The sequence below is a fragment of the Pseudomonas sp. A-B-19 genome (genome assembly GCF_019947515.1).
GTDB lineage: Bacteria > Pseudomonadota > Gammaproteobacteria > Pseudomonadales > Pseudomonadaceae > Aquipseudomonas.
This window is the reverse complement of sequence record NZ_JAGYGN010000012.1, coordinates 57,672-115,342: the sequence shown is the minus strand read 5'-3', so window position 1 is coordinate 115,342 and position 57,671 is coordinate 57,672. Positions and strand designations below refer to the sequence as shown.

Below are 57,671 nucleotides of genomic sequence, written 5' to 3'. Positions count from 1 at the left end.
GTATTCCTGGTGATGTTCCTGTTCCTGCAGAACATCCGCTACACGTTGATCCCGTCGATTGTGGTGCCGGTGTGTCTGCTGGGCACGCTGCTGATGATGTACCTGCTGGGCTTCTCGGTGAACATGATGACCATGTTCGGCATGGTGCTCGCGATCGGCATTCTTGTGGACGACGCTATCGTAGTGGTGGAGAACGTTGAACGGATCATGGCCGAGGAGGGGCTGTCACCGGTCGACGCCACGGTCAAAGCGATGGGGCAAGTATCGGGAGCGATCATCGGCATCACCCTGGTGCTGTCGGCGGTGTTCATGCCACTGGCGTTCATGTCCGGCTCGGTGGGTGTGATCTACCAGCAGTTCTCGGTGTCGCTGGCGGTGTCGATTCTGTTCTCGGGCTTCCTGGCGCTGACGTTCACTCCGGCGCTGTGTGCCACGTTGCTTAAACCGATTCCTCATGGACACCACGAGAAACGCGGTTTCTTCGGTGCCTTCAACCGTGGCTTTGCCCGGCTCACCGAGCGTTACTCGATCCTGAACAACGGGCTGGTGTCGCGTGCCGGCCGGATGATGTTGGTGTACGTGGGCATCATCGCGATGCTCGGTTACTTCTATCTGCGCTTGCCGGAGTCGTTTGTGCCCGTGGAGGACCAGGGCTACATGATCGTCGACGTCCAGTTGCCGCCGGGCGCAACCCGTACCCGTACCGAAGCCACCGGTGAACAACTGGAGCGGTTCCTCGCTTCCCGTGAAGCGGTTGCCTCGACGTTCCTGGTGTCGGGCTTCAGTTTTTCCGGGATGGGCGATAACGCGGCACTGGCATTCCCGGTGTTCAAGGACTGGTCGCTGCGTGGTGAAGATCAATCGGCCATGGCGGAAGTCATGGCGCTGAACGAGCAATTTGCCGTGACCAACGACGGCGCAGTGATGGCGGTGCCTCCGCCACCGATTGATGGCCTGGGCAACTCCGGTGGTTTTGCACTGCGCCTGCAGGATCGCGCCGGCCTGGGCCGCGAAGCATTGATCGCAGCCCGCGACCAGTTGCTCGGGCAGGCCAACGGCAACCCGAAAATCCTCTACGCAATGATGGAAGGCCTGGCCGAGTCGCCGCAATTGCGGGTGGTGATCGACCGCGACAAGGCCCGTACCCTGGGCGTGAGTTTCGAGTCGATCAGCGGTGCATTGTCAGCCGCGTTCGGTTCGGAGGTGATCAACGACTTCACCAACGCCGGCCGTCAGCAGCGTGTGGTGGTGCAGGCCGAGCAGGGCGACCGGATGACCCCGGAAAGTGTGCTCAAACTGTACGTGCACAACAGCGCGGGCAATCTGGTGCCGCTCAGCGCCTTCGTCACCACCCATTGGGAAGAAGGTCCGGTGCAACTGGTGCGTTACAACGGTTATCCGTCGATCCGGATCGTCGGTGACGCCGGGCCGGGATACAGCACCGGTGAAGCCATGGCGGAAATGGAGCGAATCGCCGCGCAATTGCCGGCGGGTTTCAGCTACGAGTGGACCGGCCTGTCGTATCAGGAAAAGGTCTCCAGCGGTCAGGCAACACAACTGTTCGCGCTCGCGATCCTCGTGGTGTTCCTGTTGCTGGTCGCACTTTATGAAAGCTGGGCTATTCCCCTGACCGTGATGCTGATCGTGCCGATCGGTGCCATCGGTGCGGTACTCGCGGTGATGGTCGCCGGCATGCCCAATGACGTGTACTTCAAGGTTGGCCTGATCACCATCATCGGTCTGGCAGCGAAGAACGCAATCCTCATCGTCGAGTTCGCCAAAGAACTCTGGGAGAAGGGTTACAGCCTGCGCGACGCTGCCATCGAGGCCGCACGCCTGCGCTTTCGGCCGATTGTCATGACCTCCATGGCTTTCATCCTCGGTGTCGTGCCACTGGCGTTGGCAACCGGGGCTGGGGCTGCGAGTCAGCGTGCAATCGGTACCGGTGTGATCGGCGGCATGCTCAGCGCGACTTTGCTGGGTGTGTTGTTCGTACCGATCTGTTTTGTCTGGGTGCTGTCGATGCTGCGTAGTAAACCGGCACCCACTGAACAACCCGCTTTGACTCAGGAGTGACTCATGCGTATTTCAGCTTTTTCTACGCTGGTGATCGCCATGCTGTTGGGCGGTTGCTCGTTGGCGCCCACTTATGAGCGGCCCGTTGCGCCGGTTGCGGATAACTGGGCGGGTGAGTCGACGAAGCAGGGCAGTCCGATCAACCAACTGGTGTGGCAGACGTTTATCGTCGATCCCGACATGCGCCGCCTGGTGGTGATCGCTCTGGATAACAACCGCTCACTGCGTCAGACGCTTCTGGATATCGAGCAGGCCCGGGCGCAATACCGCATCCAGCGCGCCGACCGAGTACCGGGGTTGAATGCCAACGCAGCGGGCAATCGTCAGCGCTTGCCGGCGGATCTGGCTAACAACGGCCGGCCGGGAGTTACCAGTGACTATCAGGTCGGCCTGTCGCTGCCTGAATACGAGCTGGATCTGTTCGGCCGGGTGAAGAGCCTCAGTGACTCCGCGTTGCAAGAGTACCTGGCCACCGAAGAAGGCGCCCGTGCAGCGCAGATCGCACTGATCGCCGAAGTTAGCCAGACTTATCTGGTTCACGATGGCGCTCAGCGTCGCTTGGATCTGACCCAACAGACCTTGACCAGCCGTGAGTACTCGTTCGCGCTGATCAGCCAGCACCGTTCGAACGGCACGGCGACTGCACTGGACTACCAGGAAGCGTTGGGGTTGGTGGAGCAATCACGCGCAGAACAGGAAAGCAATCTGCGTCAGAAACAGCAGGCCTTCAACGCGCTGGTGTTGTTGCTCGGCACCAAGGACGCGGCGAAGTCGATTCCCGACCGACTGCAGACGGAGCCGATGCTGGTTCAGGACATCACACCTGATACCACGTCGACGCTGATCGAGCGCCGACCGGACATTCTCGCCGCCGAGCATCGACTTCAGGCGCGCAATGCCGATATCGGCGCTGCACGTGCGGCGTTCTTTCCGCGCATCAGTCTGACGGGCAGTTTCGGCACTTCCAGCGCGCAAATGTCCGGTTTGTTCGACGGTGGCTCTCGATCTTGGAGTTTTGTGCCGAACTTGTCGCTGCCATTGTTTGATGCCGGCCGCAACAGTGCAGGGCTGAGTCTGGCCGAAGCCCGCAAGGACTCGGCGGTGGCAGCGTATGAGGGCACGATTCAGACGGCATTTCGCGAGGTCGCCGATGCACTGGCCGCCACCGACACTTTGCGCCGGGAAGAGGCGGCCCGACGCGCGCTGGTCAACACCAGCCGCGAGACGCTGAAACTGGCCAAGGCCCGTTATGAAGGTGGCATTGACAGTCACCTGCGTTACCTCGATGCCCAGCGCACCAGCTTCGTCAACGAGACGGCCTTTATCGAGGTCAGCACTCAGCGGCAGATTGCCTTGGTCGATTTGTTCCGCTCGCTGGGCGGGGGATGGTCATCGCAAGCAATGGCCAGATAAGACGCTGGCAAGTGCTCCTTGGGTTGGCGCACCCAACCTGTTTTTTAGCCCCGTGAACCGTCAGGTCGCGGGGCTCTTTATTTGGAGGAACGAGGAGTGGGGATTATTGGGGGCGTACTACGCCGGCAGCGCCATGCAAGAACATCTGCTCCAGCACATTGGCTGAGTTGGCACTGGCCGCGCGCCCACGGCGCTCCGCATCGACCATGCCGAAGATCATGGTCAGGAACAGTTCCGTGAAGACTGCTGCGGTGATATCGATGCGGAAGGCACCCAATTGTTGGCCGCGCAGAAAGAACGCATCAAGGGCATCGGCATAAGATTGCCAACGGTCCCCCTCACCATTTACCGGGAAGGTGTCCGGGCGATATTGAAAGAGCAGGAAAACCAGCATTTCACGATGCGCCAAATGCTCATTGATCAGACTACGCAGCGCCTGCACCGGCTCGCTGTGCAACAGGTCGGTCGTGGTGGTGATCTGGTTCAGCACCGTCTCACCGTGGCTTTCCATCATCTGCACCAGGTTGTCACGGGTGCCGCAAAAGCGATGCAACGTAGCCTTGCTCACGCCAGCAGCTTCAGCCAGTTCCTTGAGCGTCGCCCGCGGGCGATCAACGATGGCCAGGGCCAGCGCCTTGATGAGTCTTTCGTCTTGGGGAGTCAGGGACATCAGTCGGTCTCGGATCGAATTTCAATGCCGGGAATTGTGCAGGAAAAGCTCATTGCTGCAACGAAAACCACAGAACATGAGTAAATTACTTCATCTGAGACATTATTTACTCAGTTGTTGGCTTTCAAATTTGCCCGGGTTCCGAAGCATTTGAATGTCATGAATTGCAAAATACATGGCGTGATCTGCCAAGCTTTTGCATCGGCCGTTATCCAGAATCGAAACCCTCAATAACAAAAGACACTGCATTTGGCTCCTGCCAAATGACGGAGGTTTTCGATGCGCCCGTTTCTCTTTTCCTGCCTGGCCGTGACCCTCGTCTTTCTCGCCGTCTACTCCATCCATTGCTTCTACTCGTTGGGTGACAACGGTGTTTTCAGCCCGGTGATTTCGAATCTGGTGGCGCCGTCCCATCCGAGTTATCCCGTTGTCAGCATCGGTGAAGTCTTCCGGCGTTTTTGATAATTCGCCGATTGACGACCTGCCTGACACCCATTCAATACCTTGGAAATTCCAGTAAGGGACATCCAATGTGCGACTTGATCCACTACCGTGTCGAAGACGGCTTGGCTTTGATCGGCCTGAACCGTGCACCTGTTAACGCACTCGACCGGTCGCTGCGTGTGGCCCTCATCGAGGCCTGCGAGCGCGCTGCCGCCGACATCACCGTGGGGGCCGTCGTTCTTTATGGCGCGCAGGGGCTGTTCAGTGCCGGTGCCGATATCGAGGAGTTCGGCACCGAGGCCTGTTTCGCCGAACCCAACTTGCCTGGCACCTTGACTCGCCTGAGCGCGATCCATAAACCACTGGTTGCCGCGATTGGCACGTTGGCATTGGGTGGAGGACTGGAGTTGGCTCTGGCCTGTGGCTATCGGATTGGTGCGCCGGGCGCCCGACTGGGGTTGTCGGAAATCAATCTGGGCCTGTTGCCCGGCGCTGGCGGAACCCAGCGCCTGCCCAGGCTGATCGGAGCCGAATCGGCATTGAACCTGATCCTTTCTGGCGAACAGATCGATGCCGAGCGCGCTCGCATGTTAGGCATCCTTGACCGCATCGCCGCCAGCGCCGAACAGTTGCTGGATGAAGCGTGTGCTTATGCCAATGAACTGATCGACTCCTGTGCCCCGGCGCGGCCAGTAGAAGCCTGGCCAAAACCCGCCGAGGATCTACCGGATGATTTCCTTGCGCGTTACCGCGTGGAACACGAACCCCGCTGGAAAAGCCGACTGGCGCCACGTCTGGTGCTTTGTGCGTTGGAGGCTGCCTGTCTGTTGCCGATGAAAGAAGGGTTGGTGCGGGAATTGACGCTTTTCAAGCAGGCTGAAGCATCACGTCAGTCAAGAGCGCTACGCCATGTGTTCTTGGCAGAGCGGGAAGCACAGCGAACTCCGTCGATCGTGCCTGCCGACGCACTGCGCAAGATCGACAAGGTCGCGGTGATCGGTGCCGGCACCCTCGGTGGGGGCATCGCTATGAGTTTCGCCGATGTCGGCATTCCCGTGGCATTAATGGATCTCGATGGTCGCACTCTGGATCGCGGCTTAAGGCGGGTTCGTGAAAACTATCAACGGAGTGTCAAGCGCAGAAAACTGACCGCAATACAAATGCAGCAGCGGATGGAACTGTTGTTCGGCACTCTCGACTACGCAGACTTGTTCGACGCGGACCTGATAATCGAGGCAGTGTGCGAAAAGATGGAAACCAAGCAACAGGTGTTTCTCGCTTTGGAGAAAGTCTGCAAGCCGGGCGCCATTCTCGCGACCAACACCTCGTCGCTGGATATCGCCGCGCTCGCGGCGACTATCTCCCGTTCGCAAGATGTAATCGGCCTGCATTTCTTTAGCCCGGCCAACGTTATGCGCTTGGTGGAAATTGTACGTTGTCAGGCCACGGCACCGGACGTGGTGGCAAGCGTCGTGGACATCGCCAGGCGCATCGGCAAGCTCCCGGTGATTTCGGGAAACGGCGCAGGTTCCATCGGCAATCGCATGCTCGAACCTTATGCCCGCGAAGCCCATCGACTGGTACTGGAGGGTGCGACACCGGTACAGGTCGATGCTGTGCTGACTAGCCTGGACTTGAACATGGGTGTTTTCAGCATGCTCGACTTGGCCGGTATCGACGTGAGCTTCCTGATGCGCGACGCCAATCGTGAGGCCATAGCCCATGACCAAAGTTACTGCTGCTTAAGCGAAGAACTGTATGCCTTGGGGCGATACGGCCAGAAAACCGGACGTGGCTTTTACCTGTACGAAGGACGCAATCGTACGGTAGACGGAGAAATCGGCACGCTGGCTGAGCAGCTTGCCCGTGAGCTCAACGTTCCCCGGCGCAGCATTGAAGACCTGGAGATCCATGATCGTTGCCTGTTCATGATGATCAACGAAGGTATCCAATTGCTGGACGAAGGCATCGCCCAGCGCGCCAGCGACATCGATTTGGTGTGGATCAACGGCTACGGCTTTCCAGCCCATCTCGGCGGCCCGATGCATTACGCAGAACAGTTGGGCCTGGACACAGTGCTCTCTCGCATCCACCACTATCGCCACGCGCTTGGCGAATACGGCGAGATGTGGTTCCGGCCGGCAGCGCTGCTGGAACGTCTGGTCGCCGCTGGCAAAACCCGTATCGAAAAATTCTGAAAAATCCTCTTTCTCCGGAGGAGGGCGAGTCATGAGGGCGACCACGCATCAACCTCATCCTGGACCGATCCCGGAGGAAGGGGCCTGTTTCCTGTAAAACGCGCTAGCGCAAGACGTACCGTCATTCTTTTCGAGGTGTATTGATGACTCACGATTTCGCCCAGAACTTTTCCCTTGCCGACCGAACCGTGTTGATCACCGGTGCCTCCAGCGGCATCGGTGCGCACCTGGCTCGAGTCGCCGCTCGTGCCGGCGCCCGGGTGGTTCTGACTGCGCGGCGCCTCGACAGGCTTGAACAAGTGGCCATGGACATTGAGTGGGAGGGCGGCCAGGCGCTGTCGGTCGCACTCGACGTCACCGACCGGGCCAGCGTAGAGGCGGCCTTCGACACCGCCGAGGCGCACTTCGGGGTAGTCGACGTAGTGCTCAACAATGCCGGCATCGGCAATGGCCAACGCCCGCTGGACATCGGTGAGGAAGATTGGCGTGCAATGCTGGCGACCAACCTCGACGGTGTCTGGCGTGTTGCTCAGGTCGCAGCGCAGCGGCTGGTTAAAGCAGGACGTAGCGGCAGCATCGTCAATATTGCCTCGATACTTGGTTTACGAGTTGGCACCGGCTATAGCCATTACTGCGCCGCCAAAGCAGGCGTAGTGCAACTGACCAAGTCGCTGGCGCTGGAGCTCGCGCGCTACAGGATTCGCGTCAACGCCATAGCCCCGGGCTACTTCAAGACGGAAATGAATGAAGCTTTTTTCGATAGTGACAAGGGCATCAACTACATACGTGAGCTGATTCCCATGCGCCGATTAGGCGAACTCCACGAGCTGGAAGGGCCGTTTCTACTCCTCGCCAGCGATGCCGGTGCGTTCATGAGCGGTAGCGTTCTGGCAGTGGATGGAGGTCAATTGGTCAGTAGCTTGTAAGCAAGTTCGATGACAAGGCTTGTGCTCAGACAGAGTCGCCAGCTGCAACCATGATCTGGTTGAGCACTGACTTGCCATACTTCACCGGTACCTCCAACAGCTATATCCGCCACAGCTCAACAAATCACTCAGGCCCCGGCGATCACCCACCGGGGTACAGGTTGATGATCGTCAGGTAGATACGGATCGAAATGTTCAGCGGCTGGCCACTAATAGCGCTACAGCTTCGCAGGCCGTTTCAGTTTCTGCCTCCAGCCGCGCCAAGTTTCCATGAGCGGACCAGGCGATGATCAGACCATCTACAAGGTGAACCAACAGTCGACTTGTGGCTTTCAAGAAGGTCTTGTCGAATTGCGTACCGATGGCTTTTTCCATGGCCTGTTCCGTTGCTTCTATCGCTACCGCGTAGATCCTGCTCGCCATCTCGGGGTTGTTGCGCATGGCCCAGAAGAAAAGCTCGGTTTGTGCCTTGGCTATGTCGGGGTTGGTGGAGAACCACGTGACTAATTGACGAAGCATTTCTGCTGTCGTTTCGGCTGCGGTAGTCCCCGCAGGCACGTTCGTCAGGGCCTGGTGTGGCAAGTTGAAAAGAGACTCATAAACCGCATAGAGGAGGTCGTCTTTTGTATGAAACACGTAGTGCAGCGACGCGAGAGGGCAGCCTGCGGCAGCGGCAATACGTCGAGTCGTTGCATTGGCAACCCCATGTTCAGCAATCACTTTGACAGTGGCTTCCACGAAGTCCTGTCTACGCAATTCAGCGCCCACTCTGGCCATAGTCAAGCAATCTCCTTTGTTACTGCAGTAGCGCGTGCCTGGGGTTCGGCGTCAACGCCGGCGGATGCTACCGCATGACTGGTCTGCGAGTCATGAGCCGATGTGGATCGGCGCACGGGTTTTTGTTGCCAATGGCACACGTGAATAGCTCACTCCAATACGGTGATAATTCGTAACAGTCGTTTCGTAAATTCCCAGATTGGTGCGGCCTGCTGACACAAGCTGGTGCTTCGGTGAGTAAGCAGTGCTGCCTGGCCGATGGAACAAATTTCTAACGTATTGATAATTAAGCTAATTCATTTTATTCCCATGGTTTGGCATGTGGTTTGCTTTGTGGTCGATTGACTTGGTCAAGTGATCAAGTCAATTGATTATAGAGTGTGGCACAGCCCGAGTCTTCCCCCCCAGGAAGGTCGCGCCGCCGGTTCCAGCCCCCTTGAGGATCTTCCAATGAATGAAGTTATTGAGCGGCCATGCGCCGGCATCTCCACCAGAAGTGGAGTCAGGCATCTGATCGTGGCATTGGCAGCAATGGCTGCTATCGGCACTGTTCAAGCTGCACAGAAGGATCCTGCGCTGCTCGGTACGAATCTAACGCCGCTGGGAGGGGAAGTCGCGGCAAGTGCTGATGGGGTCATCCCGGCCTGGACGCCACCCGGTCCGCAGGGCGGTGGCTGGACTTATGGCCAGGTGCGTGGTCAATCCTGGAAATTCAAGAACGACAAGCCGCTTTTCAGTATCGACTCCAACAATGTCTCGCAATATGCGAACAAGCTTTCACCCGGTCAGGTTGAACTGTTCAAGAAAATCCCGGGCTATCGCATGGACGTGTATCCGACCCGTCGTAGCTGTGGCGTGCCCGACTTTGTCGCTGATAACACCAGGAAGAACGTCGGGTTCGCCACATTGGACGCCGATGGTCTGGCCCTGAAAGAAGCTCATGTACCCGGTATTCCATTCCCTATGCCGAGCACCGGTGCCGAGGTGATGTGGAACATGAAAATGCGCTACCGCGGCGTTGGTTTCGATATGTCCAAGACCGTTTCCGGGATATCGCCGCGCAAGGGGGGGAACGACTGGCTGCGCACTTCGACGGACTGGTTCATGTATACGCCATGGGGAGAAAAGGGCAGTGCGTTGTTCTCTTCCTTCGATCGCCTGGAAGTCGCCACTTATTTCTCCTATCTGGATCCTGCTGCCCTTGCCGGACAGGCCGGTGTGGTGACTACCAAGGCTGGCGAACAGGCGACCACGTTCTATTACTTCCCCGGCCAGCGTCGTGTGCGTCGCATGCCCGCCTACTCCTACGACTCTCCGCAAATTGGTCTCGATAATCAGTACACCATCGATGAGTCGAACGTGTTCTTCGGGCCGATGGACCGCTTCGACTGGAAGCTGGTCGGCAAGCAGGAGTTGTTGGTGCCCTACAACGCCTTCGGGGCCTATGACGCCTCTGCCAACATTGAGAATGTGGCCAAGCGTGATTACATCGCGCCCGAATCACGTCGCTATGAATTGCATCGTGTCTGGGTCGTCGAGGCCACGGTTCGCCAGGGCATGCGCCACCAGGCTCCGAAGCGACTCTTCTACATCGATGAAGATAGCTGGAACGCTCTGATGGCCGTCGACTACGACAAGCAAGGGCAAATCTGGAAAGTTCGCGAAGGCTATACGATCCCGGTCTACGAGACAGGCACCTGCGATATGGAGGCACAGGCGCAGTACAACCTGGTTGACGGTCGCTACCTGTACGACATGACGTCTGTCGGAGTGGGCAAGAACGATCACCGCTGGCTCACCGAGAGTACCGGCAACCCCCGCCTGAAGCGTGACTTCTACACCTCCGACAACTTGCGTGCCATCAGCGAACGCTAAAAAGCGATCGATCGAGAGCCATCATGAAAAAAATAATCACAAAAGCATCAGGCCTTGTCATCGCGTGTGCAACCCCTTTGGCAATGGCGTTCACGTTTGAAACCGAGAACATCCGTGGTTCATTCGATTCCACCATCGCCGTGGGCATGGGCCTGCGCACCGATTCGCAATCCTGCAATCTGGTCAACACCGGCGCTACCGGACACAACCCGCCCAGTGGTTGCCTGGCACAAACTTCAGGTATTGGTGATCAGGGCAACTTGAACTACGACAAGGGTGACCTGTTCACCAACTACATCAAAGGCTCCCATGAGTTGCTGCTGAAGCTACCGGAGGACTTCACCTTCATGGCACGTGGAAGCTGGATTCGTGACTTCGCCGCCACCGATACCACCGGCGCCCTGTCTTTCAACACACCTGCGGGCGTTGGCAGCGATGGTCTTACCAATGATGCGCGTGACGACCTGGAATTCAAGGCTCGCCTGCTCGACCTGTGGGTGAGCAAGAGCTTCGATGTCGGCGATCAGCGCGTACGGGCTCGCTTGGGCAACCAGGTGATCAACTGGGGTGAAAGCCTGTTCGTGGTGGGTGGCATCAACAACACCAACGCTTACGATTACCAGGCCCTCGCGCGTCCTGGTGTCCAGCTCAAGGAAGCCGTGCTGCCAGCCCCGATGCTCAGCCTCGCTTCGGGTCTGGGTTCAGGTCTGAACATTGAGGCCTACTATCAGTTCGGCTGGAACAAGAGCGAGCTGCCGCCCGTTGGCAGTTACTGGTCGACCACTCACGGGCTCGGTGAGGGCATGGAGTCCTACGGGTTCGACGATAAGGATGCTCGGAATAGCGGACAGTGGGGCATCTCGCTGCGTTGGCAACCGGATGACACCGATCTCAATCTCGGCCTTTACGTGATGCGCTATCACGAAAAGCTGCCGTCGCTGACGGTGCAGGTGCTCGATCCGGAGACCTTCGCCCTTTCGCAAAAGTGGGTATATCCGGAAGACCGTATGCTCTATGGCATCAGCGCCAACATGCCGATTGGCGACTGGGCTGTCGGCACGGAATTGTCCTACCGTCCCAAGGATGCGGTGCCACTCAACCCTGTCCTCGATCTCTGTGCAAACAATGGTGGCAAATGCTGGGACGACCAGAAAAAATTCCAGTGGCACCTGACCGGCCTATACAGCCTGACACCCTCCAACTCCCCCGGACTGCTTGACTTCACCGGCGCCAGTACGGGCACCCTCCTGTCTGAATTGGTGGTCGTGAAGTATCCCGATCTGCATGACAGCGTCGACGGTGAGGTGATCTCCGCGGGTTTGAACACCTGGCAGTTAGATCCATCGACCCCGCCGACGGCCAAGGGCAACAAAACCTCATCCGGTGTCAATGTGGATTTCAGCCTCACCTATGACGGGACGTTGCTTCCAGGTTGGCAGGTTACGCCTGGGATCTTCTATTCGCGCTCCCTGGGCGGACGGACACCCAATCTGTCTGCAACCTTCACCGAGGGTGCCAGCAGCATGAACCTGTATTTGAACCTGGTGCGTAACCCTGCAAGTTGGCAGGTCTCTTTCAACTACGCGAAATTCATGGGAGGCGATACCCCCTACGATCAATTGTTGGGTGATCGCGACTATGTCGGTTTCGTGATTTCGCGCACTCTGTGAGGCACGTCGTGAATACTTCTGTAAAAGTGCCCGTCAAACGGGGGCGTGGCGTGCTGCCTCGCATCGAAAACTGGCTTTTCGGGCATCGCCGGCCAGTACTGGCGAGTCTGGTCATCTTCACTCTGATCATGGCCTGGTTTGCTATTCAGTTGCGTATGGATGCCGGCTTTGAAAAGCAGCTGCCCATCGGCCATGAATATGTAGAAACGTTCGAGGCGTACCGCAATGACCTGTTGGGGGCGAATCGCCTGACCATCGTGGTCAGGGCTCGCGCAGGCAAGATCTGGAGCGAGACAGCTCTCAAGCGTCTGTATGACGTCACTCAGGCAGTCACCTTTCTGCCCAATGTTTCGCGTAGCAGCGTGCGTTCGTTATGGACGCCGAACGCTTTCGTCAACGAGATAACCGAGGAGGGCTTCCGTGCAGATCCACTTGTACCGGGTACGGTAACCCCCGAACGCCTCGATGATGAAACCATTGCCAGGATCGCCGATTCGACGGCTCAGGGGGGCTTTATCGGCACGCTGGTCTCGCGGGATCAGAGCAGCGCGATGATCACCGTCGAACTCAACGAGTTTGACGCCACTGGCGCGCGCTTGGACTATGTGGCCTACAACCAGGTCCTGGAAAAGCAAATTCGTCAGCAGTTCGAGGACGGTGATTTCGAAATTCAGATCATCGGCTTTGCGAAGCAGATCGGCGATATTGCCGATGGCGCGTCTGCAGTATTGGAGTTTTGCCTGCTGGCATTGCTGCTGACGGCCGCTGCGGTGTACTGGTACTGCCACTCCGTACGTTTCACTTTGCTGGCACTGGGGTGTTCATTGGCGTCGCTGGTCTGGCAGTTTGGCAGTCTAAGGCTGCTTGGCTATGGTCTCGACCCGCTTGCCGTGTTGGTGCCCTTTCTGGTGTTCGCCATCGGCGTGTCCCATGGCGTGCAGCAGATAAATTTCATCGTGCGGGAAATCGCCCATGGCAAGTGCGTCGAGGAGGCGGCGCGTTCCAGTTTCAGCGGTTTGCTGATCCCCGGCACGCTGGCTCTGGTGACGGCCTTTGTTTCCTTTGTAACGCTGGTGCTGATCCCGATCCCGATGGTACGCGAGTTGGCTATCACCGCGTCGCTCGGTGTGTCCTACAAGATCATCACCAATCTGGTGATGTTGCCGTTGGTGGCGTCGATGCTGCGGGTCGACGGTAATTACGCCGCGACCGAGGAGACCTCGCGTCAACGCCGTGCCCGTTGGTTGCATGGACTGGTCAGGCTCACCGAATGGCGTAATGCCAAATGGGTGCTTTGTGTTGCATTGCTCGTCTTTCTCGCGGCGGTCTGGCAAAGCCATGACCGAGTCGTTGGTTCCCTGCAGGCAGGTGCACCGGAATTGCGTGAGGACTCTCGCTTCAACCGTGATGCAGTAGCCATCGCCAGCAACTACGACATCGGCCTGGATTGGCTAAGCGTCGTCTTCGAGGTCAATCCAGGCACGTCTGGTGACGGCGCTTCAGTCGCCTGCGAAGAGGTCGCCTTGGGTCAATACCAGGATCGCTTTGTGTGGGCAATGGAAGGCGTACCCGGAGTGGTGTCGGTTGCCGCATTTTCCACCAGCATGCGCCAGTTCAACGAGGGTTATAACGAGGGCAATCCGAAAATGAATGCGGTGCCCATCGATCCTGCGAACTACTCCTCGTTGGCTACCGAAGTGGCTCGAATTCCGGGAATCATGCGTTCTGATTGCAGCATGGCCGCCGTACACCTGTATCTGGCAGACCACAAGGCAACGACTATCAACAAGGTGATCGAAGCAGCCAAGGCCTTTCGTCGCGAATTCCCGATGCCAGGGGTGACGGTGCGACTGGCCTCGGGTAATGCAGGGGTGATCGCAGCCATCAACGAGGAAGTTGAAAAAAGTGAGACACCAATGATGCTGTATGTCTATGCCGCAATCGCGCTGCTGGTATTTGTCGTTTATCGAGATCTGCGCGCTGTGCTGGTGTGCTGCCTTCCTCTGACCATTGGCACCTTTATCGGCTATTGGTTCATGAAGGAACTACAGATCGGTCTGACCATCGCGACGCTGCCGGTGATGGTATTGGCGGTTGGCATCGGTGTTGACTACGCCTTCTACATCTACAACCGCATGCAACTGCATCAGTCCCTGGGCCTACCGATCGCCAAGGCTGTCGAGCACGCTTTGCTCGAAGTCGGTGTGGCAACCATCTTTACTGCGATTACTCTGGCAGTCGGCGTCGCCACCTGGGCGTTCTCCGACCTCAAGTTCCAGGCCGATATGGGCAAGCTGCTCGCCTTCATGTTCATGGTCAACATGGTCATGGCCATGACCGTGTTACCGGCTTTCGCAGTCTGGCTCGAGCGGGTATTCCCACGTAAGCGCGCTGTGCGCATGGTCGGCGCACTGGCGCACTGAGGAGAAAAGCGACATGCGATACATGATTTCATTCATGGGGACTTTACTCGCTGCAGTGCTGCCACTGGTCACACTTCAGGCGTCTGCATTGGAAGCTGTGCCGGCAGTCCCTTCGAGCAACGCCACGCAGGCCACCTTTCTGGATGCTGCATGGGCAAAGGATCGTGTGGTCGCCGTTGGCGATCATGGCATGGTGTTGCTTTCCGATGATCAAGGGAAAAGCTTCCATCAGGCAAGCTCGGTACCGCTGTCCACGCCACTGACCGGTGTTTCATTCGTCGATTCCAGGCAAGGTTGGGCGGTTGGTCACTGGGGGGCGATTCTGGCCAGCAGCGACGGCGGTGACTCCTGGCAGATTCAACGACTGTCCAGCAATGAGGATCGGCCACTGTTCGCTGTGCATTTTTTCAACGCCGAACAAGGTGTCGCCGTCGGCCTTTGGTCACTGGTGTTGACGACCGATGACGGCGGGAAAACCTGGGATGAACAGAAGCTTAAAGCCCCGCCAGGATCTAACCGTGCCGATCTCAACTTGATGGGGCTTTTCGTCGACGCTCGCGGCAGCGTGTATGCCGCCGCCGAACGAGGCCAGGTGTTGCGTTCCGATGACTTTGGGAAAAGCTGGAGCTATCTGGATACCGGCTATGAGGGCACGCTTTGGTCGGGAGCCGTGTTGGCCGATGGCACCCTGCTGGTCGGTGGCCAACGCGGCACACTTCTGCACGGCACCGCGGACGGACAGGTTTGGCAACGCGTGCCCCTGGAGAGCAAGAGTTCGATCACGGCCATCGCCGTGTCAGGAAAGCAGGTAGTCGTGGTCGGTCTGGATGGGCTGATGGTACGCAGCAGCGATGGAGGAGGGAGTTTCCAGGAGCAGAAGACACCCGATGGCGTTTCGCTGACGGCTGCATTACTCAGCGGCAATGACTATCCCGTTCTGTTTTCTCGACGTGGTGTGGTGCCGGTACAAATCAAGTAAAGGCATCTCTCGAGACGTTGCTAGAACGGCGAGTTGTTGACTCTGTTCTTTGACCCCATAGCTGATTTTGATTCCTCCCTTTGAGGGACCTCGTCGGATCGACGTCCGGTCCCTTTTTTTTTGAAATCAGCCAATCATGAATTCGACTGTTTTTAAGGCGGACCCATGTTTTCCGGAAGAAAGCTCAAGCGTCTGGCTGAAGAGGTCAGCTCGCGAATATCGTCGCTGTTGAGTGGTCAGCCAGCCCCCCATTTCAAAGGGGGTTTGATCAACAAATATCCATGGTTGGCTGACAGCTTCGATGGGCTGGAGCGGCGGCTCAACCATCAGCAGCATAACAGTGCTGGTCAGAGATCAGATGACTCTGAAAGTGCCCTGGTCAGTGATCTGAAAAATTCTCTGCAAGCCGCTCGGGATGAAATGCACGAGCTTCAATGTGAGATCAAGGAGAGCAACCTGAAGCTGTCCGATCTGAATGAGCAGTTGGTTTCATGCAGGGAAAAGGAACAGGTCTGGGAGGTGACCAAGAATGCGCTCACAGAGGTTTGCTGGGAGCTGTTTATTGTTGACGGAAATCCGGATCACCCTGAAAACCAGCTTTGCTGGTCGAAGCAGTTCCGCGAACTCGTGGGCTATTCGGAACAGGATTTCAAGGATGACTGGGAGGGGTATTTTTCAATCGTCCATCCGGATGATCTGAAGCAGGTCATGAAGGTAGTGACGCAATACCTTGATGCCGCAGACCCTTCCGCAGGCTATACGGTCGAGTACCGAATGAGGCACAAATTCAAAGGCGATATCTGGTACCGCGAAAGGGGCCAGGGCGTGATGGATCGCAGTGGCAAGCTCCGCCGCATCATCGGGGCCGTACGTGATATCTCGGACGAAAAGCTCGCCCAAACGATACGCGCTCGGGAGTTGGCTGGCATACAGGCGACTTACGAACAGATTTCGCAGGTCGTGAACGTGATCAAGAGCATCACTGACCAGATCAACATGCTCGCCCTCAATGCAGCAATCGAAGCGGCACGAGCCGGTGATGCGGGGCGCGGATTTTCCGTAGTGGCGGATGAAGTGAAGAAGCTCGCAGGCAGAACTCGAGAAGCTACTCAGACGATTCAGGAAATGCTCTCTTCAAAGGCGCATTAGCCATCTGAGAGGGCGTCCTTTAGGGGCACCCTGTATAGCGGACTGATGTGCGCGCAAGTGTCCATTGCTCCCACAACCTGCATGTCAGGAACCCGCTGGATCGGCAGGGCACCTCGTATTTTTGGCCTGTTGTCAGGTGGTGCCTGCGCTGGGTCTTCCATCTCCCGGTTGAACGACTGGCGAACCATAAAGGGTCGCTTTCAGGGAAAGTCTTGTGCACGATTATTATTAACATAACAGTCGTTGCGTAAAATAAAACTCCTTGTTAAAGTCGACAAAACAACAAAAGACCCCCAGGAGGTCGAACATGAAAGATTCCAAGGCTGGTTCCTGTCCGAACGACGGCTTGGCCGTCGCCAGAGGCCTTCTGGGCGAAACGCCAAAGGCCCCATCCACACTCGAACTCAACTGCTTGGGCGGCCGCCAGCCAATGACTTGCGGGCCGGTTCCGGCGAGGGTGCTCTGATGATTACGCTCAAATCCACCATGACGTTGCCGGCTGCCGGGTTGTCCGGTTTCGAGCCCCCCCTGAGCGAAGAGGAAGCAGCGATCCAGGCTTCGGTACACCGTTTCTCAAAGGAGGTGCTGCGGCCGCTGGGTCGTGAACTGGACCGGATGAAAGCCGAGGAGGTCATCGCTCCTGGCTCGCCTTATTACTCACTCTTCAGTGAGTTCGCCAAGCTGGGACTGGATCCCGCGCTGCTGGCGGAGCTGCCGCCGGAAATGGCGGTGCGGATCGAATCCATGATCGGTGAAGAGCTTGGCTGGGGTGATGCAGGTCTGGCGGTTTCTCTCGGCTGTGCCGGTTTCCCGCTACAGATGGCGGCCGCTGCCGGCAACGCTGAACTGGTGGAGCTTTGTCAGGGCCGAATCGGTTGCTGGATGGCCACCCAGCCTGATCGAGGGAGCGACAATCAACTCTTCGATATAGCGCGCGATTGGCCTGCGGGGCAGCAAGCTAACATCGGCAACCTGACCGCAAAGGTCGTCGGCGACGAGATCATCATCAATGGACAGAGCTCGGCCTGGGTGTCCAATGGCGCAGTAGCGCAGGTCGCCTTTGGCCTGATGTGCGCCGACTACGGCGACGGCTTTTTCGATAGCAACGGACTGCCCCATGGCATCGCCGTGGTCATCCCGCTGGACCTCAAGGGGGTTTCCAAGGGCAAGCCGCTGGACAAGATCGGGCAGCGTTCCTTGCCTCAGGGAGAGATCTATTTTGACAGTGTGCGGGTACCTCGGCGCTTTGCCATCGCCGAGCGGGATGCCTACTACGGCGCCGTCAGCTCGTCCTGGTCCTATGCCGGTACTCACATGAGCCAAGTCTTCACTGGCGTCGCTCGGGCAGCCTTCGAGTATGCGCTGCAATACTGCCATGAGCGTCGCCAGGGCGGTCGGATGTTGATTGACCACCAGATGACGCGCCTGCGTCTGGGCGAAATGCTGCGCCGCGTAGAGATCGCCCGCGCCGTGGCTCGTCGTTCGCTGAGCTTTGCTCGTCTGTCGCCGCAAACCCACCCTTACGCCACTGCCTCCGCCAAGGTCACGGTGACTGAAGAGGCGTTGGCCGTTGTCGAGGAAGCCTTCCGCCTGTTCGGGGGTAACGGGACGACGCGCGAATACCCGATCGAAAAGCTGTTGCGAGACACACAGGCCGCTTTGATCGAAGACGGGGAAAACCGTGTCCTGACCATGCGTCTGGGGTTGCTGGCCCAGCAGCTCTACGCCGAAGGCTGGGCCCAGGGCTGAGCCGACCAAAACACCCAACAAAAATCATCCAATAAGAAAGCGAGGAACACGAGATGGCCAAATATCCTGTCGTTGTCTATGGCGCCAGTGGTTACACCGGCATGCTGACCATGGACTGGCTGATCGACCAGAACATTCCTTTCACTGCTGTGGCGCGCAACGCCGGTCGTGCCCAGGAAATGATGGCGCAACGCGTCGTCGGCCTGGAGTCGGCCAAATATGAAATCATCGAGTGCCCGCACGAGGTCGAAGCGCTTGTAAAGGTGTTCAAGGGCGCGCGCGTGGTCTGCAACACCGTCGGCCCTTTCGTCAATTTCGGCAAGGTGGCGGTCGAGGCCGCGCTCAAGGCGGGCTGTCACTACCTGGATCCTGCCGGTGAGCAGGAGCACATTCGTGCACTGCGTGATGAGTTCGGCGAGCTGTTCCGCCAGGCCGGCCTGCTGCTGTCGCCGTCGCTCGCCTACATGTACACCTTCGCCGAGATCGCTGCCGAGCTGGCCCTGGAAACCCCCGGCGTGGACTCCCTGGAAACCGCGACCCTGACCCGTGGGCCGCGTGTCGGTGCCGCCGGTGTGACCGTGGGCTCCACCGCCACCATCTTCGAAGGCTTTCGCCATCAGGGCTCCTATCTGTGGGACAAGGCGCTGGTTCCGTATGCGCCCAACGTCAGCTTCAACATCGTTTGCCCCAATCTGATGGAGTCGGTGTTCTGCCTGCCCTGGGGCGGAACCTCGCTGCCGGTGTATTTCGAGCAGGATGCGCGTGTGCGCAGCTGCATGTCCTGCGTCGGCTTCTACGACAACCCTGTGATGAAGAGCGTCCACGCGCTGGGGCAGAAGTGGGAAGCCGAATACAAGCACCTGCCGAAGGAACAGCAGGATGAGGTGATCCAGAGTCTGGTGGATTCGACCACGCCGAGCATGCCGCCTCGTGAGCGCAGCACCCTGCAGCGCACAGTGGACTTCGCGATCGGCCGCGGTCAACTGGCGGCTGTCCGGGCGACCGTGCACGGCATCACCCCCTACATCGCCACCGGTGCCCTGCAAGCCGCGGCAGTGGCCAAGCTGCTGGACAACGACGTCGCCAAGGTGGGTTTCGCCTCGTCCTCCAAGGCCTTCGGTCACCGCTACATGCTCGGCTTCCTCGAGCAGCGCGGCTTGGCACGCGCCACCATTACCCAACTGTGAAGTGACGAAGATGGCGATTATTGATTTTTTCGATCGTGGCTGGCGGATCAATCCGCACGGCGCGGCTTACATCCAGGACGGCAAGGTCACGACCTTTACTGAAGCGGGGGAACTGTCCTGCCGCATCGCCAACGCGCTCCTCGCGCAGGGATTCGCGTCCGGAGTCAAGGGCGCGGTCTGGGCGGCCAACGATGTGACGGCCTGGCTCTGTGCGCTAGGCCTCTGGCGCGCCAACCTGTGCTGGATTCCGGTGGGCGCGCGCAACGCGCCGGAGGAAAACCGTTACGTGCTGGACGCCTTCGACTGCGAGATCCTGTTCTTTCAGCGCGAGTTTACCGAGGTGATTGTTGCCCTGCGGCCGCAGCTGCCCAAGATACGCCGGTGGATCTGCATCGACGGCGAGGTGGAAGGCGCCGAGTCTCTTCAGCACTTCGTCGCGCAGCAGCCAGCAACCGACCCGCAGGTGGACGTTGATCCGGAAGACGTAATCTGGGTTGGTCCCACGGGCGGTACGACGGGCTTGCCCAAGGGCGTCATGAATACGCATCGCAGCGTGCAGACCAGCTTTGCGCACTTTATGATCAATACCCCTTATCCGGCCAACACCAGGCCGGTGAATCTGGCGGCGGCGCCGATGACCCACACCGCCGGCATGCTGTCCATGCCATGCACTGCAAGGGGCGGTACGGTTGTCGTGATCACTAAGCCGGAGCCGCAACTGCTGCTCGCGGCAATCGCGCAGTACAAGGTGACGGAATTCTTCCTGCCGCCGACCGTCATCTATCGGCTGCTCGACATTCCCGATCTGAACAAGAAGGTCGACTTCTCGTCATTACGCTACTTCCTCTACGGTGCGGCACCAATGTCGGTCGAGAAGCTGCGCCAGGCGATCGAGGTCTTCGGGCCAGTCATGATGGAAGGCTACGGGCAGACCGAAGCACCTGGCGCCATCGCGCACCTGACGCCGGGCGAGCACTTTGTAGATGGACATGTTGCGGGTGATGAGCGGCTGTCCTCCGTCGGCCGACCCAATCCCCTGGTTCGCGTCGAGATCATGAACGACAACAACGTGATTCTGCCGCAGGGAGAAACCGGTGAGATCTGCGTACGCGGCGATCTCATCATGAAGGGCTATTACAAGGACCCGCAGAAGACCGCCGAAGCCATCATCGATGGCTGGCTGCATACCGGCGATATCGGTCATCTCGACGCCGATGGCTATCTGCATATCACCGACCGCAAGAAGGACATGATCATTTCGGGTGGCTTCAACGTCTATCCGAGCGAGGTCGAGCAGGTGATCTGGGGGCATCCCGCTGTGCGCGACTGTGCAGTGATCGGTGTGCCGGACGAGACGTGGGGCGAGGCGGTCAAGGCTGTCATCGAATTGAACGAGGGTCAAACCGTCGACGCGCAAACGCTGATTGCCCTGTGCAAGGAACAGCTGGGCTCGGTGAAGGCACCCAAGACGATAGACATAGTGCTGTCCCTCCCGCGCAGCCCGGTCGGCAAGGTGCTGAAGAAAGACCTGCGTGCCCGTTATTGGCAAGACGCCAAACGGCAAATCTGAAGTCCAGGAGTCCTCTGATGGAACCAATCTATATTGCCGGCATCGCCATGACCGAGTTCGGGCGCCATCCGGACCGCAGCCTCCAGGACATGGCCCTGGAGGCACTCAATGGTGCGCTGGCGGATGCCCGCGCCCAGCGCTCCGATATCGGTGCCGTCTTCTACGCCGGCATTACCAACGGCCAATTGCAGGGGCAGCTGTCGATCCCCGGGCAGGTGGTGTGCAGCAAAATCGGCATTGAAGGGGTACCGATCTACAACGTCGAAAACGCTTGCGCCTCGGGCAGTACCGCCGTTCATCTGGCGGTGCAGAGCCTGCGCGCCGGCGCCACCGACGTGGCGCTGGCCCTGGGCGCGGAGAAGATGGTCGTACCCGACAAGATGAAAACCCTTTCCCTGTTCGAGGCTGGCTGGGACGTCTCCACCGCCGAGCAGAACTACGCGACGCTAGTGAGGATGGGGGAGGGCATCGTCCTTCCGGCGGGCTCCGAGTCCGATCGGCCGTACAGCAAGTTCATGGCCATCTACGCGGCCATGTGCCGTTGGCACATGAAGACCTACGGCACCACCCAGCGCCAGATCGCCGCGGTGTGCGCCAAGAACCACAATCACTCGGTGCACAACCCCTATTCGCAGTTTCGCAAGCCATTCACCATCGAAGAGGTGCTGGCCGCGCCACCGATCACCTATCCGATCACCCTGCCGATGTGCGCACCGATGACCGACGGCGCTGCAGCCGCGATCATCTGCACCGAGGCGGGTCTGAAGCGCATAGGTGCCGACCCCAAACGTTGCGTGCGGATCGCCGCCAGCGTGATTCGCAGTTTCACCCTGCGCGACCTGGCCGAACCTGAGAAGCATGTCAGTCACCTGGCCGCGCTTCAGGCCTACGAGATCGCCGGGCTAGGTCCGCAGGACATGCATGTCGCCGAGGTCCATGACGCCTCCGCGATGGGCGAGATCATTCAATCGGAAAATCTCGGCCTGGCGCCCTTGGGGCAAGGCGGGATCTGTGCCGAGCGCGGTGATTTCACCGTGGGCGGTCGGATACCGATCAATCCCTCTGGCGGTCTGGAATCCAAAGGTCACCCGCTCGGCGCAACGGGCATTGGCCAGTTGTTCGAGCTGACGACCCAACTGCGGGGCGAGGCAGGGGCTCGCCAAGTCCAGGGCGCACGCCATGCGATCCAGGAAAACGGAGGGGGACTGATCGGCATCGAGGAAGGCGCTGTGGCTGTCCATATTCTGAGTCGTTAGGAGAACTCGCCATGTCTACCCACCATCGCAACGAAAACCTCATGACACTCACCGATCCGGGGCAGTTTCGACGCTTTGGTGGGTGGATGGATAAGCCGGACGATCTGCAACCGCAGCTACAGGGCGATGTCAGCGCCGACGTGATAGTGGTCGGTGCCGGCTTCGCTGGCCTGTCCACCGCACTGGAGCTGACGGCTCGCGGGGCCAAAGTCATCGTCCTCGAGCAAGAGTTTGCCGGCTTTGGCGCCAGTGGGCGCAATGCGGGCTACCTTGCCGGCAGCATGGGGCTTGAGTTCGAATTGTTCGTCAGTCGAGTGGGGCGCGAGCGGGCGAAGCAGATCGTCCGTTTCTACGATGCAGGCGTCCCCTATGTGGAAAAGCGGTTGATCGAGCTGGGCATCGACTGCGACTACAACCCTTCCGGGCTCATCCGCGCCGTCGTTCATCCCTCGCAGGAAAAGCGACTGCGCAAGAGCATGGAAGTCGGGCTCGATCTGGGTTCGGTCACGCGCTTCGTGGATCAGGCCGAGATGCGTGCACGCGGGATTCCGCCAGCCTTCCTGTTCGGTTGCACCCAGCACGGCGGCACGCTGGATCCGGGAAAATACGTACTGGGACTGCGCCGTGCAGCGATTCAGGCGGGCGTGAAGCTGTACGAGCAAACTCCGCTGCTGTCCTATAGCGAGGGGCGAACCATCACCTGCGAGACCTCGCACGGTAGCGCGAGTGCGCCAATCATGGTGCTGGCCACCAATGCCTTTACCCCACAACTGGGCCTGCTGCGCAATAAGGTCGCGCCGTTCCGGGTTTCTGCGATAGAAACCCGGCCGCTGTCCGCGACGCAGTTGTCATCGCTCGGCTGGCGAGGGCGCGAAGGCATTGTGACGCCGCATATAACCATGGAGAGTCACCGCCTGACCGCACGTAACACGCTGGTGCTGACCACCAAGCAGCTCAGTTACGTCTATGGCTCGAAGACGCCCAACGTGCCGGACGCCAGCGCCTATCGCGCATTGGGGCAGGCGCTGCACGAGCGCTTCCCGACCCTGCATGGCCTTGGCATCCAATCTTGCTGGAGCGGTTACGTCAGCATGGCGTACGACGCTCTGCCGGTGGTGGGCGCAACCGGGCCACAGCAAAACATCCTCTACACGGCTGGGTGTGCGGGGCACGGTGTTGCTACCCAGTCGCTCATGGGGCTGCTACTCGCCGAGCGAATCGGTGGTGTCGAGAATCCGCTACTGGAGGCGTTGCACCACAAGACGCCTTCAATGCTTCCCGAACCCCTGCAGTGGTGCGCCATGAATGTTGGCCTTGTGGCGGCCAAAGCGCTTGATGAGTGGACGAACTGGAGAGCCCTGCAGCGGCGCAGTTGATCATCGTTGTTCTGATATTTCCCATGTGACTGATCATGTTCGCTGCGCCAATGTTGCGCAGCGAAATACCTGTTGGTCAGTGATCTCAATTAACCGCTGCGTGAGGCATTAGCCATGGCCAAGAGGCCTACCTCCGATACCGGACTCGATTCAAAACGTAGACAATTTCTGAAACTCGCCGGTGCCTCCGTGGCCGTAGGAGGTTTCGGTCTGAAAGTGGGGCTGGCGCATGCCGGTGCAGCCTCTGGCGAGGCGGGCGATGTTCTGGATGTCGCCATCATAGGCGCGGGCCTGGCTGGATTGACTGCCGCCCGGGACCTGCAGCTGGCCGGCAGCCAGTCCTTCGTGGTCCTCGAGGCACGGGACCGCGTGGGAGGTCGAACCCTCAATTTCGACATGGGCAACGGGCATGTTTCCGAGGTCGGTGGCCAGTGGATCGGGCCGGGCCAGACCGCTGTCGAGGATCTCGCGCGGCAGCTGGAGGTGGGAACCTTCCCGAGCTTCTACGAAGGCAGCACAGTCATTCTCGGCGGCGACGGCCGCCTTGAGGTCGATCTCAAGGGAACCTTCGGCACTGATATGACCGTCGCTGGAAAGCTCAGCGAGCTTTCGCGCGATGTGCCCTCGGGGGCGCCCTGGAATTCGCCGAAGGCAGCGGAGCTGGACAAGCTTTCGGTTGGCGATTGGCTGGCCCGGCAAAACATCAAACCCGAGGATCAGCCAGGCTGGGATGCCAGCATGACGCTGAGCGGTGGTGTAACCCCGGCCAAAATGGGGCTCTTGCATTTCCTGTCCATGATCAACTCAGCCAGTTGTGATTACGAAAAGCTCGACTCGATCAAGGACAGCGCCCAGGGTACTCGGTTTATCGGCGGCTCGCAGATTCTCAGCACCAGAATGGCTGGGCAACTCGGGGACAAGGTGCGCTTGCAGTGCCCGGTCCGCAAGATTACCGACTGGGATCGCGAAGTCGTCACGCTACACACGGACCAGGGGCTGGTGCGTGCGCGCAAGGTTATCGTGGCCATCCATCCTGCCCTCTGCAACCAGGTGCAGTTCGATCCGCCCCTGCCGCAAGCGCGTGCTGCTCTGCAGCGTGCCTGGCCAGCGCACTCCCCGGCGCGCAAGACGGCCATGGTGTACCCCCGGCCGTTCTGGCGCGACAAGGGCTTGAATGGGCACATCATCATGCTCAACGGTCCCATTATCTGGGCCTGGGATAACTCGCCACCCAATGGGGACGTGGGCGTCATCAACGCCTTCATCTCCAACGCCAATCTGCCCTCGGACCCTGCAACGGCGAAGCACGTCCTGACGGAACTTTACGCGCGTGCCTGGGGAGACAAAGCGCTGCAGCCCGTGGCCTATCACGATCAGGATTGGGGGCGTGACGATCCTTGGTCGATCACCTGCGTTTCGGCCATACCTCCGGGATTCTGGACCACCCATGGCGAGGCGCTGCGGCCGGCCTGCGGCAATCTGATCTGGTCCGGTACCGAGACCGCCGAAATCTGGGCCGGTTACATGGATGGCGCCGTGCGCTCGGGCCACCAGAGCGCCCTGCAGGCCCTTAACGCCCTGCGTCGGGCATAGGAGGTGAATATGAAGAAGTGGATTTTGCTGGGATTTGTTACGGTCGTTGCCGGCCTGCTGACTGTTTACGGCAGGGACCTGCTCGATCTTTATCGCCTGTTGACTCACATCAGCACGTCCAGCGAGGCGCGGCAGGCTGATGGTGGGCCGTGGCCACGCCTGACCGATGCGTGTGTCGGTTGTCATGGCGCCCGGGGCAACTCGCTGCATCAGGGTTACCCGAGTCTCGCGGGCCAGCCGGCTCCCTACCTGGCGGCTCAGTTGCGCCACTTCGCCAGCGGCGAGCGAGCCAACCCGAACATGGGCCCGCTGGCATTGAGCCTGAGTGAGGCTGACATTCAGCTCCTGTCGGAGTACTTCGCCAAGCACCCTGCTGCTGAAAACGGGTCGTTCAAGCCTGATCCCGCTCTGCAGGAGAAGGGCAAGAAGCTGGTGGCGAGCGGGGGCTGCGCCGCTTGTCATGGTGAAGGTCTGATGGGGCACGACCAATTCCCGCGGTTGGCCGGGCAGGGGCATGACTACCTGCTGGCGCAGCTGAATGCTTTTGCGCTGGGTCGCCGCAAGGATCCGTCAGGCGCGATGACCGCCATTGTCACGACGTTGTCCGTGGATGATCGCAAAGCACTTGCCCATTATCTCGCGGCACTCGCTCCTGTAGCGAAGTGATGTATTGAGTTCAGTATTTGATAGAGGCTACTACTATGGAAATCAGGGATACCTTTGCGTTGCTTGCTTGCGCTCTGTTGGTGCTTTGCGGAGTGACTTACGGGATCAAGTTTCTTAAAAAACATAACTATTTGCTCGGTTTCGAGTGGCTGATCGTTGCCTTCTCCGGGTCGAATCTTCTGATATACCTCCTCACTGAGTGGAAGTTTAACTACAGCATCTCATTCTTTCTCGATGCCTTTTCCCGCGGGTTCGGTATACCGATTGTTGCCACTCTTGGCCTGATGGCGGTCACCCATAATTACAAACCATCGGTGTCCAAGGATGTCGTGATATTCGCGGCTTCGTTCGCTGCCACATTCGTGCTCGTCCTGGCCGACTTCGTTCGCGAGCCGCTCCCGTACTTCTATGTGATCATGTGGTCGGGCTACACGATTTATCTCGCCTATTTCACCTGGCAACTGGTTTGTGCCCGAGAGAACCTGCACGCCCTGGCCACGGCGGTGGGTGCTGCGGGTGCCCTGGTCGTGGCTCTCGTCTATGACTTCTTCCCGATCCCGGGTGACGACACCAAAATGGTGTTCATGACCTTTGCCTTGACCACTTGGTCTTACACTTTGATCCAACTGTATTACGCCTATGGCGCGCTGGCGCGTGCGATGGGAGGTTCGTCTCGATCGCTTGTGCAGGCCCGCTGACCGATTTGCGAGTTGCATAGAGTAAGCCGCCATGTTCTGGCGGCTTACTCGTTTCGGCGCAATGTCCGAGTTGGCAACAATGATCCGGGAAGTTCTGTCTCTGGAACGGGAATGTGGGGTAGGTGAGCGTCCATGCCCACCTCCACGAATAACCGATTACCTGGTTACCGGATTCGAGGTTGGTGTCTGGTTGGCCAGGAAGTGGGCCGTGGCCCTGATCTGCTGCTCCGAGAGTGTGCTGGTCATGGCGTTCATGGCCTGGCTGGGGTCCTTGCGTTGCCCCTGCTTGAAGGCGGTGAGCTGGTCTATCAAGTAGCGTTCGCCCTGGCCCGCAATGCGGGGAGCGAGCGGGCTACCCGACAGACCCTCGCCATGGCAGGCGGCGCATCCCCTGGTCGCGATTGTGGCTTGTCCGCGTTGTTCCAGCGCTTCATCGCGGCTCGAGGCCTCTGTCCTTTCCGGCTGCTGACGCGCGAAATAGCCCGCCAGGGACTTGATTTGATCTGTAGTCAGATTTGCCGCGAGCGGGCTCATTTGCGGGCTGTGTCGACGCCCTTCGGCGAAGGCGTGCAACTGGGCTTCGATGTATGGCGCGGGTAGACCGGCCAGGGAAGCGTACTGCGCGTCCCGGGGCTGGCCATTGGCGCCGTGGCAAAGTGCGCAGGAATCCTGAATCTGTGGCCAGGCGCCGCCATTGGCCTCGTAGTTGGCATAATGCTGGTCGAGGGCGTCCATGAAGCGATAGCCCGCCACCATCTCCGGGCCATATATCACGGTCGATACCGCCAGGGCCGCCACAGTTACGATCGCCCCAATCACAAATGCTCGCTTCATCACACGCTCCTCCGACGTTGAACCAACGCCTGGAGCGCCTCGAGTGCTGCGCGGTGGCCGGCACGGATAGCACCATCCATCGAACTGGCCCAGAGATCGGCAGTTTCAGTGCCCGACCAGATCAGGCGGCCGAGCGACGGTTTCAGGTACTGACCCCATTTGGTCAGAAAACCCGGTGGTATTGACGCGACGCAGGTGAGGGTCCAGGGATCGACCTTGCCCCAGTCGTGGTCGTGGAACTGGATGGGGTGCAGCGCTTCATCGCCCATTGCTTGCGCATAGATCTCTGACAGGGCGCTTTGGGCGGCGTTGGCATCGTGGGGCAATTGGCCGCTTCTGACGAAGGCGCTGAGGACACCGACGCTGCTATCCGGGGGCGAGTTGTCATAGGACAGGATCAGCGGTCCGTCGGCTTGCGTGATCTGGCCGTTCAGGCCCTTGTCCCGCCAGAACGGACGCTCGTAGACATGTACGGTCTTGCGCATAGGGGCATGAGACGGCCAGAGGCGCTGTAACTGCGCGCGTCCGCTGGGGAGGGGAGGATCGAAGCTGATCTGGTTGCACAAGGCCGGGTGCAGTGCAGCAATGACCTGTCGGGCGCGAATGACGCCCTGGTCGGTATGCAGTTCGACCACATCCTGGTCCCAGCCGACGATCTTGCGCACGGGGCAGGACAATTTGACCTTGTCACCCAGTGCCTCCGCCATCTTGATACTGAGGATCTGTGAGCCGCCGACGAAGCGAGTTTCCTGGGCGCCACCCTTGAACCCCTCGAGTTTTTCCATGCGGCAATCGGCGGAGTTGATGAGGGACAGGTAGTGCAACAGCGCCAGGACTGAGGGAGGGGTGCCAGTTGTCAGGCCGATGGAGGTATCGAAGCCGAGCTTGCTCTCATTGCTGACTCCCTGCTGTGCCAGCCACTCGCCGACCGACAGTTTGTCCAGGGCGGTCGCATCCGTCGCGGTCCATGGCTCCTTGCTGGGCACTCCCCGCGCGAGTTCATTCAGCTTCTCGACTATCGAGGCATTGGAGTTCTGGCCTTTGGTCAGGTCCTGCTCGAATTTGGCGTCACCCACCAGGTAGACGTTTTTGCCCTGGTACCAGGTCGGGAAGGTGTCGATCTCGAGTTCGCGGGCCAGGTCGAAAATGGCCGTCTGGCCGGGGCCGATCCACTCGCCACCGGCTTCCGACACAACGCCTTTGCCCAGGTCGTGGTTGTAGGTGCGCCCACCGACACGGTCCCGGGCCTCGAGCACGACGAAGGACTCGCAGCCAGCGCGGCGCAGGTCCCGCGCCGAAGTCAGGCCGGCGAGTCCTGCCCCGATGATGGCTACGTCCAGGACGTCGTCCCGGCCAGCATGTGGCACCTGAGCCGTGGCCCGCCCGCTCAGAGCGATCCCTCCGATCAAGGTGGCGCTTCCAATCGCCTGAAGCAGCAAGCGTCGCTGGCGCGCCGGCAGCGACAATTCATCGTTATCTGAATCCATCTTCGCCTCTGTCATATCTATTGTATGTTTTACATAACAGTTGTTGTGTAAAAATACAGCACATTTGAAACCGTGCAAAGCAGATTAGTAGGGCGTTTGGTGTTGAGGAGGGTGGAGGACGACACAGGCCTTGGCACCGGTGGAGTGGGCCGGGGCATGATAAGGGCAGGTATCCTGCTGGATAGGGCGCTCAGAACAAGGCAGCCAGTGCCATTTAATGGTCATGGCAAGAAAGCGCGGTGCGCAGCTCCGACCTGATGATCCTGGAGACGCGCGCTGCTCGTGAAGGCCAACTCAGCTGCGCGCGTTAACTGCGTTACTTGGCGACTGCCTTTCTCTTGGAAGATGGTTTTTGCGGTTGCGGCGGAGTGATCAAGGTCATGAGGGCATCGAGAAGGGATTGACCTCGGCTCGAACCGAACCGTTCAGGTTCGATCGGCAACATCATCATCCATCCGTCGCTGATCGCGCTGAGCTGATCGGCGAGCAACTCAGCGGGGATATCGTCGCGGATTATGCCTTGGCTTTGCCCTCTCTCCAGTACCGATGTAAACACCTGGCGGAACCGTGCATATCGTTGCTTGATGACGCCTGCGAAAGCCGGTTCGTGCCTTGCGTAGCCAAGCAATTGGAGCCATGCGAGCCATGCGTCCGGCTCGTCGGTGTTCGTCCAGTCGAGCCATTGTTCGATGAGAGCCTTGATATCGATCCGCTCCTGGTTGTTCTCCAGCAAAGTGTCGATCTGGTCGAACAGGCTCTGTGCGACAGCGGTGATCATCTCCTCCTTGTTTGCGAAGTAGTAGGTCACCGCTCCCGTCGTGCACCCGGCGTGCTGCGCCACTTTGCGCATCGAAGCTCCGGCATAGCCCTCGCGTGCGATCACCGCGATCGCCGCCGCCAGCAACTCGGCCCGTTTCGCCTTGTGGTCGCCTACGGGCCGACCCCGGCGGGAGACCGGTTCGGATTCGCTATCACTCGCTTGAGAGCTGTTGTTCATGGGAGGCTGGAGTCGTGAATCAGGCATAGGAAATGGGTAATTTTCGCTGGCTCAATTGATCGGAGTAACAGTTGCAGTGAAAAAGCTGCAACTTGCTATTTGCGGCTCAGCATATGGAATTTATTTAAAGAAAGCACCCATGCAAGACTTGATACCGGGGCTCTCCCGAAGGGCGCATCAGCGGCCTTCGGGCAGCCGCGCGATGCATCAGTCGTCCGCGCGGAAGATCACTGGAGCGATATTGGTGAAATTCGCCACGTCGCCCATAACCTCAGCCGTCCTGGGGGAGGTGAGCGCGGCATCGATTCCGGCCTGATTGTTGAAGCGCAGAATCACCAGGCCTGCCAAGGGCTGCGGACCGACGACCGGAAACAGGATCTCGGCCGATTGCAGTCCAAACTCACCCCATGCGGAGCGCGCGAGCGGGATGTGGGTGCAAAGGTAGTACTCCCGGTCGAATCTCGCACCTTCGGTTAAGGGGTAGCTCACGATAAGGGTAGCCATGGGTAGTCCTTGCTCTTGTTGTGATGGGGTAGAGAGGGCATGACGCGCGCCTCGGCAACCTGAGGCGCGGTGACTTTGTGAAATCAGTTTTCGCCGCAGCCCACGACCGCAACGGCACGAATTTCCACGCGAAGCCCGGGAAGGGCCAGTTGCGAGATGCCGATGGCGGTCCAGGACGGGTAGCGGTCGGGGAAGTACTGGTGCTTGACCTGCATGAATGCGTGCGTGTCAGCTTGAAGCTCAGTATGAAATGTCATCAGCTCGACAACATCCGCCAGGGTCGCGCCCGCCGCCTCAAGGGCGATTTTCAAGCCTTGGAAGGCTAGGTGCGCCTGCTCTTCGATACCGTTGCCCGGTGTCATTGTGGCGTCGATTCCGACCTGGCCGGAAACCCAGATCATGTCCCCGACACGGGTCGCTTGCGGAAAGTGATAGTTATCGTAGAACACTTGGGATTGGGGAGGGGTGATGGTTTGCCGTTTCAGGTTCTGGGTACTCATTGCTTGATCTCCGATCATACGAGCTGGCGGAAGGTGGGGTGACGGAAGGGTTCTCCCGGCTTCAAGGTCATCAATTCTTCGGTGAAGAGAACGCCTTCCTTCGGATAACCCGCATCACTGTGGTCCGGCAGGGGGTTAAAGGTTGCGTCGTCACCAAAGAAGCGGAAAACAAAGGTGTGGCGATCCGGGAAGGCTTCGTCGACCGGCGCGCCGCCGTGTAGCGAGCCGGGATGGAGCACGACCACATCCCCGGGCTCCGTTGCCCACGACAGAATTTCGTATGCATCGGGCGCCTGCTCGCGCTCAGCCTCGATATCGGGAAGGCGAGGCAGCATGCCGCCTCCATGCAAGGGTTGGGTTGGGTCGTTCGGGTCGAGGAAGGTGGTTCCATCAAAACGCGTTCCGCGGTGTGATCCCCGAATGATCTCCAATGCATTTTGCTTGGGAACGGATTCGAAACTGATCCATGCATTGCCCCAATGCATGCCGGCCCAGGGCAAATAAGAGGTGTCCTGATGCCAGAGTGTGCGCGAACCACGTCCGCCGGCCTTGAGGAATACTTCCTCGGCGAAATACCAGACGTTTTCGCAACCCCAGAGGTGTGCGAATAACTGGCCAAAGGGGAGGGAAGAGACCAACTCCTCCAGGCGCTCCTTGGCGAGCGGATTGGCGTTGTCGACGTGCGACTGTTGCAAGGTCCCATCGAACATTCGAAACGCGTTGGGGCCATGGTTCTCGACTGCCCAGTCATAGGCAGTCCGACACTGAGCTAGTTGCTCCTCGTTCAGAAGCCCTTTGATCAGGACTGCCCCATCTTCCCGGAATGCCTTGCGCAGAGAGTCTTGCATAGCGGCTTTCTCCCACGAAATTTCACTAAGGTGAGATTGATCCTAGCAGCCAGGTTTATTTGGCGCAACACGCGTTATGATAATTATGACTGGCACTGAATGTGCCAATTTCCTGGAGGTGATGGCGCCGGCTATCAGCAGCTTTTCCCCTCAAAAAGGGTGCCGGTTCGCTGCCGTATCAATTAGGCCACTCGAACAATCGGCGAGGATATATGCGCGGCGCAAAGGGGGGCGCTAGAAGAAGTAATAGACGTAAATCTCTATCAGATTCGAGTCCTTGCCGCTGGAAAAGTACTGCCAGGCGCCGTCGCGGCCTATCACCGGCATTGCCAATATCGAGGGGTGGCGGGCAGGCCGGCCAAAATTGATACCTACAGGCAAGTTGGCTGCATAAACGCATGTCACAAGAGTTGCCGCTTACAGCTACCCTGGCGGTGCATGGAGAGAGGTCAGGCGAAGCTGTCTCGCTACGCGGTGGGGCTATTCGCAGATTTTGTCAGTAGGCACTTTATGGACGTCGATGCGATCGTCCAGCACTACGATTCACTTCAAGAGGAGAATCAACTGCCACAGAGGAGGTAGCAATCCAGGCTGGCTGCGATAAGCCGAGGGTTCGATTGGTCGGAGGTTGGCCAGGTAGTAGCTGGCATGGGACAGCCCACCAGAGATGTGGCCGCCTCCACTGACAGCTTCGGGTTGCCAACAGCTTCGGGGTTGCGATGATGTGCAAAGCGGAACCGATTAGCCAATGACTTTTAATCGACCGATAGCAGCCGCTGGACAGAATAGTGGCAAATAGTTAGCGTCGACCTCCAGCACTGAATCTTTATCGCAGCTGAGCTTGGCGTCATCCATGTCGCGTTTGCAGCAATTCCTCCGGGCTAGACAAGGGCTTGCAGGACGACAAGGAACGTTATACGACATCACTGCCGCGTTTAAACGCGATAGTGATGTCGTCATATAGGAGTTAGGCGTATTAGTTGGAGGAGTTGCAATGACAACAATCGATGTGAAATCCCGATTCGAAGCAAAGCTTCTTCGTCCGGCAAAGCCTGGTAATGATACGTCGTGGGCGTTCGTAGTACTGCCAAGAGACGCGAGTGAACAGCTTCCGAGGCGAGGAAGGACGACAGTTGAAGGCACAATCAATGGGCACCATTTCCAGGCAACCCTTGAGCCGGATGGCCAACTGAGCCATTGGCTGCAGGTAAGTAGCGAGTTACTCGAAGCCGCAGGCGCGGCCGTTGGGGATATCGTTACGCTAGAGCTAACCCCTGTGAAGAAGGAACCCGAGCCTGACATGCCAGCAGATTTTCAGGAGGCACTGGCATCCACTCCTGAGGCTCGTAAAGTTTGGAACAATACGACGACCATCGCACGGGTAGACTGGATACACTGGATTACTTCAGCCAAGCAACTTAAAACGCGCGCAAAACGAATTGATGATGCCTGCGATATGCTTGCATCCGGCAAGAAGCAGGTTTGCTGTTTCGACCAGTCCGGCTATTACAGTAAGGCTTTCCGTGCGCCCGAGGCAGAAGATTTTTAAACGGAACACTCCGTTGAATACGCCTGACAAATCGTTCGCTTCGTTCACCAGGACCGGCTAAAGCCGGCCTTTTAGCTTAATTGTTATGAATGTCTGCAAAGGGTCGACTTTTTCAACAGAATCGGCCGCTAGCCGTCACTCATCAATGTGACTAACAGCCCCCTCACATCATCGTCACACCACCGCAGCTGCAATCGTTCTGGAACGCCAAGCAAAAGCCAACACCATCAGCAGCCCCAGACCCGCCATTGTCGCTCCGGCCAGGGAAATCGCCGGATAACCCAGCCCGGTATTGATCACCGCTCCACCCAGCGCCGCACCAATCGCGTTGCCGAAGTTGAAGGCACCGATGTTCACCGCCGAGGCCAGATTGGGAGCGTCCTTGGCAGCCTCCATGACACGCATCTGTAGCGGCGGCACCAGGGCGAAGCTGGCGATACCCCATATCAGGATGGCAACGGCGGCCGGCAGCGGCCAACGCATCAGTACGGTGAACGCCAGCAGGACGAGAATCAGCACGCTTAGCGAAACGATCAGGGTGCGATCTATCGAGCGGTCGGCGGCCTTGCCGCCCCACATGTTGCCCAGCGTCAACCCCACACCGAACAGCACCAGCATGGCGGTGATGTAGGCGGTGGACGCATGGGTCTCGCTGCTGAGGATCGGCGCGATGTAGGTGAAGACGGTAAACATTGCACCCGAGCCGACTACGGTCAGGGCCAACGCCCCTAGCACCGGGCCACGGCCCAGTACCCGAATTTCGGCCAGTACACCGACGCTTTGCGGCGCCTGCAGGTTGGGCAAGGCGAACCACAACGCGACCATGGCCACCACGCCGAGGCCGGTAATACCCCAGAATGCGGTGCGCCAGCCGAACAGTTCGCCAAACCAGGCGGCCAGCGGCACACCGCCGATGGTCGCCAGTGTCAGGCCCATGAACATTGCCGCAACCGCCCCGGCACGTTTCTCCGGGGCGACCACGCTAGCGGCGACGATGGAGCCAACGCCAAAGAACGCACCGTGGTTCAGTGAAGTCACCACCCTGGCGACCATGAGGCTGTAGTAATCGGTAGTCAGGGCTGACATCAGATTACCCAGGGTGAAAATCGCCATGAGTCCGATCAGCAGATAGCGCCGGGGAATCCTGCCGGTGGTCAGGGTCATCAGCGGCGCGCCGAGCAGTACGCCCAAGGCGTAAGCACTGACCAACAGACCTGCGGCGGGAATGGAAACGCCGAGATCTGCAGCGATGCCCGGCAACATGCCCATGGGGGCGAACTCGGTAACGCCGATGCCAAAGGCACCAATGGCGAGTGCGACAAGTGGTGGATTGATACGCATGGAAGGCTCCTTATCTATGCCGCTAATGCTACGATCCGACTTTTTCAGGCGGTAGATAGCATTTCTGGCAATCACCTTTGCGTAAGGAGCACAAATGGACTTCAACGGCAGGTCAGGTGAAATGAGCGTGTTCGCCACTGTGGCGCAGGAAGGCAGCCTGTCGGCCGCCGCGCGTGCATTGGGGCTGACACCCTCGGCGGTCAGTCGGATCATTGCGCGTACCGAACAACGTCTTGGCACCCGCCTGCTGTTGCGCACCACCCGAGCGATCACCTTCACCGCCGAGGGCGAGGCTTTCCTGCGCGGCGCCCGGCGTATCCTGGCCGACATGGCCGAGGTCGAAGAGGCCATCGCCGACCAGGGCGTACCAAGGGGCCGATTGCGCGTCAGCGCCGCCCTTGGCCATGGGCGGCTAGCCATCGTTCCCTTGGTGGCAGCATTCAGCGCCCGTTACCCGAACATTGTCGTCGACCTCACCCTCGGCGACGAAGTGGTCGACATTCTCGGCGGCCAGGCCGACGTCGCGGTACGCTTTGGCCATCTGCCCGACAGCCCGCTGACCGCGCGCAGGATCGGCGACACCGGCCAGGTAGTGGTGGCATCGCCCGAGTATCTGCAGCGCCACGGCATCCCCCAGGAACCGGAAGACCTGCTACGGCACAACTGCCTACGTTTCAACTTCCGGCGTGCCGAACCCAACTGGCCGTTCGTCCGCGACGGAAGAGAATTTACCCTGAAGGTCAACGGCAACATCGAATGCAGCAGCGGTGAAGCGCTGGCACAACTCGCGCGAGTAGGTGCCGGCATTGCGCGTATCGGCGAGTTCAGCGTGAGCGAGGATCTGCAGCGCGGTGACCTGATACCGCTGCTGGAAGCCTGGAACCCCGGCGACCAGGAACCGATTCATGCGGTGTTCGTAGGTGGCTCGGCAATGCCGGCGCGGGTGCGGTTGTTCGTGGACTTCTTGTTGGAACATCACCGGATGTAAGCGGTGGCGTCACTTGATCCTTCCGGGTGCTCGTGATGCTGTTCGCATTAAGCAAGTAGTGACCAACACATCGTTGGGCGCGCTATCAGTGGGTGGTCTGCCTGACTGGAACAATCGGGAGCCATGGCATTGATGCCTCGTCTGCACCTCGTAGATGGCCGAGATTGGCCGATGGCTATTCGTGAGAGGCCGCTTTCGGCCCAGAGTGTGTAAAAACGCTCCGCCAAAATTGAAGTGTGCGCGTCTACGTTAAATCTGAAATTTATCGGCACGTCAGCAGATGTGGAGCCCGACTGCATCTGTTGACCCAAAGCGCGGTTGATTTTTTTGCAACCAGTGGGTACGAACTGCTTGATAGGGACAAGGCGCCTGTCGCCATAACCCAGACAGCTCAGTTCAAGCATTTGTGCCCTTGCTCAGCGAGCTACCTGCGGAAAACTTTAAGCGCTTCCCATTGTGCGAAGTAACCCATCGAATCGCTTCCGGGCCATCGCTGGCGTGGATGGTCACGCGAGCGATGGCTGGGTGCAATTTATATAATCCAAAGCTTCCGAAATCGGGTTATTGGCTGGCAAGGGCGTGGAGCGCGACCCGCGAAGCGGCCAGGTCCCAAGCCGCGGTACCAACGCTTTTGAATACAACGGGCCGTGACGAATCGATTGGGCCGCGAATGGCGGCGGCCAGCGATCTGACTTGAGACCAGTCCACACCTGCCCGCAACAGGTCGCCTGCTTCGTGCTGCGCACCGGCAGTATCGTCAGCATAGAGAACGCTACCGTCCAGAGTGACTTTGCCAAGCTCCGCCATCTCCGGCTTGAAAGCACCTACACCAATAATCAATCGACCTGGCTTGGCTGGTTCGTTGTAGACCGGCTCTGTGCTGGTGGTTACGGTGATTACCACATCCACGTCGGGAATGCTGTCGCCGCACGGTTGCAAATGTTCGTGCAGGTCTCGATTGTTGCTGCAGAAAACTGCTGTCGCTTGTGCGTCAATTCCTCGAACCCACAGCATGCACTGCGGGTAAAGAGCATTGATGGCTTGTACGTGATGACGTGCTTGTGCGCCGGTCCCGAACAGTAAGATCTGTTTCGGTTCATGCTTGAACAGCGTCCGAATCGCCAGGAGGGTGACTGCCGCAGTGCGACGCCCTGTGACCTCCGGGCCGTCGAGCAAGCACTTTATTTGTCCGGTTACGGCATCGCATACAGTTACCGTGCCGTTGATCGTCGGCAGCTGACGCTGCACATTCCCCGGCTGGACGTTAACCAGTTTGTGGATGCCGATGTCCTGGGCGGTGGCGGGCATGCTCAGCAAAACACCGCCGGCACCCAAGGGTACAACCAGGCGCTCAGGGCTCAGAATCGAACCGGCTTCCAGCTCGGTTGCGGCTTGGGCAATAGCGTCAACGAGTTTTTTGAAATCCAGCAGTGCCGCTGTCTGCGCTTGATCACAGACGGTAACCGAAAGGTTTTTCGGGGAGGCATTATTCGCCAGTCTATTAGTCATTGAATATTCCTTTTGCTGAGATCAGTTGTGGCGGATGTCGGAAAGAAACTGCTGTGCACGCATGGCCTGTGGTCGGCACAGCCATCTCAGGCAAGCCGTACCCCTATGTGGCCTCAGTGTAAAATTTGCGCAAGAAAGGCCTTGGCCCGCGCGCTGTTCGGGGCGCTGAAGAAGTCCTGAGGCGGTGCGTCCTCAATGATCCGGCCGCCGTCGAGAAACAGCACGCGCTCGGCCACTTGCCGGGCAAAGCCCATTTCGTGGGTCACGCAGAGCATGGTCATACCGCTGCCGGCCAGGTTAACCATCACATCCAACACTTCGCTGACCATCTCCGGGTCGAGCGCCGAGGTGGGTTCGTCGAACAGCATGATTTTGGGTTCCATGCACAACGCCCGGGCGATGGCCACGCGCTGTTGCTGGCCCCCCGAGAGCTGGCTGGGGTACTTGCTGGCCTGGCTGGCGATACCGACTTTTTGCAGGAAGTGCCGGGCCAGTTCCTCGGCCTTCTTGCGGCTCATGCCGCGCACCGAAATCGGCGCCAGGGTGCAGTTATCGAGCACGCTCATGTGCGGGAACAGATTGAAATGCTGGAACACCATGCCAATTTCACTGCGGACCCTGGCGGCCTCGCGGTTGGTCTGGGCCAAGTCGGTGTCGTTGACCAGAATGCGGCCTTTTTCGGCGATTTCCAGGCGGTTGATGCAGCGGATCAGCGTCGATTTACCGGAGCCGGAAGGCCCACAGAGCACGATGCGCTCGCCTTCGCGCACTTTTAGATCGATGTCGTGCAGCACATGGAAGGCGCCATAGAACTTGTTCAGGCCGGCGATATCGACCACCACCTTACGGGTGTCCGGGCTTGCGGCGAGCGGAGTGTCTACAACGGCAGAGAGGGCATGCATGGTCTTGTCTCCGGCAATCAGTGGAAGCGCTCGGCGCTGTACGGGGCAGGGTCGGTAAAGGGCATGGCACCGGTCATCAACTCGGCCAGCAGACGGCCGCAGACCGGGCCGAGGGTCAGGCCATGGTGGGCATGCCCGAAGTTGAACCACAGGCCTTTGTGTCGTGGCGCCGGGCCGATCACCGGGCACATGTCCGGCAAGCATGGACGGCGTCCCAGCCAAGGCTCGGCATCCAGGCGTTCGCCCAGCGGGTAGAAGGCGCGCGCCAGCTCTTCACAGCGACGTAGCTGGATTTCGTTGACCGGGTCCTGGCTGTCGGCGAACTCGATCCCGGTGGTCAGGCGAATGCCGCCGACCATCGGTGCCAGGACATAACCACCCACCGGGTCAAGCAGCGGCTGTTGCAAGCGCGTGCCAGGCAGGGCGGCATAGTGCATGTGATAACCGCGCTTGATCGCCAGTGGAATGTCATACCCCAGTGGCTCGAAAATGCCCCGGGCTTGCGGGCCCAGGGCGACCACGGCTTCGTCTGCGATCACCAGGCCCTGTTCGCTCTGCACTTCCCATTTGCCCACGCGCTGGCGCAAGGACAGGGCGTCACCAAGGACGAACACGCCGCCGCGTTTGACGAACAGTTCGGCATAACCGCGTGTCAGGCCGCCGGGGTCGCTGACGGTCTTGGGGTCCAGCCAGTGAATGCCGCCGACCACGCAACTGTGCAAGCCCGGTTGACGGGCATGCATCTGGTCGCGGTCGAGCACTTGGTAATTCAGGCCATAGTCCATGAGCGCAGCCGCGTCGCGTTGAGCCTTGGCAAACGCCGGTGGAGAATTGTAGGCCTCGACCCAGCCACTGGCCTGGATCAAGTGATCCATGCCGGCCGGTGCACAGAGCAGGTCGTGCTCGCTGACGCAGTGCTCCACCAAGGGCAGCATGGCCCGGGTTGCGGCGGCCAGGCCCTTGGTCCCGGAGTGCCGCCAGTACTGCAGCAGCCATGGAATGGCCTTGGGCAGGTACTTCAGGCTGTAGCGCACGTCCGACTGCCGGTTGCCCGCGTACCGCAACAGGCTCGACAACTGGCGCGGGAACGCGTAGGGAATTACGCTGGCGCGCTCGATCAGCCCGGCATTGCCGTGGCTGGTGCCGTTACCCGGCTGCTGGCGGTCGATGAGCACGACCTTACGGCCACGGGCCTGTAACTGGAGTGCGGTACTGACGCCGACAATCCCGGCGCCCAGAACGATGGTTTCGCAATGCATGGGTAGATCCTTGATGCAGGGGCGGCCACGGCAGCCCGAGAAAAAACCGGTTTACTGCAGGTGGCGGCCGAGGCGGCCCTCGAGCGCTTTGAGGCTGCGCCGCACGACTTCCACAATCAGCAGATAGAGCACGGCGGCCCAGAGGTAGATCTGGAAGTCGAAACTGCGCGAGAAGGCCAGCTTGGTCACCCCCATCAAGTCGTAGATGGTCACCAGTGAGGCAATGGCGCTGGCCTTGATCATCAGGATCAGTTCATTGCCCAGCGGGCCAATGGCGACCAGCAGCGATTGCGGCAGGATGACTTTGCGAAAGGTGGTCCAGCGCGACAGGCTGAGGGCTTTCGAGGCCTCGCGCTGACCTTGGGTCACGGCCATGATGCTGCCGCGAAAAATCTCGGCCTGATAGGCCGCGGTGTTCAGGGTGAAGGCCAGCAGCGTGCAGAACCAGGCCTCACGGAAGAACCACCACAAACCCACGTCCTGCCAGAAGCCTTTGAACGAACCCAGGCCGTAATAGAGCATGAACAGCTGTGCCAGCAGCGGCGACCCGCGGAAGAAATACACGTAGACGCCGGTAAAACGGCTGATAAAGCGGTTACTCGACAACCGGCCCAGGGCGATCAGCAGACCGAGCAGGGCGCCAAGGGTGAAGGAAATGGCCACCAGCTTGGCAGTCACCAACAGGCCTTCGATGAAACGGGGACCGTAACGCTCCAACAAGTCAGGGCTGAGGAAAAGATTTTGCAGTTCATCGAAGCTCATGGGCGAAGGCTCCGTTGATGGCGGCTGAAATACTGCTCCAGGAACTGGAACAGGTGGCCGGAAATGGCCGAGAAAAACAGGTAGCCAAAGCAGGCCACGGTGTAGAACAGCATCGGTTCCTTGGTGACGCTGACCGCCAGGTTGGTTTGACGCATCAGATCGACCAGGGAGATGGTCGACACCAGCGAGGTGTCCTTGAGCAGTGATAGCCAGTTATTCGACAGCCCCGGCAAAGCAATGCGTACCAATTGCGGCAGTACCACCTTGGTAAAGGTTGTGCGTCGGGACAGGCCAAGGGCGGCTGCAGCTTCGAACTGGCCCTTGGCTACGGTTTTGAAGGCGCCCAGCCAGATCTGGCTGGAAAACGCGGCGAACACCAGACTGAAGGCGATCAGCGCGGCGACGAAGGGGTTGATCGCGACTTCGGCCTCGTAGCCCATCGTGGCCAACAGTTTCTGCGCACCGATCTGGCAACCGTAATAGATTATAAGCAGGGTCAGCAGCTCGGGCAGCCCGCGGAACACGGTGGCAAACACCGTGCTCATGGCGCGCAACCAGCGACGTCGGGAACGGGCGGCCAAGGCCAGGCCCAGCCCCAGCGGCAAGCCAATCGGCAGGCAGCTCAGGGCCAGGACAATGGTCACCAGGGCGCCGGCCAGCAAGGCTGAACCCCAGCCGCCGCTGGCGAAGGATAGCAATGACAGGTTTTCGAACATCCTCGAACCCTCTCGGTAAATTAAGCTCGCACGCCCTCACCGCACCCGTGTGTGGGTGCAGTGCAACATGTCGGCAAGTAACGACCCTCAGGCGCGCCTGAGGACTCGAGGGATCAATAGATATCGAAGGCGAAGTAGCGACTGGAGATCTTCTTATAGGTGCCGTCGGCGACGATTTCATCCAGCGCCTTGTTGAAACGCTCGCGCAGGACATCGTCACCCTTGCGCACTGCGATCGAGGCATCGGCAGTGGTGCCGTTGACGTCGCCGATGATCTTGCAGCAGTCCTTGCCAGCGCTGTCGACCCAGGCCAGCAGCGGGAATTTGTCGGCAATCACCCCGTCGATCCGGCCAGTCGCCAGGTCGCTGTTGGCTTCATCGAGGGTAGGGTAGAGCTTCACGTCGGCACCGGCCGGGCCGTAATGATCTTCGGCATAGATGGCCTGGGTCGAGGATGACTGGGCGCCGACCGTGCGGCCCTTGAAGTCGGTCTGGGCGTCGGTGATGTTCGAGTCCCTGGATACCGCCACGGACAGGGGGGTACGGTAGTAGTGCCGGGTGAAATCGATTTTCTGCTTGCGCTCATCGGTGGCGATCATCGAAGCCACGACCGCATCGTATTTCTTCGCCATCAGCGCCGGGATAATCCCTTCCCAGTCCTGGGCGACGATGCTGCACTGCACGTTCATGCGCTCGCACAGGGCGTTGGCGATATCCACATCGAAACCGTGCAGCTTGTTGTCCGAGTCAACATAGTTGAACGGCGGGTAAGCACCTTCGGTAGCGATCTTCAGTACTTCAGCCTGCGCGCTGGTAGCCCCGGCCAGGACCATTGCGCATACACCGGCAAAGCGAATGACGTGTTTCATCCAGCACCTCGTTTTATTGTTTTGAGTTTGGTGACGATGTGTATCCAACGAACTCGTTGTGTAGGGTCGCAATGGCTTCAAGACGTTTTTCGACCTCGGGACCCAACTGTTTGCAGACGTCGTTGACCAGCAGGTGGACCAGCGACAGCATCGCTGCGGTCGATTCCCAGAACAGGTTGAACTCGGTGGGCACGCGGAACACTTCATCGGCGTTCTGGTCGGCCCAGTCGCAAAAGGTGTCGGTGATCAGCGTCACAGGGATTCCGGCATCGCGGGCCTTGCGGCACAGGGTCAGGGCGTGGCGGGAATAGCGGCGGGCTTCGAACACCACCAGCGCACTGTCTTCGGGGACACTGAGCAACACCTCGGCGTAATGCCCGGCGGCACCATCGACCCAGTGTGTGTCATCGCGCAGGTACTGCAGCAGATGCACCATGGATGCTGCGATGCCACGCTCTGTCTGGAACCCGGCGACGAACACCTTGCGCCGGGTGGCCAGGCGCTGGCTGACGTTGTGCCAGGTCGGGGTGAGGCTATATTCGTAAACCTTGACCAGGGCCGCGACTTCCAGCTCGAAGCTGCGCGGCAGGCCTTGCGGGCCCTGGCTGGCCTGATGGCGAAACTCCTGCAAGCGATCGCCCACCAGCCATGGGCCTTCGCCCAGGTCGACCTTGAGGTCGTTTTTCAGGTCTTTGAAGTGGCTGTATCCGAGGGAGCGACAGAAGCGCCCCACACTGGACTCACTGACGTTCAATTTCGCGGCAATATCAGCGGCAGTCTGGAACGGCAGTTCATAGAGGTTGGCCAGCATATAGTTGGCAATCACCCGGCCGGAGGCGGAGGCGGTTGAAAGACTGCTTTCAAGGCGTTGTTTGATGGGCTGGCTCAAGGCTGCTTCCTGTTGTTTTTCAGCGCTTACGAAAGAAAATGCGTGTTTTCTGGCATTAAGTCAATACATGACAGATAACTGTCATGATCGGTGATCGTCACTCTGGTACGCAGCATCGACAACTCGGTTGGAGGGCAGGATGCCCTATGCAAAGCTCGACCATTGAATTCATGGCGGCGGCAAAGCACCGTCTCAGGACGCCGTGCGGAGGTAGAAGCGATGCACAGTTGAGTCTGTGCGCTGGAGAAGGCGCGTGCCTGGGTGGGGTTCCAAACGATCTATGGTCTGGCTAAACGGTAAGCGTCTGGCGAAGTCACCTACCTGATTCCCGCGATAAGGGCGATGTTCTCCACTTAAAAATACGTGGACACCATCTATGTTTTCGCTCTGTATATGGCCACAATCATGGCGCTCTTGATGTCACTCGTGATCACTGCGGCAAATTCCGGGATTGAGATTGGTTACCTAAGTAATGCGCTGCACGCCTATAAATTGGCCATGCCAGTGGCATTCCTGTGCTTACTCGTCGTTCGTCCCATTGTGCTTAAACTGGTGCCTTTGACTGTGCCCCCCTCATCATTAAGGGCGGTCGCGCGGTACTAATTTGGAACGCTACTGTTATGTCTTTCGGAGCTATTCGGCTTATCGGCTTTATCCTGGGCATCTTTCTGATCACGCTGGCCGTAAGCATGGCTATTCCCATGATCACACTGGTGGTCTATGAGCGAAGCGATGATCTGTCGGCCTTTCTCTGGTCGAGTTTGATTACCTTCATCTGCGGCCTCCTGTTGATCGTGCGGGGGCGCCCGGATACTGGTCAGCTTCGCCCCAGGGATATGTACCTGCTGACTACCGGAAGTTGGGTCGTTGTGTGCACCTTCGCAGCGTTGCCAATGGTGTTCATCCGCCATATCAGCTACACCGATGCATTCTTTGAAACGATGTCCGGCATCACAACCACGGGCTCGACTGTACTCACCGGTCTGGATAGCTCATCCCCTGGTCTGTTGATATGGCGCTCCATGCTGCATTGGTTGGGAGGCATCGGTTTTATCGGCATGGCTGTGGCGATCCTTCCACTGTTGCGAGTAGGCGGCATGCGTCTGTTCCAGACAGAGTCCTCGGACTGGTCGGAGAAAGTGACACCGCGTTCCCATGTGGCAGCCAAGTACATTCTGTTGCTCTATCTGGGGCTTACTGGCATCGGAACCCTGGCGCTCTGGCTTGCTGGAATGACGTCATTTGAAGCGGTCAACCACGCAATGTCTTTGATCTCTACCGGGGGGTTCTCAACTTCGGACGCCTCACTTGGGCATTGGACGCAACCAGCGATTCACTGGGTGGCAGTGGCCATCATGATTCTGGGCAGCCTGCCATTCACCTTGTACGTCGCGTCATTGCGGGGCGATCGGCGTGCACTGATCAAGGACCACCAGGTACGCGGATTCATTGGATTCTTGCTCGTCACATCGCTGGCTGTGGGTACCTGGCTTTGTTTTCACAGCGATTACGGGTGGTGGGATGCGTTTCGTATCGTGGCAGTCAATGTGACCTCGGTGGTCACGACCACCGGAATTGCGGTTGGCGACTACACGTTATGGGGCAGCTTCGCTGTCTTGCTCTTTTTCTATCTGACCTTTGTCGGTGGGTGTTCCGGTTCCACCGCAGGTGGTCTCAAGATCTTCCGTTTTCAGGTGGCTGCCACGCTACTGGTAAGCAGTTTGAAGCAGTTGATCCATCCTCGAGCCGTGATTCAGAAGAATTACAACGGTCATCCCATTGATGAGGAGATCGTGCGCTCACTTTTGACCTTCTCGTTTTTCTTCACCATCACCATTGCTGCCATTGCCCTGGGCCTGGCTCTCATTGGACTTGATTGGACAACAGCATTGAGCGGCGCAGCTACTGCGGTATGTAACGTCGGGCCAGGGCTTGGCACGATCATTGGGCCGGCCGGTAATTTCTCGTCATTACCGGATGCAGCCAAATGGCTACTGACCGTTGGAATGCTTCTGGGAAGGCTCGAAATTCTGACTGTGTTGGTACTTGTCACCCCGGTTTTCTGGAGATATTGATTAACCTTGTCGGGGGGCTGCATCTAAAAGGGACATGGGGGCAGCGAGTGCTTCCATGGAGAGATCAGTCGTCGTTTGGGCTGCCGTTGTTGGCCGGTTTCTGCCAGTCATCCAGGATGGCAATCCGCTTACGGCACAGCGCCGATGCTGGCCTGGATGGTGGAGGACAAAGCCATCGAACCGCATGTGCCGAGGCAATCGGCATTACCGTGAACAAAAATGTCGTGCCCGGCGATGAGGTCAAGCCCACCGTGACGTCCGGCATTCGTCTCGGCAGTGCGGCGTGCACTTCGCGTGGCATGGGGGTCGATGAATTCAGGGAGATCGGCGACATGATTCTGGCCATGCTCGGTGGCGTGCGCAGCGGTGCCCTCGACGGCCGCACTGAACGCTCGATTCGTGAAGGCATAAGCGACCTGAGCAAGCGTTTCAGGCTGCCGTATTAACCGCCTGCGCTTTTTTGAAAAGGAATTCCAATGCCCGGCATCATCCCCACCGGCCGCCTGGCGGCAACCCGCACGTCACGGTTCAGACTGCTCACCACCGCCAAGCCTCAACCCGTCATCGCGGTTGAATGCCCCAGGCTGCCCAAGCGTGCGCGGATGGCCGCCCAGGCCCAGCAGCTGCTGATGAACTATGCGCTGGGCCATTAGATTTTCAGGGCGTTGGCCAGGCGCAACATGGCGGCTTCGATTTCATACGCGGTCAGGGAGGAGTAGCCCAGCAGCCAGCCCTGTTGCTTCGGGTCGCCCGCGTACAAGCCGCTGAGGCCGGACAGTTGCACGCCGGCAGTGGCGGCTTGGCGGATGGTTTTTTCCTCGGACCATCCGGCTTTCAGCAAGCAGGGGATTTGCAACCCGCCCGGCGGCAGTTCGGCGGTGACCACCGTGCTCAAGTACTTGCCGATGGCATCGTGCATGATCGACCGGCGTCCGGCATACAGCTTGCGCATGGTCCGGACATGCGCGTTGTAATGGCCGTCTTCCATAAAGCGCGCCAGCGTCAGTTGCAGCGTTTGCGGAGTGTGGCCGTCCATCATGCTGCGCGCATAGGCAAAGGGCTTGACCAGCTCGGAGGGCAGCACCATATACCCCATGCGCAGGCCGGGGTAGAGGGTCTTGCTGAACGTGCCGATGTAGAGCGTGCGCTGATACTTGTCCAGGCCCTGCACGCACGCCGTGGGTTGCCCGTCGTAATGGAACTCGCTGTCGTAGTCATCCTCGATGATCCACTTGCGTTTTTGCGCCGCCCAATTGATCAACTCAAGACGCCGCTCCAGCGGCAACGTCGCGCCGGTGGGGTATTGGTGCGAGGGCGTGACATACACGCAATTGGCGCCGCTGCGGTCGGCGTACAGCAGGTCGGTGCGGATGCCCCGTTCATCGACATCAATGGGCAGCACCTTGGTTTCGGCGATTTTGAAGGCCTTGCGGGCGCCGTAATAGCCGGGGTTTTCCAGCAGAATCGGCTTGCCGGCGTCCACCAGTAACTGCGCGCACAGATACAACGCCTGACGCGTACTGCTCAATACCAGCACCTGGTCGGGGGAGCATTTGGCGCCGCGTTCGAGGTTCAGGTAGGTGGCAATCGCTTTGCGCAGGGGCTCGGCCCCTTGTGGATCGCCATGCAGCAGCACGTTCGCGCGATAGTCCTTCATGACCTGGCGCTGCAAACGCTCCCAGACATCCGTCGGGAAGTTGCGGGTTTCCGGCAGGCCGGTGGCGAATGCCTTGATGACTTGCTGATCGCGCACGCCGCCGGTGTCGAAGATCATCCGCCCGCGTTGGCTGAGTTCGGCGCCCGGTGCGGCGACGCTGCTCCTGACTTCCTGAGCCTTGAGGCGTCGGCGACCGGCACCGCGCAATTCGACGCCCACGGTGTCGCAGACGTAACTGCCGGCGCCTTCGCGGCGCACGATAAACCCGTCCCGATGCAACTGCACATAGGCGTTCTCAACGGTGTCGCGGGCGCAGCCCAGTGACTTGGACAGCACCCGCGTGGCGGGCAGTTTCAAGCCGGGGCCGAGGGCCCCGTCGAGAATCAGCGCACGCAACGCACGTTGGATCCGCTGGTGCAAATCCAGCAGCTGAAACTCAGCGTCGTTGAGGCGCATCTTCAGAGTTTCCAGCTCGAAGGTCTTTGCCATGTGGTCTGCTCTCTTTCCATGAATTGGCAGGTAAAGGCAGGCCAGTTTATCCGTAGACTCTGGCCCTCGCCACCCTAGGCTTTACCTCGGTGATTACGCACAGGGCGAGCGTTCTTGAACAGGAGTTACTCAACCATGGCTCGGTCACACAACTTCAGCGCAGGCCCCACCGCGGTGCCGTTGGACGTCCTCACTCAGGCGCACGAGGAGTTTTTCGATTTTGCCGGCACCGGCATGTCCGTGATGGAAATCAGCCATCGTTCGCAGGTGTTCATGGCGGTGGCCCGCGAGGCCGAACGGGACCTGCGCGATATCCTCGGGGTGCCGCCCGCCTACAAAGTGTTGTTTCTGCAAGGGGGCGCCTCGTTGCAGTTTGCTCAAGTGCCGATGAACCTGATAGGCGATAAAGGCACGGCGGATTACCTGCACACCGGCCTCTGGTCGGGCAAGGCGATCGAGGCTGCACGGCGCTACTGCGATGTGCGCGTGGTTGCCAGTGCCCACGCGTCCGGTTTCGACCGCGTCCCCCACGCCTCGGACTGGCGCCTTAACGCCGACGCCGCCTACTTGCACTACACCGAGAATGAGACGGTGCACGGCGTGCAGTTCATCGACACGCCCGCGAGCGATGCGCCGCTGGTGTGCGATGCCTGTTCAAGCCTGCTGTCCAAGCCGATCGACATCGCCAGGCATGGGCTGGTGTATGCCGCCGCGCAGAAAAACATGGGCGTGGCCGGGTTGACGGTGGTCATCGTGGACCCGGCGTTGCTGGAGCGTTCCCATGCCTTTACCCCGGACATTCTCAACTACGCGCGCATCAGCGACGCGCAGTCGATGCCCAATACCCCGGCGACCTTCCCCTGGTACCTCACCGGCCTGACGCTCAAGTGGATCAAGCACAGTGGCGGCCTGCAGGCTCTGCATCAGCGCAACCAGGCCAAGGCGCGAATGCTGTACCGCGCCATCGATGGGAGTGACGGGTTTTATCGCAACCCTGTGCAGTTACCGTATCGCTCCATCAACAACGTGCCCTTCCGGCTGACCGAGGCGGCGCTGGAGAAGGCCTTTTTGTGCAGCGCCGAGCAGGCCGGCCTCAACGGCCTCAACGGCCACGCCAGCGTCGGCGGCCTGCGCGCCAGCCTCTACAACGCCGTTTCAGTGCCGGCGGTCGAGGCGCTGTGCGATTTCATGAACGCGTTTGCGCGCGAGCATGGATGAGCCGGCCGCGCAAATTGGTCTGGTCTGCTGCGTTAAAGCGTAGGGGTAAAACCTGCCATTCAACGGCTATAAATGACCGCTTGCCAGCGGCCGGATACATCGTCCAGCAAGGAGCCAAGACCTATGTCATCTACTCAATCCCTCTCGTCCCTGCGTCTGCGGGACCTGCTGCACCCGGTGGTTGCCGGGCTGATTTCGGTGATCGTCAATTACGGCGGCACCTTCATCCTGGTGTTTCAGGCCGCCAAGGTCGCAGGGCTCAGCCCTGAGTTGACGGCGTCGTGGGTTTGGTCAGTATCGATCGGGGTAGGGGTGACCGGGCTGTTCCTCAGTTGGGTGAGCCGCGAGCCGATCATCACCGCCTGGTCGACCCCGGCGGCGGCTTTTTTGATCGTCGCCTTGGCGACCACACCCTACGCCGAGGCCATCGGGGCGTACATGATTTCGGCTGCAGCGTTCGTGCTGCTGGGCGTGTCCGGCTACTTTGAAAAAGCCGTTCGTCTGATCCCGCCCGGTGTGGCAGCGGGCTTGTTGGGTGGCATCCTGCTGCAGTTCGGCATCGGTGCGTTCGCCAGCATGAGCGTCGACCCGTTATTGGTCGGGGTGTTGATCGGCGCCTACATCGTGTTCAAGCGCTTGAGTGCGCGCTATGCGGTGGTCGGCATTCTGGTGCTGGGGCTTGGCTTTCTGCTGATGCAGGGGCGCGTGGATTTCACGGGGCTGGCGCTGGAGTTTGCGACACCGGTGTTCACACGCCCTGAGTTCTCGGTCAATGCGTTGTTGAGCGTGGCGTTGCCGCTGTTTCTGATCACCCTCACGGGGCAGTACATGCCGGGCATGCTGGTGCTGCGCAATGACGGGTTCAACACCAGTGCCAACCCGATCCTCAGCGTGACCGGGCTGGGTTCTTTGCTGATGGCGCCGTTCGGTTCCCATGCCTTCAACATCGCGGCCATCACGGCCGCCATCTGCACTGGCAAGGACGCGTCTGAAGATCCGTCCAGGCGCTGGATAGCAGGCGTGGCCGCGGGCATCTTCTACATCTTGGTGGGGGTTTTCGGCGTGACCCTGGCGGCGGTGTTCATGGCCTTCCCGGCGACCTTCATCACCACCCTGGCCGGGCTGGCCCTGTTGGGCACCCTCGGCGCGAGCCTGGCCAATGCCATGGCGGACGTGAAATCGCGGGAAGCGTCGCTGATCACCTTTCTGGCCTGCGCGGCCAATATCACCCTGCTGGGCATCGGCGGCGCGTTCTGGGGCCTGGTCATCGGCCTGGCGGCCTACGCCGTGCTCAATGGGCAGTTGCCGCGTCGTGAAAAGACTGCTGTCCCACAAGCCGAACCGGTTGCAGTGCCCACCAAAGGAGCGGCCAACTGATGCCTGATCAAACCGAAGACCTCAACATCCTGCATGCGCGCCATGGCCGTTACCCACAGGCCGACAGTGTCGAAGACTTTCGCAGCAACCTGGCCGCCGTGCAGCAACGCATTGTCGAGGCGTGCCGTCGGGTAGGGCGGGATCCGGCCGGTGTGCGCTTGCTGCCGGTCAGCAAAACCTTTGATGAAGCTCATCTGCGTCTGGCCTATGCCGCCGGTTGCCGCCTGTTGGGCGAGAACAAGGTGCAGGAAGCACAGCGCAAGTGGGAAGCCATGACCGACCTGGAAGACCTGCAATGGTCGGTGATCGGCCACTTGCAGACCAACAAGGCCAAGCAGGTCGCACGCTTCGCCAGCGAGTTCCAGGCCCTGGACAGCCTGCGGGTGGCCGAGGCGCTGGACTGTCGCCTGCGCATTGAAGGTCGGCAGATGGACGTGTTCGTCCAGGTCAATACCTCCGGCGAAGCCAGCAAGTACGGGCTGGCGCCCGATGACGTGGCGGCTTTCCTGGAGACTACGCTAGCGTTCCCGACACTGCGGGTTCGCGGGTTGATGACGCTGGCGCTGTTCTCGGCCGACGCGGTGCGGGTTCGCCCTTGCTTCGTCCGGCTGCGTGAATTGCGCGACCGCTTGCGTCATTGCGCCCCTGATGGGGTGTCGCTGCAAGAGCTGTCGATGGGCATGTCGGGTGACTTTGAAATCGCCATTGAAGAGGGCGCGACCGTGGTGCGCGTCGGACAGGCGATCTTCGGTGCCCGAGCCATGCCGGATGCGTACTACTGGCCGACCGCCGATGCCCGCCCCCTCAGTGAAGACACGTTGTTGTCGATCACTCCCAGCCGTTGATCCCCCTCTACAGGAAGGACCGCAATGTCCGCTGCACCCGCTTACCTCATGCACACCTCAACCCGACAACCGGTTTCGTTCAGCCGAGGCCAGGGCGCCTCGTTGTGGGACACCGAGGGTGTTGAATACCTGGATGCCATCGCCGGTGTGGCGGTGACGAGCCTGGGACATGCCAACCCCGAAATTGCCGCGGCCATCGCCGAACAGGCCACGGTGTTACTGCACACGACCAACCTGTTTCGCATCCCATGGCAGGAACAATTGGGTGAACGACTGTGCCTGCTCTCGGGCATGCAACGGGCGTTTTTCTGCAACTCCGGAGCGGAGGCCAACGAAGCGGCGCTCAAACTGGCCCGTCTGCACGCCAACGCCCGGCAGGTGACCCAGCCGCAAGTGTTGGTGATGGACAACAGTTTTCACGGGCGCACCCTGGCCACCCTCGCCGCCACCGGCAACCCCGCCGTGCATCGCGGCTTCGAGCCCCTGATGCCGGGCTTTGTGCGAGTGCCTTTCGACAACATCGAGGCGATTCGCCAGGTCGCGGCGCAGTCACCCGATATCGTCGCGGTGCTCGTCGAGCCGGTGCAGGGGGAGGGGGGCGTGCACGCCGCCTCTGCCGGCTACCTGCAGGCCCTGCGCCAACTGTGTGATGAACACGACTGGCTGATGATGATCGATGAAGTGCAGACCGGGCTGGGCCGCACCGGTACCTGGTTTGGCTTTGAGCATGCGGGCATCGAGCCGGACGTCATTACCCTGGCCAAAGCGCTGGGCAACGGTTTCCCCATCGGCGCGTGCCTGGCGCGGGGCAAGGCCGCCGAGCTGTTTTCCCCCGGCCACCATGCGTCCACGTTCGGCGGTAACCCGCTGGCGTGCCGCGTGGGCTGCACAGTGCTCGACATCATGCAGCGCGATCACATCCCGCAACGCGCTGCCGCCTCGGGCCGCCGCTTGTTGGCGGCCTTGAAGCTGGCGCTGGGCAACCATCCTGAGGTGGTGTCCGTTCGCGGCATCGGCTTGATGATCGGCATTGAACTCAATGGCCCGTGCGCCGAACTGGTCGGCCGGGCCCGTGAAGAACAACGTCTGCTGATCACCGTCACACGGGGCACCACCGTGCGCCTGTTGCCGCCGCTGATTTGCGATGACGCACAGATCGACGACATCGCCGTGCGCATCACGCGCCTGCTGTCATCCGCCGCTTGAATTCTTGACCAAGGACACTTTGCACATGTACGACTCGACGCTGACCCTCAACGCTTTCGACCCTGAGCTGTATGAATCGATTCACCACGAAGAGCATCGCCAGGAAGACCATATCGAGCTGATCGCCTCGGAAAACTATGCCAGCCCGCTGGTGATGAAAACCCAGAGCTCGGTGCTCACCAACAAGTACGCCGAAGGCTACCCCGGCAAGCGCTATTACAGCGGCTGCGAATACGTCGATGTGGCCGAGCGGCTGGCCATCAAGCGGGTCAAGGCCCTGTTCGACTGCGACTACGCCAACGTGCAACCCCATGCGGGCGCCCAGGCCAACGCGGCGGTCTTCCTGGCACTGATCAACCCCGGTGATACGGTGATGGGCATGAACCTGGCCCAGGGCGGTCACCTGACCCACGGAAACCCGGCCAACTTTTCGGGGCGTCACTACACCATCGTGCCTTACGGACTGGACCCGAAAACCGGTTTTCTTGACTATGACGAGATGGAGCGAATCGCACTGCAGACACGCCCCAAAATGTTGATCGGTGGTTTTTCCGCGTATTCGCGGTACAAGGACTGGGCACGCATGCGCAGCATTGCCGACAAGGTAGGGGCTATCTTCTGGGTCGATATGGCCCACGTCGCCGGGCTGGTCGCCGCGGGCGAATACCCGGACCCGCTTCCCCATGCGCATGTGGTCACCAGCACCACGCACAAAACCCTGCGCGGGCCACGCGGCGGTTTGATTTTGTCCAAGGGACAGGATGAAGCCTTCTACAAAAAGCTCGACTCCGCTGTGTTTCCTGGCGTGCAGGGCGGGCCGCTGATGCACCAGATCGCGGCCAAGGCCGTGGCGTTCAAGGAAGCGCTTGCGCCGGAGTTCAGCATCTACCAGACCCAAGTGGTCATCAACGCCCGGGCCATGGCCGGGGTGTTGCAAAAGCGCGGGTACAAAATCGTCTCGGGCGGCACCGACAACCACATGATGCTGATCGACCTGTCCGACAAGCCCTACACCGGCAAGGAGGCCGACGCGGCCCTGAGCAGTGCCTATATCACCGCCAACAAAAACTCGGTGCCGAATGACCCGCGCTCACCGTTTGTGACATCCGGCCTTCGTATCGGTACCCCTGCGGTGACCACCCGCGGGTTTGGTGTGGAGGCCTGCGAGCAAGTGGCCGGCTGGTTGTGCGACGTACTGGACGCCCTGGAAAACGGAGGCAGCGACAAGGTCGGGCACCACGTGCGCGAACAGGTTGTCGCACTGTGCCGTCGTTTTCCGGTCTATCGCTGAGTCTGGCCAGGCCAGGCCATTGCCTGATCGGGTGGTGGCCGGGTGTTCAACTGTTTTATCAGGCGATCCCCTTGGCCACACCCTCACGCATTGCCGGTGGTGAAGGTGCGGGCGCGTTGGCTGAGTTCTTCAGCACTGCTCAACGCGGCGCGGCGGGCGATAGCTTCTCGCTCGGACCGACACATACGCTCGGCCACCTATGGACTGATCGTATTCGGGTAGTCCTTCCCATTTGTGAGTGACATTTGTATTGGCTAGCTCCTCTTCGATATCTATGCCGTCCTTCATCATCTTTTCCAAATCCCATTCAAGATGAATCACTAGCGCACCCCAGGCTGGAGAAGGAAGGGACGTCAACCTGTATCGAAGTATCTTTCCTACGTTACGTGAATAAAAAGGAAGGATTGGTCAAGAGAGCTTTTGACTGGATGATAAAAAGCTATTACCGCGAAGTTTTACACGAAGAATCTGCTTCTCGGCTTGTGCGAAATGCACTATCAAGTTCCAAAACAGATGCAGACACCTAACCCTTCAATCGAGAGGATGTGCCCCGGCAAGCCGGAGCACGTCTCTCATCTCAAACCTTATCAATGCCTGCAAAGGGTCCGGTGCAGCCCTTGGTGACAGGCAGAAAACGGCCGATTCTGGCCACGTGCAGAAATCAGTCAGAAGTGAACGCTTGGCGCCGGTACCTACGGCCAGATTCGACCCAAAGACGTCCTGACGTATCACACATAAAACCGTAGGCTCACCTCACAGCCGCAGCCGTAAGGTTTCAAATAGTGCGCGGTCTTCCTTTTTGGCCGAGCGCGCATGGCGCCGAATGACCTGCAACAGGCATTCGGTGAAGCAGATCGCCGGGTTGCTAAGGGCGCCATTGCGGCGCGTCACGATGCTCAGCTGTCGGGGCTCGAACTGCTCGGTCAGCCCCAGGGATACCACACGCCCCAGAAATGGCGGAGCTGTGCTCACGATGGACGGCCCCCAGGTGCACATGTCGGCCCGCTCGACCATCATCTGCAAAATGGCCAGCGAATGAGCACGCACGATTCGACTCTCATCGATCTGCGCGCCGTGTTTCCAGAACAGTTCCTGCATCAGCCCGTCGTGCCCGTCCGGCGCGTAGTTCAGGGTCCAGTTTTCTTCCAGTAACTCGTGGATCGATCGCGCATGCTGTCGGGCGTGACCCTCGCGGACCAGCACCGAGGTCTGGTAGTCGAGCAAGGTTTCGCAGGCGAATTCCTGGCTCGATTGTGTGGGATGGAGTTGGCCAATCGCGAAGTCCATGCTGCCGTCACGCAGCAGCGGTTGAGCAACGGCCATCAGGCTTTCGAACAGTTCCAGCCTGATTTGTGGCATACGTTCGCGAAAAGCCAGCACGACTTCGGGCAGGAAGGTCAGGGCGACCCATGGGGTGATCCCGACGCAGAGCCGGCCTTGAGCCTTGCCACGCATGTGATCAAGCTCGGTCTGTGCGTGCTCCAGTTGCTTGATCACCAGCCGGGCGTGAGTCAGCAGCACTTTGCCGTATTCGGTGAAATTCAGACCGCTGGCGGTTCGGGTAAACAGCGGCAGCTGCTGGCTGGTTTCCAACTCGCGCAACGCTTTGGTCACCGCGGCCTGGGAAATCTCCAGCGAACGAGCGGCCGCGCGGATACTGCCGGTTTCGGCGCTGGCAATCAGCGCCTGTAATTGATGCAGCTTCATCTGCTTACCCTGGTGACAACTCATGGTTGTCATCATAACCAAACTGCGCCTCCCCGGCCCGGTGCCCGTTCCCTAAGATCGACCCCAACAGCGCTTTCGCTGCCGCACAACCCCCTGTCGAAGGAGAACACCCATGAATGCCGGCCTGGTCCTGCCTGGTATTGCCGCTATGCAAGATGAAATGATCGCGATACGCCACAGCATTCACGCGCACCCTGAACTGGGTTTTGAAGAGTTCGCCACCAGTGAGCGGGTGGCCGCGTATTTGACTCAGTGGGGCTTTGAGGTCAGCACCGGGGTGGGCAAGACCGGGGTCGTTGCCACCCTGAAAAATGGCGAGGGGCGGTCCATTGGCTTGCGCGCCGACATGGATGCGTTGCCGATACAGGAAACCTCCGGTTTGCCTTATGCCAGCCGGATCGATGGCGTCATGCATGCCTGCGGACATGACGGTCATACAGCGGTCCTGCTGGCAGCCGGTCAGTACCTGGCCCGGACGCGGGCATTCAACGGTACCGTGCACCTGATTTTCCAACCCGCGGAAGAAGGGCTGGGCGGTGCCAGGAAAATGCTGGAGGAGGGGCTGCTCGAACGGTTTGCGTGCGATGCGATCTTCGCCATGCATAACGTGCCGGGTTATCCCGTCGGGCATTTGGGTTTTTACAGCGGACCGTTCATGGCGTCTGCCGACACGGTAAACATCAAAATCATCGGCAACGGTGGCCATGGCGCGGTGCCGCACAAAGCCGTCGACCCGGTGGTGGTCGGTGCCTCGATCGTGATGGCTTTGCAAAGTATTGTCTCGCGCAATGTTAACCCGCAGGAGATGGCGATTATCACGGTGGGCTCCCTGCATGCCGGGAACGCTTCGAATGTCATCCCGTCCAGCGCTGACCTGAGCCTGAGCGTACGCGCCCTGACTCCTGAGATTCGCCACTTGCTGGAGGTCAGAATCACTGAATTGGTCAAGGGCCAGGCCGAGAGTTTTGGCGCCCGGGTCCACATCGACTACCAGCATTGCCATCCGGTGTTGATCAACGATCCCGAACAGACAGCATTTGCCCATGAAGTCGCCCGCGACTGGCTGGGAGAGGAACACCTGATCGATGACCTGCGGCCGTTCACGGCCAGCGAGGACTTTGCGTTTGTCCTGGAAAAATGCCCCGGCAGCTATCTGGTGATCGGCAACGGCGAGGGCGAAGGCGGGTGCCTGCTGCACAACCCCGGCTATGACTTCAATGACGACTGCCTGCCGGTGGGCGCGAGCTATTGGGTCAAGTTGGTCGAACGTTTTCTGTGTTGAGACGGCGCATTTTCGCCCGTTGTGCGTGTAAATGATCTACGGCCTGAAGAGGAATAAAAATGAACAAGATGATTGCAGCCGTTTCCCTGGTGTTCCTGACGGCCTCGAGCCTGGCGGGGGCGGCCGACTGGTCTGGCAAAGTGTTGAGGCTGGGGGTGGACCCGACGTATCCACCGCTGGAATACAAGAACCAGGATGGCACGCTGACCGGCTTCGGGGTCGACATCGCCGAGGCGTTGTGCGCCGAACTGAAAGCCCGATGCGTCTGGGTGGAAAGCAGCTGGGACGGGATGATCCCGGGACTGCTGGCGCGCAAGTTCGATGCGGTGGCGTCTTCGATGACCATCACACCCAAACGCCTGGAGCAGATTGCGTTTACCGACAAGGTATCCAATGCACCGGCACGGTTAGTGGTCAAACGTGGATCGGGATTACAGCCGACCCTCGAATCGCTCAAGGGCAAGCGCATTGGTGTGGAGCAGGGCTCGACCCAGGAATCCTATGCCAAAGCGGTTTGGGGTGCCAAAGGCGTGGACGTTCTTTCCTATCAAAATCAGGATCAGGTGTACGCCGACCTGGTCGTGGGGCGACTTGATGCCTCGTTGCAGGGTTCCATTCAAGCCAGTTACGGCTTCTTGAAAACAGCGGCGGGTAAGGACTATGAATTTGCCGGCGCCACTCTGGATGCCCCGGGCTTCTTCGGCGTCGGTGATGGACTTGGTGTGCGCAAGGGCGATGTCGCGTTGCGCGAAGACTTGAACAAAGCCCTGGCAACCATTCTCGCCAATGGAACGTACGCGCGGATCAACGACAAGTACTTCGATTTTGACGTCTACGGCGCCCAGTAATGCGTCGTCGTCAGCTTGAACAGGGCGCTCGTTCGAGCGCTCTACCACTGGCAGTTATGCCGATTGTCGATGGTGTTTCAGTACTTCAGTTTGTGGAGCCACATGACTGTGCTGGAAAACATTATCGAGTGCCCGATGAGTGCGGCTATCGGTTCAGCAGAGGTGCCAGCAATGCACACATGCCGCGCCAGTGCGAACCTTCCCAGTAAACCCGTTGGCAGGCGTCGCAGCGCACGAAGTGCGAATAGAGGGCGCCAATGCGTGGCGGTACCAGCGGCCGAGCCAGCTCCGGGCTGATCTCGTGCAGCGGCAGGTTGCAATGAAGGCACAGGCTGAATGGCCGCGCGCTACGCGCCAGGTCGAGGCGCTCGTACAATTCGCGCAGCTGCAGCGACGGTTTCAGGGCATGCACGTAACAGCCGTGGCTGATGATCCGCCGCTTGAGCAGTTCGCGGTCGCGGGTCAGCACGATGCGTCCTTGCTGCGCAGCGATCTCGGCGATCTCGCCATCCTCGAAACCATTGTCGTAGAGCGTGTCGAAGCCACTCATGCGCAGCAGGCTGGTCAGCCCGCCAAGGTGTGCATCCGCGACGAAGCGCAGCACCCGTAAAGGTTGCGCACGAACCTTGAGCAGCGGGCTGATGTCCAGCGCTTCGAACTTGGGATACACCGCCAGCCGGTCACCGTCGAGGATCACCCGCTCAAGGCCCACCGACTCGCCGTTGAGCAGCACCAGTTCGACCTCGGTGTGCGGTACTCCGAGCGCCTCGATCATGTGCTTGACCGTCGCCCCTTGCGCGCACTCGCAGGCGAAGGACTGCCGCCGCCGTTCGGCCGGCAGAAAATCGTTGAGCTCCTCGTAGAAGCGGAAAGTTGCACGGGTCATGCTCAACAGTATGGCAGGGCTGCGGGAGGTGCGAGTCCGGTCCGGACATCACCCATCTCGCTTGTGAGGGCCAAATCTTTTCTTGTGGGTAAAGTCCAGGTAACGAGCAGTACAGTGACA

General features: G+C 59.5%; 50 protein-coding genes and 1 pseudogene (1 of these 51 only partly in view). 32 read left to right on the top strand and 19 right to left on the bottom strand.

What is annotated here, in order from left to right:
* Both KGA81_RS15570 and KGA81_RS15565 read left to right on the top strand, forming a co-directional pair.
* Positions 1-2,076: the 3' portion of an efflux RND transporter permease subunit gene (locus KGA81_RS15570; protein WP_223547079.1), read on the top strand. It extends 1,056 nt beyond the left edge of the window; 2,076 of the gene's 3,132 nt are visible here — the last part of the coding sequence; its start codon lies off the left edge, out of view; its stop codon occupies positions 2,074-2,076.
* Positions 2,077-2,079: 3 nt separating this feature from the next.
* On the top strand, positions 2,080-3,489 hold the full coding sequence (locus KGA81_RS15565) for an efflux transporter outer membrane subunit (RefSeq protein WP_223547078.1): 1,410 nt from the start codon (positions 2,080-2,082) through the stop codon (positions 3,487-3,489).
* Between the two features lie 103 nt (positions 3,490-3,592).
* Here the strand turns inward: KGA81_RS15565 and KGA81_RS15560 are convergent, their stop codons facing one another.
* Complete coding sequence (locus KGA81_RS15560) at positions 3,593-4,159, bottom strand: TetR/AcrR family transcriptional regulator (protein ID WP_223547077.1); 567 nt, start codon at positions 4,157-4,159, stop codon at positions 3,593-3,595.
* 279 nt (positions 4,160-4,438) lie between these two features.
* Between KGA81_RS15560 and KGA81_RS15555 the strand changes: the two genes are divergently transcribed.
* The 3 genes from KGA81_RS15555 (at position 4,439) to KGA81_RS15545 (ending at position 7,727) form a co-directional block, all read left to right on the top strand.
* A complete protein-coding gene (locus KGA81_RS15555) occupies positions 4,439-4,621 on the top strand; it encodes a hypothetical protein (protein ID WP_223547076.1) in 183 nt (60 codons plus the stop codon).
* A 68-nt stretch (positions 4,622-4,689) separates the two neighbouring features.
* A complete protein-coding gene (locus KGA81_RS15550) occupies positions 4,690-6,801 on the top strand; it encodes a 3-hydroxyacyl-CoA dehydrogenase NAD-binding domain-containing protein (protein ID WP_223547075.1) in 2,112 nt (703 codons plus the stop codon).
* A 143-nt stretch (positions 6,802-6,944) separates the two neighbouring features.
* On the top strand, positions 6,945-7,727 hold the full coding sequence (locus KGA81_RS15545) for an SDR family NAD(P)-dependent oxidoreductase (RefSeq protein ID WP_223547074.1): 783 nt from the start codon (positions 6,945-6,947) through the stop codon (positions 7,725-7,727).
* A gap of 195 nt (positions 7,728-7,922) precedes the next feature.
* On the opposite strand, the gene KGA81_RS15540 is transcribed toward KGA81_RS15545, so the two are convergent.
* Positions 7,923-8,504, bottom strand: a complete 582-nt coding sequence (locus KGA81_RS15540) for a TetR/AcrR family transcriptional regulator (RefSeq protein WP_223547144.1) — start codon at positions 8,502-8,504, stop codon at positions 7,923-7,925.
* A 450-nt stretch (positions 8,505-8,954) separates the two neighbouring features.
* Between KGA81_RS15540 and KGA81_RS15535 the strand changes: the two genes are divergently transcribed.
* From KGA81_RS15535 to KGA81_RS15470, 13 genes are all read left to right on the top strand, one after another.
* Positions 8,955-10,379 (top strand): DUF1329 domain-containing protein, encoded by a 1,425-nt coding sequence (locus tag KGA81_RS15535; protein WP_223547073.1) that lies wholly within the window; start codon positions 8,955-8,957, stop codon positions 10,377-10,379.
* 23 nt (positions 10,380-10,402) lie between these two features.
* Positions 10,403-12,049 (top strand): DUF1302 domain-containing protein, encoded by a 1,647-nt coding sequence (locus tag KGA81_RS15530; protein WP_317850790.1) that lies wholly within the window; start codon positions 10,403-10,405, stop codon positions 12,047-12,049.
* 8 nt (positions 12,050-12,057) lie between these two features.
* On the top strand, positions 12,058-14,472 hold the full coding sequence (locus KGA81_RS15525) for an efflux RND transporter permease subunit (RefSeq protein WP_223547071.1): 2,415 nt from the start codon (positions 12,058-12,060) through the stop codon (positions 14,470-14,472).
* Positions 14,473-14,485: 13 nt separating this feature from the next.
* Positions 14,486-15,451 (top strand): WD40/YVTN/BNR-like repeat-containing protein, encoded by a 966-nt coding sequence (locus tag KGA81_RS15520; RefSeq protein ID WP_223547070.1) that lies wholly within the window; start codon positions 14,486-14,488, stop codon positions 15,449-15,451.
* A 165-nt stretch (positions 15,452-15,616) separates the two neighbouring features.
* Positions 15,617-16,600 carry a PAS domain-containing methyl-accepting chemotaxis protein gene (locus tag KGA81_RS30080; protein ID WP_317850789.1) on the top strand — a complete coding sequence of 328 codons (984 nt, stop codon included), beginning with the start codon at positions 15,617-15,619 and terminating at the stop codon, positions 16,598-16,600.
* Between the two features lie 465 nt (positions 16,601-17,065).
* The gene (locus KGA81_RS15505; protein WP_223547069.1) at positions 17,066-18,349 is read left to right on the top strand and encodes an acyl-CoA dehydrogenase family protein; all 1,284 of its coding nucleotides are present in this window, start codon (positions 17,066-17,068) and stop codon (positions 18,347-18,349) included.
* 53 nt (positions 18,350-18,402) lie between these two features.
* Positions 18,403-19,536, top strand: coding sequence for a saccharopine dehydrogenase family protein (locus KGA81_RS15500; protein ID WP_223547068.1), 1,134 nt, complete (start codon positions 18,403-18,405; stop codon positions 19,534-19,536).
* Between the two features lie 10 nt (positions 19,537-19,546).
* Positions 19,547-21,106 (top strand): AMP-binding protein, encoded by a 1,560-nt coding sequence (locus tag KGA81_RS15495; protein ID WP_223547067.1) that lies wholly within the window; start codon positions 19,547-19,549, stop codon positions 21,104-21,106.
* Positions 21,107-21,123: 17 nt separating this feature from the next.
* Positions 21,124-22,362 carry a thiolase family protein gene (locus KGA81_RS15490; RefSeq protein WP_223547066.1) on the top strand — a complete coding sequence of 413 codons (1,239 nt, stop codon included), beginning with the start codon at positions 21,124-21,126 and terminating at the stop codon, positions 22,360-22,362.
* Positions 22,363-22,373: 11 nt separating this feature from the next.
* Complete coding sequence (locus tag KGA81_RS15485) at positions 22,374-23,738, top strand: NAD(P)/FAD-dependent oxidoreductase (protein ID WP_263293352.1); 1,365 nt, start codon at positions 22,374-22,376, stop codon at positions 23,736-23,738.
* 114 nt (positions 23,739-23,852) lie between these two features.
* On the top strand, positions 23,853-25,331 hold the full coding sequence (locus tag KGA81_RS15480; protein ID WP_223547065.1) for a flavin monoamine oxidase family protein: 1,479 nt from the start codon (positions 23,853-23,855) through the stop codon (positions 25,329-25,331).
* Between the two features lie 9 nt (positions 25,332-25,340).
* Complete coding sequence (locus tag KGA81_RS15475; protein WP_223547064.1) at positions 25,341-25,997, top strand: c-type cytochrome; 657 nt, start codon at positions 25,341-25,343, stop codon at positions 25,995-25,997.
* Between the two features lie 35 nt (positions 25,998-26,032).
* Complete coding sequence (locus tag KGA81_RS15470) at positions 26,033-26,695, top strand: hypothetical protein (protein ID WP_223547063.1); 663 nt, start codon at positions 26,033-26,035, stop codon at positions 26,693-26,695.
* 156 nt (positions 26,696-26,851) lie between these two features.
* Here the strand turns inward: KGA81_RS15470 and KGA81_RS15465 are convergent, their stop codons facing one another.
* The 6 genes from KGA81_RS15465 to KGA81_RS15440 all read right to left on the bottom strand — a co-directional run bounded on the left by KGA81_RS15465 (position 26,852) and on the right by KGA81_RS15440 (position 31,865).
* A complete protein-coding gene (locus KGA81_RS15465) occupies positions 26,852-27,529 on the bottom strand; it encodes a c-type cytochrome (protein WP_223547062.1) in 678 nt (225 codons plus the stop codon).
* Positions 27,529-29,016 (bottom strand): flavin monoamine oxidase family protein, encoded by a 1,488-nt coding sequence (locus KGA81_RS15460; RefSeq protein WP_223547061.1) that lies wholly within the window; start codon positions 29,014-29,016, stop codon positions 27,529-27,531. The genes KGA81_RS15465 and KGA81_RS15460 overlap by 1 nt, the downstream gene beginning before the upstream one ends.
* 316 nt (positions 29,017-29,332) lie before the next feature.
* Entirely contained in the window at positions 29,333-30,040 is a 708-nt protein-coding gene (locus KGA81_RS15455) for a TetR/AcrR family transcriptional regulator (RefSeq protein ID WP_411736558.1), read from the bottom strand.
* 180 nt (positions 30,041-30,220) lie between these two features.
* On the bottom strand, positions 30,221-30,517 hold the full coding sequence (locus tag KGA81_RS15450; protein WP_223547059.1) for an EthD family reductase: 297 nt from the start codon (positions 30,515-30,517) through the stop codon (positions 30,221-30,223).
* 83 nt (positions 30,518-30,600) lie between these two features.
* Complete coding sequence (locus KGA81_RS15445; protein ID WP_223547058.1) at positions 30,601-31,017, bottom strand: RidA family protein; 417 nt, start codon at positions 31,015-31,017, stop codon at positions 30,601-30,603.
* A 14-nt stretch (positions 31,018-31,031) separates the two neighbouring features.
* Positions 31,032-31,865, bottom strand: coding sequence for a phytanoyl-CoA dioxygenase family protein (locus KGA81_RS15440; protein WP_223547057.1), 834 nt, complete (start codon positions 31,863-31,865; stop codon positions 31,032-31,034).
* Between the two features lie 994 nt (positions 31,866-32,859).
* Between KGA81_RS15440 and KGA81_RS15435 the strand changes: the two genes are divergently transcribed.
* Positions 32,860-33,414, top strand: a complete 555-nt coding sequence (locus KGA81_RS15435) for a YdeI/OmpD-associated family protein (protein WP_223547056.1) — start codon at positions 32,860-32,862, stop codon at positions 33,412-33,414.
* A 174-nt stretch (positions 33,415-33,588) separates the two neighbouring features.
* Here the strand turns inward: KGA81_RS15435 and KGA81_RS15430 are convergent, their stop codons facing one another.
* Positions 33,589-34,755: an MFS transporter gene (locus KGA81_RS15430; RefSeq protein ID WP_223547055.1), complete on the bottom strand. Its 1,167-nt coding sequence runs from the start codon at positions 34,753-34,755 to the stop codon at positions 33,589-33,591.
* Between the two features lie 94 nt (positions 34,756-34,849).
* Between KGA81_RS15430 and KGA81_RS15425 the strand changes: the two genes are divergently transcribed.
* Entirely contained in the window at positions 34,850-35,743 is an 894-nt protein-coding gene (locus KGA81_RS15425) for a LysR family transcriptional regulator (protein WP_223547054.1), read from the top strand.
* Between the two features lie 561 nt (positions 35,744-36,304).
* On the opposite strand, the gene lhpI is transcribed toward KGA81_RS15425, so the two are convergent.
* From lhpI to KGA81_RS15390, 7 genes are all read right to left on the bottom strand, one after another.
* On the bottom strand, positions 36,305-37,252 hold the full coding sequence (gene lhpI / locus KGA81_RS15420) for a bifunctional Delta(1)-pyrroline-2-carboxylate/Delta(1)-piperideine-2-carboxylate reductase (protein ID WP_223547053.1): 948 nt from the start codon (positions 37,250-37,252) through the stop codon (positions 36,305-36,307).
* Positions 37,253-37,365: 113 nt separating this feature from the next.
* Complete coding sequence (locus KGA81_RS15415) at positions 37,366-38,154, bottom strand: amino acid ABC transporter ATP-binding protein (protein ID WP_263293351.1); 789 nt, start codon at positions 38,152-38,154, stop codon at positions 37,366-37,368.
* Between the two features lie 17 nt (positions 38,155-38,171).
* Complete coding sequence (locus KGA81_RS15410; protein ID WP_223547052.1) at positions 38,172-39,413, bottom strand: NAD(P)/FAD-dependent oxidoreductase; 1,242 nt, start codon at positions 39,411-39,413, stop codon at positions 38,172-38,174.
* Positions 39,414-39,464: 51 nt separating this feature from the next.
* Entirely contained in the window at positions 39,465-40,175 is a 711-nt protein-coding gene (locus KGA81_RS15405) for an ABC transporter permease (protein ID WP_223547051.1), read from the bottom strand.
* Positions 40,172-40,891: an ABC transporter permease gene (locus tag KGA81_RS15400; RefSeq protein WP_223547050.1), complete on the bottom strand. Its 720-nt coding sequence runs from the start codon at positions 40,889-40,891 to the stop codon at positions 40,172-40,174. Before KGA81_RS15400 ends, KGA81_RS15405 begins: the two co-directional genes overlap by 4 nt.
* 113 nt (positions 40,892-41,004) lie before the next feature.
* Complete coding sequence (locus tag KGA81_RS15395) at positions 41,005-41,760, bottom strand: transporter substrate-binding domain-containing protein (protein WP_223547049.1); 756 nt, start codon at positions 41,758-41,760, stop codon at positions 41,005-41,007.
* Positions 41,761-41,773: 13 nt separating this feature from the next.
* Positions 41,774-42,649: a MurR/RpiR family transcriptional regulator gene (locus KGA81_RS15390; RefSeq protein ID WP_223547048.1), complete on the bottom strand. Its 876-nt coding sequence runs from the start codon at positions 42,647-42,649 to the stop codon at positions 41,774-41,776.
* Between the two features lie 363 nt (positions 42,650-43,012).
* Here KGA81_RS15390 and KGA81_RS15385 point away from each other — a divergent pair, with 363 nt between their 5' ends.
* The 4 genes from KGA81_RS15385 to KGA81_RS15365 all read left to right on the top strand — a co-directional run bounded on the left by KGA81_RS15385 (position 43,013) and on the right by KGA81_RS15365 (position 45,377).
* Positions 43,013-43,252: a DUF2798 domain-containing protein gene (locus tag KGA81_RS15385; RefSeq protein WP_223547047.1), complete on the top strand. Its 240-nt coding sequence runs from the start codon at positions 43,013-43,015 to the stop codon at positions 43,250-43,252.
* Positions 43,253-43,269: 17 nt separating this feature from the next.
* Positions 43,270-44,724, top strand: a complete 1,455-nt coding sequence (locus KGA81_RS15380) for a TrkH family potassium uptake protein (RefSeq protein WP_223547046.1) — start codon at positions 43,270-43,272, stop codon at positions 44,722-44,724.
* Positions 44,725-44,933: 209 nt separating this feature from the next.
* Positions 44,934-45,170 carry a hypothetical protein gene (locus KGA81_RS15370; protein ID WP_317850788.1) on the top strand — a complete coding sequence of 79 codons (237 nt, stop codon included), beginning with the start codon at positions 44,934-44,936 and terminating at the stop codon, positions 45,168-45,170.
* 30 nt (positions 45,171-45,200) lie between these two features.
* Entirely contained in the window at positions 45,201-45,377 is a 177-nt protein-coding gene (locus KGA81_RS15365; protein WP_223547045.1) for a hypothetical protein, read from the top strand.
* On the opposite strand, the gene KGA81_RS15360 is transcribed toward KGA81_RS15365, so the two are convergent.
* Positions 45,374-46,870, bottom strand: a complete 1,497-nt coding sequence (locus KGA81_RS15360; RefSeq protein ID WP_223547044.1) for a PLP-dependent aminotransferase family protein — start codon at positions 46,868-46,870, stop codon at positions 45,374-45,376. The two genes, KGA81_RS15365 and KGA81_RS15360, sit on opposite strands and share 4 nt — an antisense overlap.
* Positions 46,871-47,005: 135 nt before the next feature.
* Between KGA81_RS15360 and serC the strand changes: the two genes are divergently transcribed.
* From serC to glyA, 5 genes are all read left to right on the top strand, one after another.
* Positions 47,006-48,088 (top strand): 3-phosphoserine/phosphohydroxythreonine transaminase, encoded by a 1,083-nt coding sequence (gene serC / locus KGA81_RS15355; protein WP_223547043.1) that lies wholly within the window; start codon positions 47,006-47,008, stop codon positions 48,086-48,088.
* 123 nt (positions 48,089-48,211) lie between these two features.
* A complete protein-coding gene (locus KGA81_RS15350) occupies positions 48,212-49,465 on the top strand; it encodes a benzoate/H(+) symporter BenE family transporter (RefSeq protein WP_223547042.1) in 1,254 nt (417 codons plus the stop codon).
* Entirely contained in the window at positions 49,465-50,310 is an 846-nt protein-coding gene (locus KGA81_RS15345) for a YggS family pyridoxal phosphate-dependent enzyme (protein WP_223547041.1), read from the top strand. Before KGA81_RS15350 ends, KGA81_RS15345 begins: the two co-directional genes overlap by 1 nt.
* 24 nt (positions 50,311-50,334) lie before the next feature.
* Positions 50,335-51,516, top strand: a complete 1,182-nt coding sequence (locus KGA81_RS15340) for an aspartate aminotransferase family protein (protein ID WP_223547040.1) — start codon at positions 50,335-50,337, stop codon at positions 51,514-51,516.
* Positions 51,517-51,541: 25 nt separating this feature from the next.
* Positions 51,542-52,807: a serine hydroxymethyltransferase gene (gene glyA, locus KGA81_RS15335; protein WP_223547039.1), complete on the top strand. Its 1,266-nt coding sequence runs from the start codon at positions 51,542-51,544 to the stop codon at positions 52,805-52,807.
* A gap of 753 nt (positions 52,808-53,560) precedes the next feature.
* Here the strand turns inward: glyA and KGA81_RS15330 are convergent.
* A complete protein-coding gene (locus tag KGA81_RS15330) occupies positions 53,561-54,550 on the bottom strand; it encodes a LysR substrate-binding domain-containing protein (protein WP_223547038.1) in 990 nt (329 codons plus the stop codon).
* A 97-nt stretch (positions 54,551-54,647) separates the two neighbouring features.
* Here KGA81_RS15330 and KGA81_RS15325 point away from each other — a divergent pair, with 97 nt between their 5' ends.
* The 3 genes and pseudogenes from KGA81_RS15325 to KGA81_RS15315 all read left to right on the top strand — a co-directional run.
* Complete coding sequence (locus tag KGA81_RS15325) at positions 54,648-55,817, top strand: M20 aminoacylase family protein (protein WP_223547037.1); 1,170 nt, start codon at positions 54,648-54,650, stop codon at positions 55,815-55,817.
* A 59-nt stretch (positions 55,818-55,876) separates the two neighbouring features.
* Positions 55,877-56,665, top strand: coding sequence for an ABC transporter substrate-binding protein (locus tag KGA81_RS15320; protein WP_223547036.1), 789 nt, complete (start codon positions 55,877-55,879; stop codon positions 56,663-56,665).
* Positions 56,666-56,725: 60 nt separating this feature from the next.
* A pseudogene (locus KGA81_RS15315) lies at positions 56,726-56,803 on the top strand (histidine/lysine/arginine/ornithine ABC transporter ATP-binding protein); the annotation flags it as partial.
* A 7-nt stretch (positions 56,804-56,810) separates the two neighbouring features.
* On the opposite strand, the gene KGA81_RS15310 reads toward KGA81_RS15315, so the two are convergent.
* The gene (locus KGA81_RS15310; RefSeq protein ID WP_223547035.1) at positions 56,811-57,551 is read right to left on the bottom strand and encodes a Mut7-C ubiquitin/RNAse domain-containing protein; all 741 of its coding nucleotides are present in this window, start codon (positions 57,549-57,551) and stop codon (positions 56,811-56,813) included.
* Positions 57,552-57,671 lie beyond the last annotated feature (120 nt).

Coding starts and splice junctions, on each gene's coding strand:
- serC (WP_223547043.1), top strand. CDS start 47,006: ATGGCTCGGTCACACAACTTCAGCGCAGGCCCCACCGCGGTGCCGTTG.
- KGA81_RS15405 (WP_223547051.1), bottom strand. CDS start 40,175: ATGAGCTTCGATGAACTGCAAAATCTTTTCCTCAGCCCTGACTTGTTG.
- KGA81_RS15350 (WP_223547042.1), top strand. CDS start 48,212: ATGTCATCTACTCAATCCCTCTCGTCCCTGCGTCTGCGGGACCTGCTG.
- KGA81_RS15500 (WP_223547068.1), top strand. CDS start 18,403: ATGGCCAAATATCCTGTCGTTGTCTATGGCGCCAGTGGTTACACCGGC.
- KGA81_RS15480 (WP_223547065.1), top strand. CDS start 23,853: ATGGCCAAGAGGCCTACCTCCGATACCGGACTCGATTCAAAACGTAGA.
- KGA81_RS15535 (WP_223547073.1), top strand. CDS start 8,955: ATGAATGAAGTTATTGAGCGGCCATGCGCCGGCATCTCCACCAGAAGT.
- KGA81_RS15520 (WP_223547070.1), top strand. CDS start 14,486: ATGCGATACATGATTTCATTCATGGGGACTTTACTCGCTGCAGTGCTG.
- KGA81_RS15365 (WP_223547045.1), top strand. CDS start 45,201: ATGCCCGGCATCATCCCCACCGGCCGCCTGGCGGCAACCCGCACGTCA.
- KGA81_RS15455 (WP_411736558.1), bottom strand. CDS start 30,040: ATGCCTGATTCACGACTCCAGCCTCCCATGAACAACAGCTCTCAAGCG.
- KGA81_RS15460 (WP_223547061.1), bottom strand. CDS start 29,016: ATGGATTCAGATAACGATGAATTGTCGCTGCCGGCGCGCCAGCGACGC.
- KGA81_RS15465 (WP_223547062.1), bottom strand. CDS start 27,529: ATGAAGCGAGCATTTGTGATTGGGGCGATCGTAACTGTGGCGGCCCTG.
- KGA81_RS15470 (WP_223547063.1), top strand. CDS start 26,033: ATGGAAATCAGGGATACCTTTGCGTTGCTTGCTTGCGCTCTGTTGGTG.
- KGA81_RS15320 (WP_223547036.1), top strand. CDS start 55,877: ATGAACAAGATGATTGCAGCCGTTTCCCTGGTGTTCCTGACGGCCTCG.
- KGA81_RS30080 (WP_317850789.1), top strand. CDS start 15,617: ATGTTTTCCGGAAGAAAGCTCAAGCGTCTGGCTGAAGAGGTCAGCTCG.
- KGA81_RS15490 (WP_223547066.1), top strand. CDS start 21,124: ATGGAACCAATCTATATTGCCGGCATCGCCATGACCGAGTTCGGGCGC.
- KGA81_RS15380 (WP_223547046.1), top strand. CDS start 43,270: ATGTCTTTCGGAGCTATTCGGCTTATCGGCTTTATCCTGGGCATCTTT.
- KGA81_RS15360 (WP_223547044.1), bottom strand. CDS start 46,870: ATGGCAAAGACCTTCGAGCTGGAAACTCTGAAGATGCGCCTCAACGAC.
- lhpI (WP_223547053.1), bottom strand. CDS start 37,252: ATGACTAATAGACTGGCGAATAATGCCTCCCCGAAAAACCTTTCGGTT.
- KGA81_RS15560 (WP_223547077.1), bottom strand. CDS start 4,159: ATGTCCCTGACTCCCCAAGACGAAAGACTCATCAAGGCGCTGGCCCTG.
- KGA81_RS15550 (WP_223547075.1), top strand. CDS start 4,690: ATGTGCGACTTGATCCACTACCGTGTCGAAGACGGCTTGGCTTTGATC.
- KGA81_RS15495 (WP_223547067.1), top strand. CDS start 19,547: ATGGCGATTATTGATTTTTTCGATCGTGGCTGGCGGATCAATCCGCAC.
- KGA81_RS15555 (WP_223547076.1), top strand. CDS start 4,439: ATGCGCCCGTTTCTCTTTTCCTGCCTGGCCGTGACCCTCGTCTTTCTC.
- KGA81_RS15400 (WP_223547050.1), bottom strand. CDS start 40,891: ATGTTCGAAAACCTGTCATTGCTATCCTTCGCCAGCGGCGGCTGGGGT.
- KGA81_RS15340 (WP_223547040.1), top strand. CDS start 50,335: ATGTCCGCTGCACCCGCTTACCTCATGCACACCTCAACCCGACAACCG.
- KGA81_RS15435 (WP_223547056.1), top strand. CDS start 32,860: ATGACAACAATCGATGTGAAATCCCGATTCGAAGCAAAGCTTCTTCGT.
- KGA81_RS15345 (WP_223547041.1), top strand. CDS start 49,465: ATGCCTGATCAAACCGAAGACCTCAACATCCTGCATGCGCGCCATGGC.
- KGA81_RS15475 (WP_223547064.1), top strand. CDS start 25,341: ATGAAGAAGTGGATTTTGCTGGGATTTGTTACGGTCGTTGCCGGCCTG.
- KGA81_RS15540 (WP_223547144.1), bottom strand. CDS start 8,504: ATGGCCAGAGTGGGCGCTGAATTGCGTAGACAGGACTTCGTGGAAGCC.
- KGA81_RS15325 (WP_223547037.1), top strand. CDS start 54,648: ATGAATGCCGGCCTGGTCCTGCCTGGTATTGCCGCTATGCAAGATGAA.
- KGA81_RS15530 (WP_317850790.1), top strand. CDS start 10,403: ATGAAAAAAATAATCACAAAAGCATCAGGCCTTGTCATCGCGTGTGCA.
- glyA (WP_223547039.1), top strand. CDS start 51,542: ATGTACGACTCGACGCTGACCCTCAACGCTTTCGACCCTGAGCTGTAT.
- KGA81_RS15565 (WP_223547078.1), top strand. CDS start 2,080: ATGCGTATTTCAGCTTTTTCTACGCTGGTGATCGCCATGCTGTTGGGC.
- KGA81_RS15415 (WP_263293351.1), bottom strand. CDS start 38,154: ATGCATGCCCTCTCTGCCGTTGTAGACACTCCGCTCGCCGCAAGCCCG.
- KGA81_RS15395 (WP_223547049.1), bottom strand. CDS start 41,760: ATGAAACACGTCATTCGCTTTGCCGGTGTATGCGCAATGGTCCTGGCC.
- KGA81_RS15505 (WP_223547069.1), top strand. CDS start 17,066: ATGATTACGCTCAAATCCACCATGACGTTGCCGGCTGCCGGGTTGTCC.
- KGA81_RS15330 (WP_223547038.1), bottom strand. CDS start 54,550: ATGATGACAACCATGAGTTGTCACCAGGGTAAGCAGATGAAGCTGCAT.
- KGA81_RS15450 (WP_223547059.1), bottom strand. CDS start 30,517: ATGGCTACCCTTATCGTGAGCTACCCCTTAACCGAAGGTGCGAGATTC.
- KGA81_RS15440 (WP_223547057.1), bottom strand. CDS start 31,865: ATGCAAGACTCTCTGCGCAAGGCATTCCGGGAAGATGGGGCAGTCCTG.
- KGA81_RS15445 (WP_223547058.1), bottom strand. CDS start 31,017: ATGAGTACCCAGAACCTGAAACGGCAAACCATCACCCCTCCCCAATCC.
- KGA81_RS15425 (WP_223547054.1), top strand. CDS start 34,850: ATGGACTTCAACGGCAGGTCAGGTGAAATGAGCGTGTTCGCCACTGTG.
- KGA81_RS15545 (WP_223547074.1), top strand. CDS start 6,945: ATGACTCACGATTTCGCCCAGAACTTTTCCCTTGCCGACCGAACCGTG.
- KGA81_RS15485 (WP_263293352.1), top strand. CDS start 22,374: ATGTCTACCCACCATCGCAACGAAAACCTCATGACACTCACCGATCCG.
- KGA81_RS15430 (WP_223547055.1), bottom strand. CDS start 34,755: ATGCGTATCAATCCACCACTTGTCGCACTCGCCATTGGTGCCTTTGGC.
- KGA81_RS15410 (WP_223547052.1), bottom strand. CDS start 39,413: ATGCATTGCGAAACCATCGTTCTGGGCGCCGGGATTGTCGGCGTCAGT.
- KGA81_RS15310 (WP_223547035.1), bottom strand. CDS start 57,551: ATGACCCGTGCAACTTTCCGCTTCTACGAGGAGCTCAACGATTTTCTG.